General features: G+C 57.5%; 50 protein-coding genes and 4 tRNA genes. 19 read left to right on the forward strand and 35 right to left on the reverse strand.

Features of this window, described 5'->3' with window-relative positions; all coding sequences use genetic code 11:
- Positions 1–117: 117 nt before the first annotated feature.
- The 9 genes from ACNYC6_RS05025 to ACNYC6_RS05065 all read right to left on the reverse strand — a co-directional run bounded on the left by ACNYC6_RS05025 (position 118) and on the right by ACNYC6_RS05065 (position 9,457).
- Positions 118–426: a contact-dependent growth inhibition system immunity protein gene (locus tag ACNYC6_RS05025; protein WP_419711356.1), complete on the reverse strand. Its 309-nt coding sequence runs from the start codon at positions 424–426 to the stop codon at positions 118–120.
- A 558-nt stretch (positions 427–984) separates the two neighbouring features.
- Positions 985–1,206: a hypothetical protein gene (locus tag ACNYC6_RS05030; RefSeq protein WP_419711357.1), complete on the reverse strand. Its 222-nt coding sequence runs from the start codon at positions 1,204–1,206 to the stop codon at positions 985–987.
- 142 nt (positions 1,207–1,348) lie between these two features.
- A complete protein-coding gene (locus ACNYC6_RS05035; RefSeq protein ID WP_419711358.1) occupies positions 1,349–1,765 on the reverse strand; it encodes a hypothetical protein in 417 nt (138 codons plus the stop codon).
- A 10-nt stretch (positions 1,766–1,775) separates the two neighbouring features.
- Positions 1,776–6,551, reverse strand: coding sequence for an RHS repeat-associated core domain-containing protein (locus ACNYC6_RS05040; protein ID WP_419711359.1), 4,776 nt, complete (start codon positions 6,549–6,551; stop codon positions 1,776–1,778).
- A gap of 211 nt (positions 6,552–6,762) precedes the next feature.
- Positions 6,763–7,170, reverse strand: a complete 408-nt coding sequence (locus ACNYC6_RS05045) for a sel1 repeat family protein (RefSeq protein WP_419711360.1) — start codon at positions 7,168–7,170, stop codon at positions 6,763–6,765.
- Complete coding sequence (locus ACNYC6_RS05050) at positions 7,171–7,542, reverse strand: hypothetical protein (protein ID WP_007945207.1); 372 nt, start codon at positions 7,540–7,542, stop codon at positions 7,171–7,173.
- Positions 7,539–7,880 carry a helix-turn-helix domain-containing protein gene (locus ACNYC6_RS05055; RefSeq protein ID WP_419711361.1) on the reverse strand — a complete coding sequence of 114 codons (342 nt, stop codon included), beginning with the start codon at positions 7,878–7,880 and terminating at the stop codon, positions 7,539–7,541. Before ACNYC6_RS05055 ends, ACNYC6_RS05050 begins: the two co-directional genes overlap by 4 nt.
- Positions 7,881–7,994: 114 nt before the next feature.
- Positions 7,995–8,450, reverse strand: coding sequence for a YkvA family protein (locus tag ACNYC6_RS05060; RefSeq protein ID WP_419711362.1), 456 nt, complete (start codon positions 8,448–8,450; stop codon positions 7,995–7,997).
- A gap of 293 nt (positions 8,451–8,743) precedes the next feature.
- Positions 8,744–9,457: an FKBP-type peptidyl-prolyl cis-trans isomerase gene (locus ACNYC6_RS05065; RefSeq protein ID WP_419711363.1), complete on the reverse strand. Its 714-nt coding sequence runs from the start codon at positions 9,455–9,457 to the stop codon at positions 8,744–8,746.
- A 269-nt stretch (positions 9,458–9,726) separates the two neighbouring features.
- On the opposite strand from ACNYC6_RS05065, the gene ACNYC6_RS05070 reads away from it, so the two are divergent.
- Both ACNYC6_RS05070 and ACNYC6_RS05075 read left to right on the forward strand, forming a co-directional pair.
- The gene (locus ACNYC6_RS05070) at positions 9,727–11,529 is read left to right on the forward strand and encodes a di-heme-cytochrome C peroxidase (protein WP_419711364.1); all 1,803 of its coding nucleotides are present in this window, start codon (positions 9,727–9,729) and stop codon (positions 11,527–11,529) included.
- Between the two features lie 29 nt (positions 11,530–11,558).
- Positions 11,559–12,695 (forward strand): catalase family protein, encoded by a 1,137-nt coding sequence (locus ACNYC6_RS05075; RefSeq protein WP_419711365.1) that lies wholly within the window; start codon positions 11,559–11,561, stop codon positions 12,693–12,695.
- Positions 12,696–12,792: 97 nt separating this feature from the next.
- Here the strand turns inward: ACNYC6_RS05075 and ACNYC6_RS05080 are convergent.
- The 4 genes from ACNYC6_RS05080 to ACNYC6_RS05095 all read right to left on the reverse strand — a co-directional run bounded on the left by ACNYC6_RS05080 (position 12,793) and on the right by ACNYC6_RS05095 (position 13,329).
- Positions 12,793–12,869: transfer RNA gene (locus tag ACNYC6_RS05080), tRNA-Asp, on the reverse strand.
- Between the two features lie 15 nt (positions 12,870–12,884).
- A tRNA-Val gene (locus ACNYC6_RS05085) sits at positions 12,885–12,960 on the reverse strand.
- Positions 12,961–13,157: 197 nt separating this feature from the next.
- Positions 13,158–13,234: transfer RNA gene (locus ACNYC6_RS05090), tRNA-Asp, on the reverse strand.
- A gap of 19 nt (positions 13,235–13,253) precedes the next feature.
- Positions 13,254–13,329, reverse strand: a tRNA-Val gene (locus ACNYC6_RS05095).
- A 159-nt stretch (positions 13,330–13,488) separates the two neighbouring features.
- Between ACNYC6_RS05095 and rdgC the strand changes: the two genes are divergently transcribed.
- From rdgC to sugE, 3 genes are all read left to right on the forward strand, one after another.
- The gene (gene rdgC / locus ACNYC6_RS05100) at positions 13,489–14,409 is read left to right on the forward strand and encodes a recombination-associated protein RdgC (protein ID WP_008060875.1); all 921 of its coding nucleotides are present in this window, start codon (positions 13,489–13,491) and stop codon (positions 14,407–14,409) included.
- A gap of 156 nt (positions 14,410–14,565) precedes the next feature.
- On the forward strand, positions 14,566–15,531 hold the full coding sequence (locus tag ACNYC6_RS05105) for a bile acid:sodium symporter family protein (RefSeq protein WP_419711366.1): 966 nt from the start codon (positions 14,566–14,568) through the stop codon (positions 15,529–15,531).
- A 118-nt stretch (positions 15,532–15,649) separates the two neighbouring features.
- Entirely contained in the window at positions 15,650–15,964 is a 315-nt protein-coding gene (gene sugE / locus ACNYC6_RS05110; protein WP_178129112.1) for a quaternary ammonium compound efflux SMR transporter SugE, read from the forward strand.
- Between the two features lie 123 nt (positions 15,965–16,087).
- Here the strand turns inward: sugE and ACNYC6_RS05115 are convergent, their stop codons facing one another.
- From ACNYC6_RS05115 to ACNYC6_RS05125, 3 genes are all read right to left on the reverse strand, one after another.
- Positions 16,088–17,962, reverse strand: coding sequence for an MFS transporter (locus tag ACNYC6_RS05115; RefSeq protein WP_419711367.1), 1,875 nt, complete (start codon positions 17,960–17,962; stop codon positions 16,088–16,090).
- A 98-nt stretch (positions 17,963–18,060) separates the two neighbouring features.
- Positions 18,061–19,212 (reverse strand): TDT family transporter, encoded by a 1,152-nt coding sequence (locus ACNYC6_RS05120; RefSeq protein WP_419711368.1) that lies wholly within the window; start codon positions 19,210–19,212, stop codon positions 18,061–18,063.
- A gap of 108 nt (positions 19,213–19,320) precedes the next feature.
- Positions 19,321–20,517, reverse strand: coding sequence for an MFS transporter (locus ACNYC6_RS05125; protein ID WP_419711369.1), 1,197 nt, complete (start codon positions 20,515–20,517; stop codon positions 19,321–19,323).
- Positions 20,518–20,669: 152 nt separating this feature from the next.
- On the opposite strand from ACNYC6_RS05125, the gene ACNYC6_RS05130 reads away from it, so the two are divergent.
- Both ACNYC6_RS05130 and ACNYC6_RS05135 read left to right on the forward strand, forming a co-directional pair.
- Positions 20,670–21,209 (forward strand): TetR/AcrR family transcriptional regulator, encoded by a 540-nt coding sequence (locus tag ACNYC6_RS05130; protein ID WP_419711370.1) that lies wholly within the window; start codon positions 20,670–20,672, stop codon positions 21,207–21,209.
- 127 nt (positions 21,210–21,336) lie between these two features.
- Positions 21,337–21,702: a terminase gene (locus tag ACNYC6_RS05135; RefSeq protein WP_419711371.1), complete on the forward strand. Its 366-nt coding sequence runs from the start codon at positions 21,337–21,339 to the stop codon at positions 21,700–21,702.
- Here ACNYC6_RS05135 and ACNYC6_RS05140 read toward each other — a convergent pair whose 3' ends face one another.
- The 3 genes from ACNYC6_RS05140 to ACNYC6_RS05150 all read right to left on the reverse strand — a co-directional run bounded on the left by ACNYC6_RS05140 (position 21,703) and on the right by ACNYC6_RS05150 (position 23,728).
- Entirely contained in the window at positions 21,703–22,500 is a 798-nt protein-coding gene (locus tag ACNYC6_RS05140) for an acyl-CoA thioesterase (RefSeq protein ID WP_419711372.1), read from the reverse strand.
- A 135-nt stretch (positions 22,501–22,635) separates the two neighbouring features.
- Positions 22,636–23,403: a CHAD domain-containing protein gene (locus ACNYC6_RS05145; protein WP_419711373.1), complete on the reverse strand. Its 768-nt coding sequence runs from the start codon at positions 23,401–23,403 to the stop codon at positions 22,636–22,638.
- A gap of 46 nt (positions 23,404–23,449) precedes the next feature.
- Positions 23,450–23,728: a hypothetical protein gene (locus ACNYC6_RS05150; RefSeq protein ID WP_077046249.1), complete on the reverse strand. Its 279-nt coding sequence runs from the start codon at positions 23,726–23,728 to the stop codon at positions 23,450–23,452.
- A gap of 221 nt (positions 23,729–23,949) precedes the next feature.
- Between ACNYC6_RS05150 and ACNYC6_RS05155 the strand changes: the two genes are divergently transcribed.
- Together ACNYC6_RS05155 and ACNYC6_RS05160 are read left to right on the forward strand one after the other, a co-directional pair.
- Complete coding sequence (locus tag ACNYC6_RS05155; protein WP_419711374.1) at positions 23,950–24,990, forward strand: patatin-like phospholipase family protein; 1,041 nt, start codon at positions 23,950–23,952, stop codon at positions 24,988–24,990.
- 248 nt (positions 24,991–25,238) lie between these two features.
- Complete coding sequence (locus ACNYC6_RS05160) at positions 25,239–26,186, forward strand: IS110 family transposase (RefSeq protein ID WP_419708264.1); 948 nt, start codon at positions 25,239–25,241, stop codon at positions 26,184–26,186.
- A gap of 130 nt (positions 26,187–26,316) precedes the next feature.
- Here the strand turns inward: ACNYC6_RS05160 and ACNYC6_RS05165 are convergent, their stop codons facing one another.
- From ACNYC6_RS05165 to kdpF, 6 genes are all read right to left on the reverse strand, one after another.
- Entirely contained in the window at positions 26,317–27,009 is a 693-nt protein-coding gene (locus ACNYC6_RS05165) for a response regulator (RefSeq protein WP_419711375.1), read from the reverse strand.
- Between the two features lie 68 nt (positions 27,010–27,077).
- A complete protein-coding gene (locus tag ACNYC6_RS05170) occupies positions 27,078–29,723 on the reverse strand; it encodes a DUF4118 domain-containing protein (RefSeq protein WP_419711376.1) in 2,646 nt (881 codons plus the stop codon).
- Between the two features lie 134 nt (positions 29,724–29,857).
- Complete coding sequence (kdpC, locus tag ACNYC6_RS05175; protein ID WP_419711377.1) at positions 29,858–30,403, reverse strand: potassium-transporting ATPase subunit KdpC; 546 nt, start codon at positions 30,401–30,403, stop codon at positions 29,858–29,860.
- A 196-nt stretch (positions 30,404–30,599) separates the two neighbouring features.
- The gene (gene kdpB, locus ACNYC6_RS05180) at positions 30,600–32,657 is read right to left on the reverse strand and encodes a potassium-transporting ATPase subunit KdpB (protein ID WP_419711378.1); all 2,058 of its coding nucleotides are present in this window, start codon (positions 32,655–32,657) and stop codon (positions 30,600–30,602) included.
- 10 nt (positions 32,658–32,667) lie between these two features.
- Positions 32,668–34,362, reverse strand: coding sequence for a potassium-transporting ATPase subunit KdpA (gene kdpA / locus ACNYC6_RS05185; protein ID WP_419711379.1), 1,695 nt, complete (start codon positions 34,360–34,362; stop codon positions 32,668–32,670).
- Positions 34,363–34,370: 8 nt separating this feature from the next.
- On the reverse strand, positions 34,371–34,460 hold the full coding sequence (kdpF, locus tag ACNYC6_RS05190) for a K(+)-transporting ATPase subunit F (protein WP_007899818.1): 90 nt from the start codon (positions 34,458–34,460) through the stop codon (positions 34,371–34,373).
- Between the two features lie 197 nt (positions 34,461–34,657).
- Here kdpF and rfbC point away from each other — a divergent pair, with 197 nt between their 5' ends.
- The 3 genes from rfbC (at position 34,658) to ACNYC6_RS05205 (ending at position 37,095) form a co-directional block, all read left to right on the forward strand.
- Entirely contained in the window at positions 34,658–35,203 is a 546-nt protein-coding gene (rfbC, locus tag ACNYC6_RS05195; RefSeq protein ID WP_419711380.1) for a dTDP-4-dehydrorhamnose 3,5-epimerase, read from the forward strand.
- A 218-nt stretch (positions 35,204–35,421) separates the two neighbouring features.
- Positions 35,422–36,786 (forward strand): ethanolamine permease, encoded by a 1,365-nt coding sequence (gene eat, locus ACNYC6_RS05200; protein WP_419711381.1) that lies wholly within the window; start codon positions 35,422–35,424, stop codon positions 36,784–36,786.
- A gap of 141 nt (positions 36,787–36,927) precedes the next feature.
- Entirely contained in the window at positions 36,928–37,095 is a 168-nt protein-coding gene (locus ACNYC6_RS05205) for a DUF2897 family protein (protein ID WP_419711382.1), read from the forward strand.
- A 45-nt stretch (positions 37,096–37,140) separates the two neighbouring features.
- Here ACNYC6_RS05205 and ACNYC6_RS05210 read toward each other — a convergent pair whose 3' ends face one another.
- Positions 37,141–37,992 carry an urea carboxylase-associated family protein gene (locus tag ACNYC6_RS05210; protein WP_419711383.1) on the reverse strand — a complete coding sequence of 284 codons (852 nt, stop codon included), beginning with the start codon at positions 37,990–37,992 and terminating at the stop codon, positions 37,141–37,143.
- Positions 37,993–38,007: 15 nt separating this feature from the next.
- Positions 38,008–38,661 (reverse strand): GntR family transcriptional regulator, encoded by a 654-nt coding sequence (locus ACNYC6_RS05215; RefSeq protein ID WP_419711384.1) that lies wholly within the window; start codon positions 38,659–38,661, stop codon positions 38,008–38,010.
- A 174-nt stretch (positions 38,662–38,835) separates the two neighbouring features.
- Between ACNYC6_RS05215 and ACNYC6_RS05220 the strand changes: the two genes are divergently transcribed.
- Entirely contained in the window at positions 38,836–39,393 is a 558-nt protein-coding gene (locus ACNYC6_RS05220) for a TetR/AcrR family transcriptional regulator (RefSeq protein ID WP_419711385.1), read from the forward strand.
- Here ACNYC6_RS05220 and fabF read toward each other — a convergent pair.
- The 7 genes from fabF to ACNYC6_RS05255 form a co-directional block, all read right to left on the reverse strand.
- Complete coding sequence (gene fabF / locus ACNYC6_RS05225; RefSeq protein ID WP_419711386.1) at positions 39,390–40,664, reverse strand: beta-ketoacyl-ACP synthase II; 1,275 nt, start codon at positions 40,662–40,664, stop codon at positions 39,390–39,392. The two genes, ACNYC6_RS05220 and fabF, sit on opposite strands and share 4 nt — an antisense overlap.
- Positions 40,665–40,697: 33 nt before the next feature.
- Positions 40,698–41,492, reverse strand: coding sequence for an SDR family NAD(P)-dependent oxidoreductase (locus ACNYC6_RS05230; RefSeq protein ID WP_419711387.1), 795 nt, complete (start codon positions 41,490–41,492; stop codon positions 40,698–40,700).
- A gap of 209 nt (positions 41,493–41,701) precedes the next feature.
- Positions 41,702–42,037, reverse strand: a complete 336-nt coding sequence (locus ACNYC6_RS05235) for a ComEA family DNA-binding protein (RefSeq protein ID WP_419711388.1) — start codon at positions 42,035–42,037, stop codon at positions 41,702–41,704.
- A gap of 112 nt (positions 42,038–42,149) precedes the next feature.
- The gene (locus ACNYC6_RS05240; protein WP_419711389.1) at positions 42,150–44,144 is read right to left on the reverse strand and encodes a polysaccharide biosynthesis protein; all 1,995 of its coding nucleotides are present in this window, start codon (positions 44,142–44,144) and stop codon (positions 42,150–42,152) included.
- Positions 44,145–44,355: 211 nt separating this feature from the next.
- Complete coding sequence (locus ACNYC6_RS05245) at positions 44,356–45,534, reverse strand: DegT/DnrJ/EryC1/StrS family aminotransferase (protein WP_419711390.1); 1,179 nt, start codon at positions 45,532–45,534, stop codon at positions 44,356–44,358.
- 100 nt (positions 45,535–45,634) lie between these two features.
- Entirely contained in the window at positions 45,635–46,252 is a 618-nt protein-coding gene (locus ACNYC6_RS05250) for an acetyltransferase (protein WP_419711391.1), read from the reverse strand.
- Entirely contained in the window at positions 46,249–46,845 is a 597-nt protein-coding gene (locus ACNYC6_RS05255; RefSeq protein WP_419711392.1) for a sugar transferase, read from the reverse strand. The genes ACNYC6_RS05250 and ACNYC6_RS05255 overlap by 4 nt, the downstream gene beginning before the upstream one ends.
- A 545-nt stretch (positions 46,846–47,390) precedes the next feature.
- On the opposite strand from ACNYC6_RS05255, the gene ACNYC6_RS05260 reads away from it, so the two are divergent.
- The 6 genes from ACNYC6_RS05260 (at position 47,391) to ACNYC6_RS05285 (ending at position 55,625) form a co-directional block, all read left to right on the forward strand.
- Positions 47,391–48,929, forward strand: a complete 1,539-nt coding sequence (locus tag ACNYC6_RS05260) for an IS3 family transposase (RefSeq protein ID WP_419712912.1) — start codon at positions 47,391–47,393, stop codon at positions 48,927–48,929.
- A 271-nt stretch (positions 48,930–49,200) separates the two neighbouring features.
- Positions 49,201–50,232: a hypothetical protein gene (locus ACNYC6_RS05265; RefSeq protein WP_419711393.1), complete on the forward strand. Its 1,032-nt coding sequence runs from the start codon at positions 49,201–49,203 to the stop codon at positions 50,230–50,232.
- Complete coding sequence (gene asnB, locus ACNYC6_RS05270) at positions 50,201–52,147, forward strand: asparagine synthase (glutamine-hydrolyzing) (protein ID WP_419711394.1); 1,947 nt, start codon at positions 50,201–50,203, stop codon at positions 52,145–52,147. The genes ACNYC6_RS05265 and asnB overlap by 32 nt, the downstream gene beginning before the upstream one ends.
- Positions 52,148–52,178: 31 nt before the next feature.
- Positions 52,179–53,462, forward strand: a complete 1,284-nt coding sequence (locus tag ACNYC6_RS05275) for a nucleotide sugar dehydrogenase (protein WP_419711395.1) — start codon at positions 52,179–52,181, stop codon at positions 53,460–53,462.
- An 11-nt stretch (positions 53,463–53,473) separates the two neighbouring features.
- Complete coding sequence (locus tag ACNYC6_RS05280; protein WP_419711396.1) at positions 53,474–54,514, forward strand: NAD-dependent epimerase/dehydratase family protein; 1,041 nt, start codon at positions 53,474–53,476, stop codon at positions 54,512–54,514.
- Entirely contained in the window at positions 54,507–55,625 is a 1,119-nt protein-coding gene (locus tag ACNYC6_RS05285) for a glycosyltransferase family 4 protein (protein WP_419711397.1), read from the forward strand. The genes ACNYC6_RS05280 and ACNYC6_RS05285 overlap by 8 nt, the downstream gene beginning before the upstream one ends.
- Before the next feature lie 831 nt (positions 55,626–56,456).
- On the opposite strand, the gene ACNYC6_RS05290 is transcribed toward ACNYC6_RS05285, so the two are convergent.
- Positions 56,457–57,650 carry an acyltransferase family protein gene (locus ACNYC6_RS05290; RefSeq protein ID WP_419711398.1) on the reverse strand — a complete coding sequence of 398 codons (1,194 nt, stop codon included), beginning with the start codon at positions 57,648–57,650 and terminating at the stop codon, positions 56,457–56,459.
- Positions 57,651–57,671: the final 21 nt, after the last annotated feature.

The raw sequence follows: 57,671 nt of genomic DNA on the forward strand, positions 1-57,671 counted from the left end.
GGGTGGCAGCCATGTACGGGAGTAGGAAACTGAGGTACACCAACTCAGTTCATGGAAACCACTAGAGAGCTTGAAGGAGTCTCCTAGAATATTGCACGAAAACTTCGCAGGCACTTCTCAACTTGTGCAATTAAGACGATCTGATAACTTTCTAACAATATGAAGCAGCCAAGACTCTCCCGACTCCCACGTATTCCAATAGCAGTAGTAACAGATCAATTCTTTCAACAAGTACTCCCTTAATGCCAACTCACTTTTTTTCTTTGCAATCAACCTACAGAGTTCTTTTTGCACGTTCACCAGAGCCTGTGGATCTGATTCGGTTAAAAATGCATCAATTACTTGCCCAGCATCCTCATGCTCAACAGTCCAATCTTGATGAAAGTACGCGCCAAAAAAAATCATGTAGCTCGGGAAATTCTTCATTCATAACTCTGGAAACCCTGTCAGTAAAAAATACCCTTCAGGTCTTTGAACATCCTTTATCAACACCAACAACACTTTCGATGCCGGCTCATGGCTTGTACTGCCGTTGACCACAGCTGCCACCGAATGAGCAAAAAGCATTTACCAAGTAGACCGATCTTCAAGTCTCGCGTTGTCCAGTTCCTCCTTCCATAATTTTTGAGCCAGCGTGTACACACGCCTGAAAGAACTCCCTTGGGCTCTGCAATACATACCACTCGCCACGAGGCCAACTCGACGCTAGATCCTCATCGATATCGAACAAAACTTGGAAATCAAAACCCTTGTCGTTGAGTTTATCCGCTAGCGACTCCACCAGTACAAGCTTATGCCTGTAGGACAAGCACCCTAGATTCAAACTGTATTTCTTAATAAGCTCTACCCTATCAGCCTCCTTATTAGGGTCCTAAACATCTAACTCTGCGCCTCGAGTTTCTTCACGGCCGTAAACATTAAACGCCCCGATAAACCACATAAGATCCGGCTCAAACTCTTCATCTACGAATGGATCTCGCAACATCACTTTTTCTCCGAAGGAAAAGCTGTATAGGGACGTCCTGTATCATCCTGATCAAACTTTACTTCAAACCAGTTCATATTTTCATTCAGCTTTGGATTATTCGAGTCTTTTTTGTTCGGTCTGTAGCCACGGCCAGCTTTTGGGAGTTCCATTCTTACAATTGGATCTTTATTATGATCACTTCCTGTGTGCGGGCTTAGCCCCAACATCTCCCTTGACATTGCCTTATTCAGTGCACCCAGATGAATCCGTCAGTTACTGAACTGCGAACTTAAGCTCCGTTTTGCACCTTTCGGAATTTTACCCGCGTGAAGGTTTGAAGGACATTTCCTAAGTCGCTGCCAGGAAAAATCGTCTGCCCCATCACCAAGTTGATTGATCTTCAAAACCCGCCATGTGCAAATCATCTTTCCATTCTTCCGAAGCCAATCTAAATATATCTTCAAAAAAACCACGAGGATTTTCTATTTCAGTTTCATCCCAGGCTACAGACTCATTCGCGTCATAATCTGCTTCGAACTGAGTCGAGAAGTCAAACCCCGCATTTAACAAATAACCTTCCAAGATTTTAAAAAGCACAAATTTATGCCTGTACGGCAAATCATCAAATCTTGCAAGCACATATTTTTTTATAACTAGACATCTATCACTCGAATTATTTGGATTGTATCTCCTCAGCTCCTCGCCTAGAGTTTCCTCACGATCAAACGTAGAAATCCCACCTAACCAATATGAAATCGTAGGTTCAAATGGTAGATCATATTTTGGCCACTTCAGCATATTATTGATCCTAATCCGGGAATGCCGTGTAAGGACGGCCTTCAACATTTTTATCAAATCTGACTTCTGAATAATCCAAATTTTCTATATATCGAGGATTACTTTTATCCTTCTTATTCGGCTTATATCCTCGACCTCCCCCTGGCATTTCCTTTCTTACGACTGGATCACCTTTTTGGGTGAATCCTGTGGGAGCAGGAGGGTTTCTATTCATTCTTGAAATTGCGTCGTTTATTGCATTGAGTTGCAACAACCATGTCTTGAATTGCGAGCTTGAATTAACCCCCTCCCTTACTCCTTTTTTGGTCGGATGACTACCATCAATAGATCTTTGTTTTAAGGCTTGATCAGCTATCTCTGGGTTATGTTTTGCTACAGTGTGCATCTTGTACTTTTTTTCTAACTCAATGACCCGTCGCTTAGCATTTGCTTCAGCCAACTCATCAATTCTTTCACGCCGCTGTTCAGCCGTCACTTTCGGCAGCTGCGGTTCACCCTTATCAACTCTAGTGAACACAACGCCATCCGGCGCCGAGCACCCCGGTTTAGTCGCCCCCGGACAATTCCCACTCAACCCCAACGGATCCACCCATCCCGTCGGATTCGGCGTGTACCGATACTGGTTCAGTCCTCCCGCCAGCTTGATGGGATCCGGCGTCAGATAACGCCCGGTATCCGGGTGGTAATAGCGATGGCGGTTGTAGTGCAGGCCGCTTTCGGTGTCGAAGTATTGGCCTTGGAAGCGCAATGGCTGTTCAAGCTGTTCACCGCCGCCGTGGGTGATTTGGCTGACTTTGCCGTAGGCGGTGTATTTTGCCGACCAGACGATTTCGCCGCCGTAGTCGGTCAGTTCCTGCGGGGTGCCGAGGTGGTCGAGTTGGTAGTAAAACGGGCAGGCTTTTTTCGGGCCTTTGCCGTCGAGCATGGCCAGCGGACGGAAGCTGCCCGGTTCGTAGAGGTAGCTGCGGTAGTGGTTGGGGCCGCTTTCGGCGACGATCTGGTCGCCTTGCCAGAAAAACTGCGTGGTCTGGCCGTCGACGGTTTTTTGGATGCGGCGGCCGAAGGCGTCGTAGCGGTAGCTCGCCGTGCGGCCGTCGGGCAAGGTGAGGCCGGTCAGGCGGTGCTGGCTGTCGTAGCGGTAGGCGGTGACGTCGTGGCCGCGGCGTTCGCGGATCAGGTTGCCGTAGGCGTCGTAGTCGTAATGCCGGTCGGCGTGGCGCCGCAGGCGGTTGCCTTTGAGTTGCCAGGGGCCGGGGCGGTCGTGGATCAGCAGGTTGCCGGCCGGGTCGTGGGTGAAGTTTTCCGGGGCCTGATCGCGGCCGTGGCGTACGCCGGTCAGGCGATCGAGCGGGTCGTACTGGTAGCGCCGTGGGCCGTGGCGCGTGTCGCTGATCTGTGTGAGGTTGCCGTTGGCGCTGTAGGCATACTCGCGGCGGTACAGCGGACGCTGGTTTTGCCGGACGGCATGGGCCTGCAAACGGCCCTGTTCGTCGTAGGCATAGTCGCTGGACAGCAGGCCTTGTTGGCGGCTTTTTTCACGACCGAACTCGAAATGATGGCCGGTGAGACGTGAGCCATTGAGGTCGATGGCCGTCATCGCCCCACCCTTGGCGCGGTGGTACTCAAGGCGGCTGTTGTCCGGCAGGCGCAAATGCTTGAGTTGGCCGCTGACGTCGTAGCCATAACGCAAGGTGCCCCAGCCCTGATGCTCGGTGATCAGCCGGTCATGAACGTCGTACTCGAACTCCAGCGGATGGTCCTGGCCGTCGTCGACACTGACCAGCCGGCCCAGTCCGTCATAGCGGTACTCGACCTTGACCCCGTCGGGCAGGGTCTTGACCAATAAGCGTCCGGCGGCGTCGCGCTGGTAAGCGGTGAGCAACTGCGAACCGTCATCACCGAACTCGGTTTTCTCCAGCAACTGGCCGTTGAGGTCGTAGGCATAGGCCGTGCGCCGGCCGTCGAAGCCGCGTTCCTGTCGGATCAAGCCGTTCGGCGTGTAGTCCAGCCGATAACGCTCGCCGACCTCGTTTTCGATCTCGGTCAGCAACAGCTGCGCGTGCTCGTAGCGGTATTTCAGTTCGCTGCCGTCGGGGTTGATCCGCCGACTGACCAGGTGCAGATCGTCGGCGTACTCAAAACGCGTGACCCGCCCCAGTTCGTCGGTTTCAGCGGTGATCCGGCCGTAGGCGTTGTAGCTGAACTGGCGACTGGCGCCGTTCGGCGAGGTCGACTGCAACAGGCGGCCGACCGCATCCCACTGGTAACGGCTGACCCCGCCGAACTCATCCTCAGCTGTCGTCCGTCGCCCGAGCGCATCGTAAGAAAACCGCCGACGCCCGCCGTCGGGCAGGGTTTCGCCGAGCAACTGGCCGAGGTCGTTCCACTCGAACACCTGCCGGCTGTGATCCGGATAACGGATCGCCAGCAGACGCCCTTGCCCGTCGTACTCGTGGTAGGTGCTCTGGCCATCGGGATCGGTCAGCCAGGTGACATCGCCCTGGGCGTTGCGTTTGTAGGTCCACTTGGCCTTACCGCGATAACGCGCATGCAGGAAACCGTTGCGGTACTCGTAGGACGTGGGTTCGTCCTCCGACGGAATCAGCGCGATCAGCCGTCCGACGTCGTCGTAGCGGTATTCGGTGACGGCGCCGAGGGCGTCCTGTTCGGCGAGCAAGCGGCCCTGTGCGTCGTAGGTCTTTTGCTGTTGCCCACCATCGGCCGCGACCCGGCGTACCAGCCGTGCCTGCGAGTCGTGGACGTAAAGCTCTTCGCTGCCATCGGCGTGTTTCAGGACGACACCGCCGTCGTCATCCCAGCGATACCGCGTGTCCATCTGCGCAAACGAGGCCCAGTGACGGACGCAGCGGGCAGCCTTGCCGGACTTTTCCCACTCCCAGAAGAAACTCGCGCCGCCGGCCAGTTGCCGTTGCAGGATGACCTGCTGTTCGTCGTAGTCGTAGCGCTCGCTTTCACCGGCCGCATTAGTTGCTTCGATCAGCCGCCAGCGCGCGTCGTAGCGGTAAGTCACCAGCGTCTGCTCGGTGCGCCAGGCCGGTGGCTGATCGTCGCCGAGGTGAAACCGCTGGTAGTCGACGGCGACTAAGTGGCTACGCTCGTAGCGCAGCAACAAGCAGCGCCCGGCGCCGTTGTCCAGGCGCTCGATCCGCCCGGAAAAATCGCGCTGCACGCTCAGACGATTGCCATAGGCGTCGCTGATCGCGCTCAGTTGGCCATTGCGAAAATGCTGGAAGCGCACCGACTCGCCAGCCAAGGCGACAATCAGTTCTTCCGGTTCATCACCGAGGTAAATCGCCGCCCGCGACAGGCTGTTGTGGATCGCCGGACGCGTCAGGTTCGGCAGCGGAAACGGCGTGCGCCGGTTTTCCGCATCGATCCAGATGACCGTGTCGCCGTCGATGGCCAGGCGCTGGGCCAGCGAATGACTCCAGCCAAACCCGAGGCCGCTGTCGACCTCCACGGCGCTGGTGCGATAGAGGCGGGTGAACTCGAACGGCAGCACCCCATCCAGAAAACCGTCGCTGAGGGTCAGCAGTTCTTCGCCGCTGACCAGCGACACCGGGCAGCCGTGGGTGGCGGTGCGGTCTGCTGAATCGGCGCTGTCGCCGTTGGGGTTTTTCGCCTGAACCGGGGCATTGTCAAAGGGCTCGTGGGTTTTCAGCGTGGTGTTGTTGCGCCCTTTCCAGCGCAACTGCATCCGGCCTTTTTTCAGCCCTGCCGCGACACCCCGTGCCGCCACTTTTTTGTAACGATCGACGTAATCGCCGAGGTCTTTGAGGATCGAGAACAATGATTCAACCAGCCGCGTGACCGCACGGATCAACTGCCCACCGCGACGCGCCAACCGCATCGCCAGATAGGCAACACCCGCCCCCGCCGTGGCGAAGGTCAGGACGACGGCGATCAAGATGTCGATCAGCAACGACACCACCTGCGTCGAAATCGCCTTGGCGGTTTCGCCGGCGATCGCACTGGGCGGCAGCATTTCCAGCCAGAGGCTGGCCGTGCGCAACAGCAGACACAGCGCCGCCTCGTCACTGGCCAGCAGCTGGAGTCTCGCCATGGCTTCCGGTGTTTCTTGCGCCAGTGTCTTCAACTGCTCGACGCTACTGCCCAGTCGATCAGCAGACTTGCCGGGGTCCTGCAGCATGTCCGAGAGCAGGTTGATGCCGTCCCACACGCCTTCAATGGCTGCCCAGCTCCCGGCCAGCAAACCGTTACCTACGGCGGCCGAAGTCGACTGCGACCACCGAGGCTTGAACCCCTCCCACTCGCTGCGCAGCCACGTTTCGAGTGACTGACCAAGGCCGTCATACGAGGAAAACAGCTCATCAACCTGCGCCGGCGTCACCTCGCTCTGCACACGCACCCGATAGAACTTGCCCGCCTCTCCCCTGAACTGCCCCTTGCCGTTTTCATCGAGCGTGACGGGCGTCGACTCGCCACCCTCCACCGACATCACATGGACCTGAATGTTGCCCAGCGGAACGTCGTACACCGACTCGAACTTGCTCTCGATCTGCAGGGTTCCGCCTTCAGGACACTGCGCAACGGTCGAAATAAAATCGTCGTCGGCGCTGCTGACCACGGTGCGGGTGTTGCCCAGATTGACCACCCGCTCCATGTCCATCAGTGAGGGCATGTCGGTGGCGCGGCTGACCTTGTCCGCGGCCTGGCTGAACCAACGTTTGAGCTGTTGGCGGTAGAGCGTCAGGGTGTCCGGGAAATGGTCGAGTTCGTGCTCGATGCGGGCGATGTGATCCATCAGCCCACCGAAACGAACGGAGCCGGGTAAAAAACCAAGTCGAACATAAGCAATCCTTCGCGCAGGTAATTTGGCGCAAGGGACTTTGCTGGGGATCAGCGAGGAAAGAAGTCAGGCAAGGATGATGTTGATGTAGGGCGATTCGCTAAAACGAAAACATGGCGTAGAGATCAGTCCCTACGCCACGCTGTTTGTCAGGATAACTCGGTATTTACTGTGCAGAATCGCGAGATGCCAATTCTTGAAGTTTGATCTGTGCCAGTGGGTGCCCGGCCTTGACGGCAATCTCCCAGAACTTGGCCGCTTCAGCCGGGTCCGGTGCCTTGCTCTGGCTCCCGGCGAGGCTGATGACACCCACCTGATAGGCCGCTTTGCTATCACCGGCCAACGCCGCCAGACGTAACAGGCGAACACCTTCTTCTCGCGCCCCCAGGCCCACACCGCGAAAGGTAAGGATATGGCCATAGAAGCTCTGGGCGCCGACATCGCCCAGGTTCGCCATGCGGGCGAACTGACCTTCCAGCCAGTTCCAGCCACGCGGCTGTCGTACAAACCACTGCCAGTGAAACAGCCTACGCGCCAACCAGTAGCTGATCCGCGCCTTGAGTCGAAAAAACACTCAAGCCTCTGCCGACTCGGGGTACTCGTATTCGAATACCCGCACCACTTCCGAGGCATGCCAGGAAGCGGCAGCGACACCATCGGACGGCCCGGAAAACCGCCCGAGGCGCTCGACACACTCAAAAAAACCGGTGCGAGGCAGGCGACTGGCACCCTGGCTGATCACCAGCGAACTGCGCAACGGCTGCTCGGCCTTGGCGTCCAGCGCCGCCAGATGCTCAAGTGCGGCGGTCAGGGTTTGCATGGCTGGCGTAGGCAACTGCAAACGTTCCAGCAACGCCCGATAAGTCAGGAGGTGACGCTGACGGCGCGCCTGATCCAGCTCGCCCAGCAATCCGTCCCAATGATGACGACTGATGCGTACGCTCACGATTCATCCCTCCACCCTGGCACCGTCAATTCCCAGGCCAGGCTGCGGCGAATCGCGGCGTCGGGCAGACGCTCGCCACTTTCGATCATGGCCAGATAAGACGGGCTGATGCCTACCGTGCGGGCGAGCGCCTCGATGGCGATGCCCTTCCCTTCGCGCAAACTGCGTAGTTGATCAAGGCCTGGAAGAATCGGGTCTTGAGTTGTCGCCAGCGGCGCTGGGGCCGGACGCGACGGTACTTCGTTGATGCCTGCTGCTTTCAGTAGAGCCTGATACTGAGCCCATGGCAGAACCGCATATTCGGGCTCGCCTTCGCGTGTAATTATCTGAATATCCATGACTACCCCGTAGGACAACAACACTTAGCGAGTCGGCACTTTTCCCTAGAAGTGTAATCCTAACAGCGGCTAAGGTCGCGGGGGGTATCTATCTGAGGATGAGACTGAATCGGCTCAGCTTTTTTTCGGTCTCTGAAGGTGAAGTTGCTCTGGCGTATCAGGCAGGCGCTCGACCACAGCGAGCTTCTCCGGGACCTGACGTTTGCGCCAGGCGCGGAACGCGTTGAGTTCATCGTCGAGCACTTTCATCAGCCAGGCCAGCACGGCGATGTCATCGATCATGCCGAACAGCGGAAGGAAATCCGGGATTGCATCCACTGGACTGAGGAAGTACATCAGGCCGGCAACGACTGATATCAACGCCTTGGGGCTGATGGCCCGGTAATCGCCACGCCAGTACGCCAGGCAAAGTGCCTGCAACAGACGCAGGTCGTCCTTGAGTTTGCCCAACCGGTTGCCTTGGCTGGCACCTTTGCTGGCCACCGCGAACAACAAGGTCGGCAAGCGTCCACGTGCGATCAAGCGACCAGCCAGTGGCAGGAAACGAGCGAAATTCCAGGGTGCTTTCATGGATGACTCCCATGTAAATGTTATCCACACAAATTGTGGATAACCTTGTGAACAGACCTGCTTTTCACGTCTGAAAGCCCCGTAATACAAGGGCCGAGCTTAGATCGGGCGTTTTTTACTCATCAAAAAAAACGCAATATTTCATTGACTTGCCGGTCCGGCGCGGTTAGCGACGGTCCCACAATGGCTATGACTCCCGCCGACAACATCTGTTCGCTTTGTTTACCCGCGCCAGACGCCAGATGCAACAACGCCCCGCATAAGCGGGGCGTTGTTTTCAAAGCAGACGCTGATTACTTGGCGGCGTCTTCTTTGGATGGATCCTTGATCGCCAGCAATTCCAGGTCGAACACCAGCACCGAGTTGGCCGGAATTGCCGGGCTTGGGCTTTGCGCACCGTAAGCCAGTTCGCTAGGAATGTACAACTTGTACTTCTCGCCGACGTGCATCAGTTGCAGGCCTTCGACCCAACCCGGAATCACGCCGCTGACCGGCAGATCGATCGGGCTGCCACGCTCGACGGAGCTGTCGAATACGGTGCCATTGGTCAGCTTGCCGGTGTAGTGAACCGTCACGACGTCAGTCGGCTTTGGCTGAGCGCCTTCAGCTTTCTTTTCCACTTCGTACTGCAGGCCCGAAGCAGTGGTCACGACGCCAGCTTTCTTGGCGTTTTCTTCGAGGAATTTCTTGCCGGCGGCTGCCGACTCTTCGCTCATCTTGGCCATACGTTCTTCGGCACGCTTTTGCAGTGCGGCGAACGCTTCAACCAGCTCTTCGTCTTTGAGCTTCTGTTCTTTCTTGCCGACGGCATCTTCGATGCCCTGGGCTACAGCTTTGGAATCCAGGTCATCCATGCCTTCCTGAGCCAGGCTCTTGCCCATGTTCAGACCAATGCCGTAGGAAGCTTTTTGCGCCGGGGTTTTCAGCTCTACGCTGGTCTGCGAATCGCAACCCGCGAGTACCAGGCTTACCAGGGCCACCGCCGCCGCCAACCGATGCTGTTTCATGCTATTTCCTTGTTCATGCGCCTAAAGGGCAATCGAGTAAAGCCGCGAGCTTATCAGGCGGCCACGACCAATGGCTACCGGCATGAGAGCCGGACATTTCCGATAAGTTCAGGTGATTAAACGCTTTTGCAGGTAGGGATGATGAAACTTCTGTCATACGCCTCCTACAATTGCCGCTTCCGTGTCCCACGACATCTGGCGTAATGGCCACTTGCCGCTCATCGGGGACTCAGGCATAACGGCAGAACAAATCGACAAGGATGTTCATCTTGCGCCTCTTATTCCGCTTGCTGGTTCTGATCATTGTGCTGGTGGGGCTGGGCCTGGCCGTGGTTTTGTACTACGTCGTCAACCCGAAACTGCCGCTCTGGACGCCCGCGCAACAGGTGCACTACCTGGAGCAATGGAGCGCTGCCGATCGCGAGGCGTATTACTTCACGCCTCAGGGCACTCAGGTCAAAGGCTTGCGCTACGACTGGTTTACCGCGCTCGAACTGCCGTTCTCGCAACAGCGCTTCGCCGCTCCTGAATACCTCGCGCGGTTCGGCTTCCTGATCGACCCCGGCCAGAAACCCACGCCGAACAACCCCGGCAACCTGCCCGTGGGTTTTGCCCGGCATCAGAACTCCGGCAGCCCGGATACATTTCTGGATGTTACCTGCGCCGCTTGCCACACCGGAGAGCTGCGATTCAAAGGTGAGGCCGTGCGCATCGACGGCGGCTCAGCACAGCATGTCTTGCCTTCCAGCGTTCCTACACTCAAGGGCGGCAGTTTCGGACAAGCCTTGGTGGCAAGTCTGACCTCGACTTACTACAACCCATGGAAATTCGAACGCTTCGCCCGCAAAGTCCTGGGTGCTGATTACGACGTCCGACACCAACAACTGCGCAAGGAGTTCAAAGGCTCCCTCGATACTTTCCTGAAGGTGGCCTGGAACGACACACATCGCGGGCTCTATCCGACCGAAGAAGGCCCGGGACGTACCGACGCCTACGGGCGCATTGCCAACGCCAGCTTCGGCGATGCGATTTCCCCCACCAACTACCGCGTGGCCAATGCCCCCGTCGATTATCCACAGTTGTGGGACATGTGGACGTTCGACTGGGTGCAGTGGAACGGCTCGGCGCAGCAACCAATGGCACGCAATATCGGTGAAGCCCTGGGCGTCGGCGCCACGCTTAACTTCTTCGACAAAAACCGCCAGCCACTGATGGGCGATGATCGTTACCCCTCCAGTGTGCGTGTACGCGATTTGCACCTGATTGAAGAAACCCTGCAGCGGCTCGAACCGCCCGCCTGGCCAGAGACATTGCTGGGGACAATCGATAAGCCCCTGGCCGCCAAAGGCCGCGCACTGTTCGTCGAGAACTGCGCCGGCTGCCACGTACCCCGAGTGACGCAAGGCGAAGGCCGATACGTACAACACCTGAAAATGATCCCGGTGGAACACATCGGTACCGATCCTGGCGCCGCCAACAATATCGCCGACCACCGCTTCGACCTGACGGCGCTGCAATGGAACCAGGCGGAACTGGAAAAACTGGATGTAGATCCCCAACCCACCGAACCGCTGGACATGAGCCAAATGTCGGTGGCCAAGGGGCTGGCGTATGTCACCGCATTCGTCGAGAACCGCGCTTATCGTGAGGCTGGCATCACTCCGACCGAGCGCCCGGAGATGGATGGCTTTGGCCTGTCGATCGGTGTCAGGGAACTGCGCGCCTACAAGGCTCGCCCACTGGCGGGTGTGTGGGCGACGGCGCCGTTTCTGCACAACGGTTCGGTGCCAAGCATTTATCAATTGCTCTCGCCGCAGGATGAGCGCGCAACGACGTTCTACAAAGGCACGTTCGAGTACGACCCCCAACACTTGGGTTATCGCACCGAAGCCTTTACCAACGGCTTCCTGTTCGACACGCGCATCACCGGCAACCACAACAGCGGTCACGAATTCCGCTCCGGCAAGCTTGGCAACGGCGTGATCGGCCGCCTGCTGCAACCGCAGGAGCGCTGGGCATTGCTGGAGTATCTGAAAGTGCTGGGCGGCCCACTGGAGTCGCAACTGCCGTGACCCTGGTTCTTAACGGAAGGAATTTCTGAATGTTGAAGACCCTCTGGCTGCGCCTGGGCACTTTTCTCGGCAAGACGCTGCTGTGGTTGTTGGCGGTCGGACTTCTCGGCTGGGCGCTGGCCACGGCGTGGTTTTCCTGGCAGCACCGCGGACCAGTATCGGCGCAAGAACTGATCCCGGACGGCGAAGCTGCAATGACTCAGGACATCATTCAGACCGCCGTGCGTATCGTCGACCAGCATCGCGAAAGCACCCGTTACCTGCGTGATGCCCATGCCAAGGCCCACGGCTGTGTGAAAGCCGAAGTGCAGGTGTTGCCGGAGCTGGCGGGTGAATTGCGTCAGGGTGTGTTCAGCGAGCCCGGTAAAACCTGGCAGGCGACGATGCGCCTGTCCAACGGCAACGCTTATCCGCAGTTCGACAGCATCCGCGATGCCCGTGGCATGGCGATCAAACTGCTCGATGTGCCAGGCACGCAACTGCTGAGCGATCAGCAGCAACGCGGTGAACAGGACTTCGTGATGTTCAGCCATCCGAACTTTTTTGTCAGCGATGTCGCCGAGTATCGTCAGAACGTCGCCGCTCAGGCGGATGGCAAGAAGATGATGGCGTTCTTTCCCGGCTGGGATCCGCGTAGCTGGCAGGTTCGCCACCTGTTTATTGCCCTGGCGACGCTGTCCCCTGCTCCGTCGAGCCCGACCCAAACCACCTACTTTTCGGTTTCGCCCTATAAATTCGGAGAGGGCAATGCCAAGTTTCGTGTGATGCCCGACCCGGAAAACTGCCCTGCCTACAACCTCCCTGCGCAAAACCAGAAGTTGCCTAACTTCCTGCGCAGCGCGCTGAACCAGCAGTTGTCGACCGATCGGGTGCCCGCGTGTTTCGTCCTGCAGATCCAGCGTCAGGACGCGAACAAGTACATGCCGATCGAAGACACCAGCATTGAGTGGCGCGAGAGCGATGCGCCGTTCCAGACCGTGGCGCGGATCAAAGTACCGGCACAGGATTTCGATACGCCGGCTCTGAACCTGCAATGCGACAACCAGTCATTCAACCCCTGGTTCGGTCTTGAAGCGCATCGCCCGATCGGCGGCATCAACCGCCTGCGCAAAGCCGTCTACGAAGCCGTCAGCGATTACCGCCACGCGCGCAATGCCGGGCAGTGATCCCACAGGAAAAGCCAATCTCCAGACAGCAAAAAGCCCGCACTAAGCGGGCTTTTCGTGTGGTGACCTGGCGTTCAGTGTTCCAGGTTACCGAATATGGCGCAGCGGACGGGACTCGAACCCGCGACCCCCGGCGTGACAGGCCGGTATTCTAACCGACTGAACTACCGCTGCGCGTAGCGTTGAAAGTGGTGGGTGATGACGGGATCGAACCGCCGACATTCTGCTTGTAAGGCAGACGCTCTCCCAGCTGAGCTAATCACCCTTTACCTTCGTTGCGGGGCACATTATGCCACAGGTTTTTATAAAGTGTTGATTTAATTGAATTTTTTCAAAAAAATCTAAAAACCGGTGAAACAACGCATCCCGCGGGAACAACATGCAAACTACAGACAGAAAAAAACCCGCTTTAGCGGGTTTTTCCGTGGTGACCTGGCGTTCAGTGTTCCAGGTTACCGAATATGGCGCAGCGGACGGGACTCGAACCCGCGACCCCCGGCGTGACAGGCCGGTATTCTAACCGACTGAACTACCGCTGCGCGTAACACTTGAAACGAATGGTGGGTGATGACGGGATCGAACCGCCGACATTCTGCTTGTAAGGCAGACGCTCTCCCAGCTGAGCTAATCACCCTTCGCTTCGGTGTGGCGCGCATTCTACGGAGCGACCCTACCTCTGGCAAGCACTTTTTAAATTAATTTTCTGATGCCTTCCAAAGGCTTAGAGAAGGGTTGGCCTATGGCACACGGAGGACAATAATGCCCGCCTTTGTATAAAGGAGAGACTCACCCCATGTGGTTCAAAAACCTGCTTATCTATCGCCTGACCCAAGATCTGCCTGTTGATGCCGAGGCGTTGGAAACTGCACTGGCCACCAAACTGGCGCGCCCATGTGCAAGCCAGGAGTTGACCACCTACGGTTTCGTCGCACCGTTCGGCAAGGGTGAAGATGCGCCGCTGGTGCACGTTAGCGGTGACTTCCTGCTGATCAGCGCGCGCAAGGAAGAACGCATTCTGCCGGGCAGCGTCGTGCGTGACGCGGTAAAGGAAAAGGTCGAAGAGATCGAAGCCGAGCAAATGCGCAAGGTCTATAAGAAGGAACGCGACCAGATCAAGGATGAAATCATCCAGGCCTTCTTGCCCCGTGCCTTTATTCGCCGCTCATCGACCTTCGCTGCCATCGCGCCGAAACAGGGCCTGATCCTGGTCAACTCGGCCAGCCCGAAACGCGCCGAAGACCTGCTGTCCACCCTGCGTGAAGTGATCGGCACCCTGCCGGTACGTCCACTGACCGTGAAAATGTCGCCGACCGCGACCATGACCGAATGGGTCACCACCCAGAAAGCAGCGGACGATTTCTTTGTACTAGACGAGTGCGAACTGCGCGACACCCACGAAGACGGCGGCATCGTGCGTTGCAAGCGCCAGGACCTGACCAGCGAAGAAATCCAGCTGCACCTGAGCACCGGCAAAGTGGTCACTCAGCTGTCGCTGGCCTGGCAGGACAAACTGTCTTTCGTCCTCGACGACAAGATGGTGGTCAAGCGCCTGAAGTTCGAAGACCTGTTGCAAGACCAGGCGGAACAGGACGGTGGCGACGAAGCCCTCGGCCAACTGGATGCCAGCTTCACTCTGATGATGCTGACCTTCGGCGACTTCCTGCCGGCGCTGGTTGAAGCGTTGGGTGGAGAAGAGACTCCGCAAGGGATCTGATTTTTCCCCGGATAATCGGCACCTTTAAAAGATCGCAGCCTGCGGCAGTTCCTACAGGGAAACTCATTCCAATGTAGGGTTATCGCAGACTGCGATCTTTTTTTGTGAGAAGCGTATGCTTAGCTCCCTACGCTTTCACATAACAAGGAACACGCCATGCGCGCACTGGCTGCATTGAGTCGCTTTGTCGGCAACACCTTCGCTTACTGGGTACTGATTTTCGCCGTCGTGGCGTTCCTGCAACCGGCATGGTTCATCGGCCTCAAAGGCGCCATCGTGCCGCTGTTGGGCCTGGTGATGTTCGGCATGGGCCTGACCCTCAAGCTCGAAGACTTCGCTGAAGTCGCCCGTCATCCGTGGCGCGTGGCTTTGGGTGTAGTGGCGCATTTCGTGATCATGCCCGGCGTGGCGTGGTTGCTCTGCCAGGCGTTCCATTTGCCAGCGGAAATCGCCGTCGGTGTGATCCTGGTTGGTTGCTGCCCAAGCGGCACGTCGTCGAACGTGATGACCTGGCTCGCACGTGGCGATCTCGCACTGTCGGTAGCCATCGCTGCCGTGACCACCCTCCTCGCCCCGCTGCTGACCCCGGCGTTGATCTGGCTGCTGGCTTCGGCCTGGTTGCCGGTGTCGTTCATGGAGTTGTTCTGGTCGATCCTGCAAGTGGTGCTACTGCCCATCGTGTTGGGTGTGGTTGCCCAGCGCCTGCTTGGCGACAAGGTGCGTCACGCGGTGGACGTTTTGCCGTTGGTATCGGTGGTGAGCATCGTGATCATCGTCACCGCCGTGGTCGCCGCCAGCCAGGCGAAGATCGCCGAATCCGGCCTGCTGATCATGGCCGTGGTCATGCTGCACAACAGCTTCGGTTACCTGCTGGGTTACTTCACCGGCCGTCTGTTCAAGCTGCCATTGGCCCAGCGCAAATCCCTGGCACTGGAAGTCGGCATGCAGAACTCGGGGTTGGGCGCCGCCCTGGCCAGTGCACACTTCTCGCCGCTGGCGGCGGTACCGAGCGCATTGTTCAGCGTCTGGCACAATATTTCCGGTGCGCTGCTCTCGACGTATTTCCGGCGCATGAGCGAGAAAGAAGATCGCGAAATGGCCGCTCAGCAGACCACTGACTGATTCAAAAACTTGATCCCCGGGTTAATGCTGGGCACTCTGTTGCGCAACGCGGGGACGACCTCGCGGCTCGATCGAGTCATTAATCTGGGGACGACCCCGTCAATCGATGGAGGTCTTCATGTCCTGGATCATTCTGTTTTTCGCCGGTCTGTTCGAAGTCGGCTGGGCCGTCGGCCTGAAGTACACCGATGGCTTCAGCCGTCCGCTCCCCACTGTCCTCACCGTTGCGGCCATGGCTATCAGCCTTGGCTTGCTGGGCCTTGCCATGAAGGAATTGCCACTGGGCACGGCGTATGCGATCTGGACTGGCGTGGGCGCCGTCGGCACTGTGATTGCCGGGATCATTTTGTTTGGTGAGTCGATGGCATTGTTTCGACTGGCCAGTGTGGCGTTGATTATTGCCGGGTTGGTTGGGCTGAAGGTCAGCGCGTAGGTCACTGGCCCCCATCGCTGGCAAGCCAGCTCCCACAGGGATCTTCAGTGAACACCTGATAGGTGCATACCATCGATCTTGTGGGAGCTGGCTTGCCAGCGATGAGGCCAGCACCGTCACCCGCTATCTAACCGCTCCGCGCAACTCCCCGACCAATTGCTGCAACCTGGCAGGCTCCGCCACCTCGACCGCCACCGCCGGCCCAGCCACCAGCGTCACCCGCGACCACAGCCGGTGAAACATCCCTTTGTTCGGATCGCGGCTGAAGAAGCTCCCCCACAACCCTTGCAACGCCAGCGGAATCACCGGTACTGGCGTCTCTTCGAGAATCCGTGTCAGCCCGCCCTTGAACTCGTTGAGCTCGCCATCAGCCGTCAACTTGCCCTCAGGGAAAATGCACACCAGTTCGCCGTCCTTCAGGTACTGGGCAATGCGCGTGAAGGCCTTTTCGTAGATCTGGATGTCTTCGTGGCGTCCCGCAATCGGAATCGTCCCCGCCGTACGGAAGATAAAGTTCAGCACCGGCAGGTTGTAGATTTTGTAGTACATGACAAAGCGAATCGGCCTACGTACTGCACCGCCAATCAGCAAGGCATCGACGAACGACACGTGGTTGCACACCAGCAGCGCGGCGCCTTCGTCCGGTATCGACTCAAGATTGCGATGCTGCACGCGGTACATGGAATGGCTGAGCAGCCAGATCATGAAACGCATGGTGAACTCAGGGACAATTTTGAAGATGTAGGCGTTGACGCCGATGTTGAGCAACGACACCACCAGGAACAACTGCGGGATCGACAGCTTGGCCACGCTCAGCAAGATGATCGAGACAATCGCCGACACCACCATGAACAACGCGTTGAGAATGTTGTTGGCGGCAATCACCCGCGCCCGCTCGTTTTCGGCGGTGCGCGACTGGATCAGCGCGTACAACGGGACGATGTAGAAACCACCGAACACGCCGAGTCCGAGGATGTCGAGCAGCACCAGCCAGGTGTGGCCGAAACCGAGAACTTCGATCCAGCCGTGCCCCGCAACGCTGTCCGGAATTCCGCCGGAATGCCACCACAACAGCAAACCAAACACGGTCAGGCCGAACGAACCGAACGGCACCAGGCCGATTTCGACTTTGCGCCCGGACAGTTTTTCGCAAAGCATCGAACCCACGGCGATACCGACCGAGAACACCGTGAGAATCAGCGTCACCACGGTCTCGTCACCGTGCATCCACTCCTTGGCGTACGCCGGGATCTGCGTCAGATAAATTGCCCCGACAAACCAGAACCACGAGTTGCCGACGATCGAGCGCGATACCGCCGGGGTCTGCCCCAGGCCCAGCTTAAGCGTGGCCCAGGACTGGCTGAAAATGTTCCAGTTCAGGCGCATTTCCGGCGTCGCCGCCGCTGCCCGCGGAATGCCGCGACTGGCCAGGTAACCGAGCACGGCAATGCCGATAATCGCGGTGGAAACCACGGGCGCGTAATGACTGGACGACATCATGATCCCGGCGCCGATGGTCCCCGCCAGGATCGCCAGGAAGGTGCCCATTTCCACCAGGCCGTTGCCACCGACCAGTTCATCTTCACGCAGGGCTTGCGGCAGGATCGAATACTTCACCGGTCCGAACAGCGCCGAATGCGTGCCCATGGCGAACAGCGCCAGCAGCATCAGCGACAGGTGATCGAACATGAAGCCGACCGCGCCGACCGCCATGATGACGATTTCCCCGAGTTTGATCAGACGGATCAAGGCGTCCTTGGCGAACTTTTCTCCGAACTGCCCGGCCAGCGCCGAGAACAGAAAGAACGGCAGGATGAACAGCAGCGCACACAGGTTGACCCAGATCGAACGGTCACCGTCGATGGTGAGCTTGTACAAAATGGCGAGGATCAACGACTGTTTGAAGATGTTGTCGTTGAACGCCCCGAGAGACTGGGTCACGAAGAACGGCAGGAAACGCCGTGTGCGCAGCAAGGTGAATTGTGAGGGGTGACTCATCGTCCATGTGTCCCTGATGTTAGGTAAAGAGTGGCCTGGGTTCTTTGATTGGAATGTCGAACATCGATCCAGGCCACACATTACCTAAATTTCGCCGGTTATTTCTTCAATCCTGCAATGCACGGTGACACAAACAACTCACCCCGCCATGCGCCTTGCAGCGTCCGCTTGCCGACGATCAGCCACATCAACGCCAGCAATGCCACCAGCAGGCAGCCAAAGACCGCGAAAAACGTCAGGTTCAAGGTACTGGCCAGTTTCAGCGTTGCCAGGGAATAGACGCCCAACGGAAAGGTGAAGCCCCACCAGCCAAGGTTGAAAGGTATGCCGGCGCGTAGATAACGCAGGGTGATCAGCACCGCCATCAGCATCCACCACAAGCCGAAGCCCCACAGGGTGATACCGGCAACCAGACCCAACCCGGCCGCAATTTCACCGATGCCCGCCATGCCATTCACGGCAAAGATCGCAGGAGCGTCGGCACCCAACAGCAACATGCCCAGCGCACCGGTACCGATCGGCCCCAATGCCAGCCAACTGGAAGCGGCCATGTTTTCGTGGGGCAATTTATGCAGGGCCATGCGCAACAGCAGAATTGTCAGAATGCTGAACGCCACCGGTAGGGAAAATGCCCAGAGCACGTAGCTGGTCACCAGCACCACCAGCTGCGAGTGAGCGTCGACCAAGTGTGGCGCCAGCAAGCCACCGCTGGCGGCGGCCACTTCCGCCGCCACCACTGGCAGCAGCCACACGGCCGTCATTTGATCGATGCTGTGTTCCTGGCGGGTGAACATCATGAAAGGAATCAGCACCCCGCACGCCAGAGACATCGCCACATCCAGCCACCACAGGACCTCGGCCAGTTGAATCACGCCTTCGCCCCAGCGCGGCAATCCGAACAGCAGAAAACCATTGATGATGGTCGCGAGGCCCATGGGAATGGTGCCGAAAAACATCGACACCGTGGAGTGACCGAAAATCCGCCGCGCCTCATCGAAAAACAGCAGCCAACGCGCCGCGTACAGTGCGGTGAACAACAGAAACAGAACGATATTGAACAGCCAAAGGGCTTCGGCAATGCCGTGCAAAACGGAATTGGCTACGGGCAATTGCGCCAGCGCCAGGGCCAGCACTCCGGTGCCCATGGTGGCGGCGAACCAGTTCGGAGTGAACTGGCGAATCACCTCGCGCGGATGCTGCAAGTGGCTGAAAGGTTTGATGCCAGGCTTGGTGATGTGGATGCATGTCATGGCGAACTCCTGTCCTCTGGTGAGGTGGAGCCCATCATAGATCCGGATAGAATATCTATATAACGGGTAATATCTCTAACTATTATCTATTTTGCAGATACTAGCCTTTTATGGCTGTCCGGTAGCACTGCAAGCGCTGACCGGACGCTGGCGCATCAACGCGAACAAGGCGCTGAGGGAGAGGACGATCAGCACCGCCCCATAACCATCAGTGGTGGTGACCAGCCCGAAGGTGTGCGTGAGATTGCCGGCTAGCAACGACGGCAGGCAGAACGCCAGATAACTGAGCACGTAATACGCCGACATCAACCCGGCCCGTTCATGGGGCAAGGCCAGTGGCACCAGGCTGCGCACGGCACCGAGGAAGCCGGCGCCAAAGCCACACCCGGCGATGAGTGTGCCAAGGAAAAACAGTGGCAGGCTGGCACTGTGCACTCCCAGCAAAACCAGGATCAGGCCGATCGGCAGCAGGCTGGCTCCCAACTGCAACGATCTGGCGGCAGCACGATTGCGCAACGTGTAGATCATCAACGCGCCCGTCAACGTCAGTGCGGCGACGGTCGCACCGCCGATCAGATTCGAGGTTGAGCCCGTCGCCGTGCGCACCAGGGAGGGTGCCAGGGATGCGTAAAAACCGCCGAGCGCCCAAGTCGCGGTATTGAGCGGCAGCACTCGCCACAACGTAGAACGCGCCTGAACCGGTACATGCAGGGTTGGCCGCAACGAGGCCCAGGCGCCGGGCTGCGACGAGACACTTTCCGGCAAACGCCAGACATACACGGCCTGCAGCGCGAACAAAGCCAGTAGCAGCCAATAGGTCAAGTGCAACGGTGCTGGCGCAAATTGCGCCAGCAAACCGCATCCCAGTCCACCCAGCGCCATGCCGATCAACGGTGCCACGCTATTGATCAGTGGTCCCTGCTGGCGGTCGGTGTCCAGCAGCGTCGCACTCAACACCGCGGTCGCCATGCCGGTGGCGAAGCCTTGCAGTACCCGGGCGCTGATCAGCCAAGTGACGCTGTCAGCGTAGATGAACAACAGCATCGCCACGGCATTGTGCATCACTGCCGTGAAGATCACCGGTTTGCGCCCAAGAAAGTCCGAGAGCGAACCGACCGTCAGTAGCGCCGCCAGCAGACTAAGGGCGTACACGCCGAAAATCAGGGTCAGCACGGCATTCGAGAATTGCAGTTGCTCTTGATACAAGTGATACAACGGTGTCGGCGCAGTGGACGCCGCCAGGAAACTGAGCAAGGTGATCGCCAGGAACCACAGGCTTGCACGGTTTGAACGGGAACTGGACATGGAAACCCTCCGCAAAAGCTAACTTTTTGCTTTTGCGGAGTGTGCTACCGGTTTGTGCTTAAAGCAAATTCTTTGTGTTAAGGTCCGATGCATTGCTTTTCAGAACCGGCGTTCTGTCGATACAGGCCCCGGCGCGAGACAGGAACTCCGTGATGACCGCTCCCACTTTACGTCCCGGTGGCCGCAGTGCCCGGGTGCAAGAATCGATTCATACCGCCGTGCGCGAACTCCTCGAAGAGCAGGATCGCGCCAGCGTGACGGTGCCGCAGATCGCTGCGCGCGCTGGCGTTACGCCTTCGACCATCTATCGGCGCTGGGGTGATTTGTCGGCGTTGCTGGCGGACGTCGCGCTCTCCCGCATGCAACCGGAAACCGAATCGGCCAACACCGGCAGCTTGTCCGGCGATGTGCGCGCCTGGGCGGATCAGTATCTGGACGAAATGAGCTCGGCGCCCGGTCGCAACATGCTGCGCGACGTGCAATCGAGCCTCAAGCCGAGCTATTGCGCGACGATCATTGGCGGGCAGTTGCAGGTCATTCTCGATCGCTATCCGGATGAACCAAAACCTGGTGTCGATCGGCTGATCAACCTGGTCGCGGCCCCTATCGTGTTTCGCATTCTGTTTTCCGAGGCGCCTCTGGAGGGCGAGGAATTGCATCGGTTGATCGAGATCGCCTTGAGTCAGCCATAACGACCGACGCCAGCATCAACATTGCCCATGACGCCTATCACTTCGATAGCCAAGCTCGATTCGCCGCCTGCATTTAGCGGGCCTATTCTTCAAGCATGTGTTCAACATGGACTTGAGGATCAGCATCATGGGCAAACGTCACCCCAACCTTCCCGCCTGGCAATGGCGTGCCTACCCGAACAATCACCAGCACCCGACCAATCTGGTGTTACACCTGATTGCCGTGCCGCTGTTCATCGTGGCGTTTCTGTTGATTGTGTCCGGGGTGTTCGGCCTGAATCTGGCGAATTTCGCCATTGGCATCATCGGTGTGATCGCCGCGCTCGGCTTGCAGCGTCATGGACACACACTGGAGGCTGAAGCCTCCGAGCCGTTCAGCGATCGTAAAGACGCGGTCTCACGCCTGCTGGTCGAGCAGTTCCTGACCTTCCCAAGGTTTTTCCTCAGTGGTGGCTGGTGGCGCGCCTGGCGTGAGCGCCACCGCCGTCACTGATCAGGCAAACACTGTCACCGTTTGCCGGCTCATGGCGATCAATCGGCCTTCAGCGTCCCACATCTTTGCGGCGGCGTGGCCGTAGCCGTCGGCGGCGTGCTCGGTTTCCACGAGGTATTTGCACCAGTCCAGCGTGCTCAATTCCAGCAACGGCTGCACGAACTCGATGGTCCAGGTCAGCGTACTGCCCATGGCTGGTTTCTTCAGGAACGGCATCACGGCGGGTGGCCAGGCGTCTACCAGCGCCAGGATGTGCGCCTCGCTGACCGCCTCTTCCTTCACATCACCGCGCAAGCGCACCCATCCACCCATCTGGCGAGAGGTGCTGCCGGAGAACGGCAAGCCGCCGACACTCCAGCGCATCGCCAGGTGCCGCATGAATTCCGGGATAACGCCCTCGATGAATGGCAGTTCCTGGCAATCGTCCCAATGCTTCATCTCGGGCGCAGGCTCTGACTTCACTGCCACTTCCGAGGGACGCGAAGCGCCGAAGCTGCCCTGGATCACCGTCACGACCTGTCCCTTCTGCATCGCCCGCCCCAGCACCTGGCTGACGGCTTTTCCTTCGCGTAGCACGTCGACTTCAAAACTGACCGGCACTTCCGGCTCGACGGGTCCAACGAAAGTAATCGCCAGCGAACGCACCGGCCGGTCAGCCGGGACTTTTGCGCGCATGGCTTCGTACTGCAAAGCAGCCACCAAACCACCGAAACTGGCGCGGCCCTGCGCCCAAGAGGCGGGGATAGACAACTCCAGCGGCTGGCGGCGGACGGCGTCGAGCAGATCGGAGAAGCGCATGAAAACCTCAGGAGCAGAAAAAGGATGAAGGGATCTTAACCAGCTGGCGAAGGCTGTACAGCGCGCATTCCGGCCAAATTTGCTGACAGATGGGCCGGAAAGTACCGCCCCCCTTAGAGCCGTCTTGCGTTGAACTCAGGATTTGAAGCAATCCGCACTGAGCTTGTCCAGCACACGGTCGGCGCGTTGTTCGGCCTTGACCATGGTGGCTTGCCAAACCGCGACACAGGGCTGCAAATCGGCTTCCTGCTCGGCAATGGCCAGCCATTGCAGGCAGTCGTGCCAGTCCCCCAAAGCGCCCTGTGCCGATCTCAATCGGGGCATCGCCGCTTTCGGCAAGCGATCCAGTTCGGGATAGGCATCGATGCCATAGCGCACGCGCTTGATCAACAGGCGCAAGCGATGGCGGTCATGGGCGGGATCGTGCAGGGCTTCGTCGAGTTTCTTCCACTGTTTGCCCAGGCGTTTCTCAATGCGCTTGCCCAATCCCTTGAGCAAACCCTGACGTTCAGAGGCCCGCAAAAAACGCGGAAAGGCATCAAGGATGACCAGCAATTGCGCCAGCTCGGTACTCGACGCCACCGCAGGGTAAGCCTCGGCCATCTGCGCCAACCGGCACTGCGCGGCTTCGGGTTGGTCGTGCTGCAGCAAGTAGGCCGCCAACACTTCACGATCGCGCCACGGCGTGGTCAAGTCACCGACACCGGAAGCCGCCGTTTCCAGTTGCTCGACGCCCGGCAGTCCGCTCAATGGTCGCAACAGACTGCGCAACCGGCGCACCGTTGTCCGCAGGTCATGCAAGGCTTCAGGGTCGGTACGCGCACTCAAACGCGCCTGACAGGCCAGTACACGAACTTCCAGGCCCAAGACATGAGCCACTAATCGATCAACCAATGCCGACATCGCTTGCTCCCTGACTCGAATGTCCCCTGTAGCCCTGCATCATGCCTCAACGGCCGGCGCGTGACTCACGAATATAGAAGCGCGCCTTCTCGGCTTTTTGGGTACAGCCTTCGAACCCTTCGAATTGCTGCTGGGTCTTGGCCGCGGTCAGCAGCGACAAGGCCTTGGAGTAACTCACCGTCCCGGCGAAACCCTCGGCCTTGGCCAGGTCCAGCTCGTGCCATGCAGCATCGAGGTTGCTACCGCAGCTGTCGCGATAAGCGGTTTTACCGGCGCAACCGGCGAGCGCCAGGGCAATCAGTGGCACACAGATCCAGGCTTTCATCACTCACTCCTCAAACATAGGAAAACAGTCATGCAGGTAGGACGGTCTGGCGCGTGAAAAGTGCCGTCCATCGCCCGCGCAAACTGTAGCGCTGACGAGAATAACCATCCGCCGCCATCAAGTGTCGAAAAAACGACGCGTTCGCTGTACCGAGCGACCTTGGCGATTGAAGCGTCCCCCTCGATGGGTGCATTGTTGAACCATTCAAACGAGGGCGATTGATGAAAAAGCGTGTCGCACTGGTGTTGGGCTCGGGTGGAGCCCGGGGTTATGCCCATATCGGCGTTATCCAGGAGATCGAACGGCGAGGCTACGATATCGCCTGTATCGCCGGTTGTTCCATGGGCGCGGTGGTCGGCGGGATCTACGCCGCCGGCAAACTCGATGAATATCGCGACTGGATCGAGAGCCTGGACTACCTCGACGTGCTGCGTCTGGTGGATGTCAGTTTTCGCCTGGGGGCGATCCGTGGGGAGAAAGTCTTCGGGCAGATCCGCAAGATCGTCGGCGAGATCAATATCGAAGACCTGCGCATTCCCTACACGGCGGTGGCCACCGACCTGACCAACCAGCAGGAAATCTGGTTCCAGGAAGGTTGCCTGCACCAGGCGATGCGCGCCTCGGCGGCGATTCCCAGTTTGTTTACGCCGGTGATGCAGGGCAATCGCATGCTGGTGGACGGTGGGATTCTCAACCCGTTGCCGATCGTGCCGGTGGTGTCCAGCCACTGCGACCTGATCATCGCGGTCAACCTCAACTCCACCAACCAGCGCCATTATCAACTGCCGGTGATCGAGCGCCCTGCCGCGTTCAAGAGCCGTTTCAACAGCCTGCTTAATTCCCTCGGCTCGAAAATGCCATTCCGGCGCAAGCAGGCCGAGCAATTACTGCTGCTGGAGAAAGAAGCGTTGATGGCGGAGGCGGCCGAGATCAACCCGTGGGTCGAATCCGCCGAACCGGAAGCCCAGCAACCGGCTGCAGCCCCGGAACGCGAAGGCGCGCCGAAGTCCGCCACCGGGTCGTTCATCATCGACAACGTCGGCCCGGCGTCCTTGCTGGACTTGATCAACCAGAGTTTCGAGGTGATGCAGACGTCGTTGGCGCAGTACAAGATTGCCGGGTATCCGCCCGACGTTTTGATCAACGTGCCGAAGCGGGTTTGCCGGTTTTTCGAGTTCTACAAAGCGCCGGAATTGATCGCGCTGGGGCGGGAAATTGCGCGGGATACTTTGGATCGGTATGAGAATGAGCGGGATTCCTGAGACTCTCGGATGAATGTACCGGCCTCATCGCGAGCAGGCTCGCTTGTATGCTAGGACTTGAAGGGAGGAGGAGGGACAAGGCTCGATTCTGACTGTTAGCGCAGTACAGATCCGTGGGAGATTTCGCCCCTCCTCCTTTCACCCAAGCGCCGATAAAGAATGCATCTGGCTAGACCGACGATAGGAACAAGCCTGCGCCTCTGGGTGAGCCCTTCAAGTGCTCAAAACCATATCTCGGGGGATGTTTAATGGCAATGCCGGTTTCTGCTATCAAGCCAATCGTGGGCGTGGATGTCGCCAAGAGTGAGTTGATGATCTATCAGGCCGAACTGGATCTGCTTGAGACGCTTCCCAATAACAAGCCAGCCATCAAGAAATGGCTGAAAGCCTTGCTGGCACCGGTCGATATCGCTATTGAGTCGACCAATATCTATCACCTGGAGTTCGCCGACCTGGCCCATGAGGCCGGTTGCACCATTTACATGGTCGGTGGCTATGAACTGAGCCATTACCGCAAAGGTGTGAAAGTTCGCGCCAAAACTGACGCGCTGGATGCAAAGTTACTCGCTCGCTATCTGAAGAACGAGTATGAAGAGCTTCATCCATGGATTCCGCCATCGCCGTTGTACCGCTGCCTCTTGAGCCTTTTCCGCCGGCGCGCGGCGCTGGTTCAGGCGCGGGTTGGCTTGGTGCAGAGCTGGACAAATGAACCGCTGCTCAAAGCCGCTTTTGCCGAGCAAGTGGCCTCCATGCAGAGGCTTGAAGGGCTGGTCGAGAAAATGATCAACGACCGCCTGAAAGAAGCCGGCTTGCTTGCCCAGTTGAAGCGTTGCATGAAAGTCGAAGGTATCGGCTTTCTGACTGGTGCCCGCTTGATCGCGGCTTTTCAGCGAGGCGATTTCAGAAATGCAGATGCCTTCATCGCGTTTTTGGGGATGGATTTGCGGGTATCGCAGTCAGGACAAAAAGACGGTCGCCGCAGCCTGACCAAGCGCGGCGATCCGGAGGCGCGTCGGCTTTTGCACAACGCTGCCATGTCGGCCAGCCGCACAGCCGCCTGGAAAGGTTTTTACCAAGAACAAAGAGCTAAAGGGTTCAGTACTACGCAGGCACTGGTGATCTTGGCCCGTAAACTTGCCCGGATCGTATTTGCACTGCTGAAAGGGCAAGGTGAATACCAACCGAAAGCAGGTTGAAGGCTTCCCCTCAACCATAGAATCTCCCACAGAGATCTTTAGCGGTCACAACTATTGTGCTCAACATCAAACCCTTGTGGGAGCGAACCTGCTCGCGATGAGGCCAGGTCAGTCGACAAAAATCCAAAGGTTACCCCTCACTCAACAACCGATACCCCACCCCCGCCTCGGTCACGATAAACCGCGGCTGGGTCGGATCATCCGCGAGTTTTTGCCGCAAGTGCCCGACCACGATCCGCAGGTAGTGACTGTCTTCGGTATGGGTCGGCCCCCATATGTCCTTGAGCAATTGCTGCTGAGTGATGACCCGCCCGGGATGTCGCGCCAGCTGCGCCAACACCGCGTATTCCTTGCGGGTCAGCGCGATTTCGACACCGTCGAGCAATACCCGTCGATAGGCCAGGTCCACCGTCAGCGGGCCGAAGGTCAACGCCGCTTGCTGCGCTTCGCCCACCGGAGCCTGGCGCAACAGCGCACGTATCCGCGCCAGGAACTCCTGAATGCCGAAAGGCTTGGTCACGTAGTCATTGGCGCCGCCATCCAGCGCCTCGACTTTCTGCCCTTCGCCGGCACGCACCGAGAGCACCAGCACCGGCACTGTCGACCACTCGCGAAACTCGCGCAGAACCTGTTGGCCATCCATGTCGGGCAAGCCGAGGTCGAGCACCAGCAAGTCCGGTTTGTTCAGCGCAGCCTGGGCCAGCCCTTCGTTGCCGGTGCCGGCTTCCAGCACTTTGTAGCCCTGCGAAGCGAGGCTGATGCGCAGGAATTTGCGGATCTGCGGTTCGTCGTCGATGACCAAAATGGTCGCAGTCTGGCTCATGAATTCACGTCAACACAAAGAGGTGGCTAGAGAGTAACGCACGCACAATCAGGCTTCACTTTCGGCACTTAATGTTCAAAGGCCGGCTGAGCCTGCAAAGGTAGGTGCAAAGTGATGCAGGTGCCGCGACCTGCGATCCCGTCGGCGACGCTGATCCGCCCGCCATGGGCACCAACCATGCCCTGACAGATCGCCAATCCCAGCCCGGTGCCCTGCCCGCCACGATCGCCGCGCGCAGCGGTGTAGAACATGTCGAAAATCTTCGACCGTTCCGACTCCGGAATCCCCGGTCCTTCATCGCTCACCGAGAAAAACAGCTCACTGTCATCGGCCCCCGCGCGCAATTGCAAACGCCCGTGGGACGGCGAAAAACGCGCGGCGTTTTCCATCACGTTGATCAGCGCCTGCTCGATCAGCGCAGCGTGGACGAACAGCAGCGGCAATTCTGCCGGTACTTCGGTGCTGACCTGTAACGGCGCCAGTACCGCACGCAGGCGATTGAGCGCGCTGCCGACGATGTCCGCCGGCGAAACCCAGTCTCGCGCCAGCTTCAGCGCGCCGTGACCGAGACGGGTCATGTCCAGCAGGTTTTGAATGTAGCGATCGAGCCGTTCAGCTTCATCGCGGGTGCCTTCGAGCAATTCGCGGCGATCCTCCAGCGGGATCGCTTCACCGAGGGCCAGCAAGCTGTCGATGCTGCCGCGCATGGAGGTCAGTGGCGTGCGCAAATCGTGGGACACCGAGGCCAGCAAGGCGCTGCGCAACTGTTCGGTTTCGCCGTGCAGCCGCGCCGCTTCCAGGTCATCGGCCAACTGCGCGCGGGCCAGCGCCTGGGCCAGCGGCTGACTCAACGCGGTCAACAACCGTCGACGCTGGCCGCTCAAGGTCTGGCCCTCTTTTGCGCACACACCGAGCAACGCCAGCGGTCCGTCCTCCACGGTGAGCGGCCACCACCACCAACGCCCGAACGGCAACGTACCGGTGCCGGCGCCGGCCGGTTGATCGTGTTGCCAAGCCCAATCGGCGGCGGCGCGTTCCGCTTCGGAGAACTCCAGCGGTCCACCGGTCTCGACTTTCCAGCCACTGGGACCGTCGCGATTGAGCAGGCACAGTTGCAGATCACTCCAGCCTTCGAGGTGATGCGCCGCAGCGCTGATCACCGCCTGGCGGTCGGTGGCGGCAGTGAGTTTGCGCGACAGGTCGAGCAGTTCGGTGGTTTCCTCCTGGGTATCGCGCAGGGCCTGCAATTGCCGCCGTTGCCGCGCTGCGAGGTTACCGGTGAGGGCCGCCATCAGCAGGAAGAACAGCAAGGTCAGCACGTCTTCTTCGCGCTGGATGCTGAAGGAAAAATTCGGTGGAATGAACAGGAAGTCGTAGGTCAGAAACGACAGCGCCGCGCAGACCAGCGCCGGCCCCAGGCTACTGCGTACCGCCACCAGCAAGACGGCGGCGAGGAACACCAGCGAGATGTTGGGTAGCGGTAAAGTTTTTGCCACGGCCCAGGCCAGCGCGGAAGCCAGAATCGTCGCCACCACCGCTAGGGCGTAGTCGAACCACACCAGCGACTGCATCGAACGCTGCCGAAGTTGATGCTGTTCGTGATCACTGTCGAGGACGTTGATTTCCAGCCCGCGAGCCGTGCACAGCAGCCGCGCTGCCAGCCCGCCACCGAACAAACGGCGACGCAAACTCGGACGGGACTGGCCGACCAGCACCAGGCTGGCACGACGCTCGGCGGCATGCTGGATCAAGGTTTTCGCCACTTCACCGGCGCGCAGCAACACCACTTCGCCGCCCAGGCGTTCGGCCAATTGCTGCGCGCTTTGCAAACGCAGGCGCGACTGTTCGTCACGCACGCTGCCGTTGTCCACGTGCACCAGGCTCCACGGCAGATGCCGACGCTGAGCAACGCGACTGGCGTGGCGTACCAGGCGTTCGGCCTGGGCATCGCCATCGACCCCCACCAACAAACGCCCGCGTACGGCTGGTGCTGCCTGCCCCAACTGCCGGTAGCCCTGGGCCAGGTCGTTATCGACCTGAGCCGCCGCGGTTTGCATCGCCAGTTCACGCAGGGCCGTCAGGTTGGTCTGGGAAAAAAACGCGTCGATGGCCGCCCTCGCCTGCTCCGGCACGTACACCTTGCCATCGCGCAAACGCTCCAGCAGCTCGCGCGGCGGCAGGTCGATCAACAGCAGTTCGTAGGCTTCTTGCAGCACCCAGTCCGGCAGGGTTTCGCGAACCTGTACACCGGTGATGCCGCGCACCTGGTCGTTGAGACTTTCCAGGTGCTGGACGTTGACCGTGGTGTAGACATCGATGCCGGCCGCGAGCAGTTCCTGAATGTCCTGCCAGCGCTTTTCGTGCCGGCTGCCGGGCGCATTGGTGTGGGCCAGTTCGTCCACCAGCACCAGTTTCGGTTTGGTCGCGAGCAGGCCGTCAAGGTCCATTTCCTCAAGCTCGACGCCACGGTATTCCGAACGCACCAAAGATTGCTGCGGCAAGCCGCTGAGCAGCGCTTCGGTTTCGGAGCGGCCATGGGTTTCGACGACGCCAGCGATGACTTTCACCCCTTGGCGCAGCTGGGTGTGAGCCGCTTGCAGCATGGCGTAGGTCTTGCCGACACCCGGCGCGGCGCCGAGAAATACCTTGAGCCGGCCACGGCCATCGCGGGGCAGGTCTGCTAACAGCGCGTCGGCGCGGCCGGAGTCGCTCATGCTTTAAATTCTCGTTTTTTTCTGATGTTGATGGAGTGCCTTTCAGGCCGTCATCGCGAGCAGGCTCGCTCCCACATTTTGGAATGTGTATTCCTGTGGGAGCGAGCCTGCTCGCGATTGGGGGCGCCACAGATCTACAGGTTTTCCAGCGCCCGATTCAACTCAAGCACATTCACCACCGGCGGCCCCACCAGCGGCTGCTCGATATGGGCGTCCAGCAGGTTTTGCAGGGTCGCCACCGGCACATTACGTGCCGTTGCAACACGCGCCAGTTGATAGGCAATCGCGGCCGGTGGCAAGTGAGGATCGAGGCCACTGCCGGACGTGGTGAGCATGGCCAGCGGCACGGGTCCCTGACCGGGCACTACCAGTTTGCTGGCATCGTCGATCACCCGGGTGGCCAGCGCTGGGTTGCTCGGCGACAGATTGCTCGCGCCGCTCGCCACCGTGGCAAAGGCACCGGCCGATGGCCGTGGGTGGAACCAGGCGTCGCCGACGAAATCCTGGGCGATCAGTGATGAGCCGCGGACTTTGCCGTCAGTGTCTTGCACCAGGCTGCCATTGGCCTGATCCGGGAACGCAACCTGGGCCACGCCGGTGACTACCAGGGGATAAGCGACGCCGGTGATCAGGGTCATCAGGACCAGCAGGCTCAGGGCCGGGCGTATCATTGTGGACATTTCAAAATCCTCGAATTCGGTGAAAACAAACACATCACCTGTGGCGAGGGAGCTTGCTCCCGTTCGGCTGCGAAGCAGTCGTCATCCTGGTGAATGCGGTATGTCTGAACAAATGCGGTGTCTGGGATGGGGCCGCTTTGCAGCCCAGCGGGAGCAAGCTGCCTCGCCACAAAAGCCCCACCACAGCGTCCTATCGTCAAACCAGATGCAACGCCGTCAACAGCATGTCGATCGCCTTGATGCCCACGAACGGCACCAGAATCCCGCCCAGCCCGTAGATCAGCAGATTGCGGCGCAGCAATGCCGCCGCACTGGCCGCCTGCACTCGCACCCCGCGCAGTGCCAACGGAATCAGCACCACGATGATCAATGCGTTGAACACGATTGCCGAGAGAATCGCGCTCTGCGGGCTGCTCAGGTGCATGACGTTGAGCACGCCCAGTTGCGGATAGATCGAGGCGAACAGTGCCGGCAGGATCGCGAAGTATTTGGCCACGTCGTTGGCGATGGAAAATGTTGTCAGCGCGCCACGAGTCACCAGCAGTTCCTTGCCGATCTGCACCACGTCCAGCAGCTTGGTCGGGTCGCTGTCGAGGTCGACCATGTTGGCCGCTTCACGCGCCGCTTGCGTACCGTCGCTCATCGCCATGCCGACGTCTGCCTGGGCCAGCGCCGGGGCATCGTTGGCGCCGTCGCCGCACATCGCGACCAGGCGCCCGTCGTTTTGCTCATGACGAATGCGCGCCAGTTTTTTCTCCGGCGTGGCTTCTGCCAGCACGTCGTCCACACCGGCTTCAGCAGCAATCGCCGCAGCGGTCAGCGGGTTGTCGCCGGTGACCATGACCGTACGAATCCCCAGTTTGCGCAGCTCGGCGAAACGCTCGCGGATGCCGGGTTTGACCACGTCCTTGAGGTGGATCGCGCCGAGCAATTTGCCGTCGACGCAGACCAGCAACGGGGTGCCGCCGCTTTGCGCAATTTTGTCGATTTCACGGGACAACGGTGCGGCGAGATCGGCGCGAGTGAGGCCCACAAAGGCCAGCAACGAATCCACCGCGCCTTTGCGATACACGCGCCCCTGATAGTCGACACCGGACAGGCGAGTCTCTGCGCTGAACGGTACGGCGGTCAGCAATTCGCTGGCCGGTTCGGGTTGTGGCTGGGTTCCACGCAGGTACTCGACGATGGACTTGCCTTCCGCCGTGTCATCCGCCAGCGAGGCAAACAATGCACCCTCGGCCAGTTCCCGGGCAGTGACGCCCGGCGCGGCATAGACCGCCGTGCAACGACGGTTACCGAAAGTGATGGTGCCCGTCTTGTCCAGCAGCAGGACGTGTACGTCCCCCGCCGCTTCCACGGCGCGACCGGACTTGGCGATTACGTTCAGGCGCACCAGGCGATCCATCCCGGCGATACCAATGGCCGACAACAGGCCGCCGATGGTGGTCGGAATCAGCGTGACCAACAACGCCACCAGAAACACCAGCGGCAGGCTGCCGTTGGCGAAGTGGGCAAACGGTTGCAGCGTGACCACCACCATCAGGAAGATCAGGGTCAGGCCGATCAGCAGGATGTCGAGTGCTACTTCGTTCGGGGTTTTCTGGCGCTTGGCACCTTCGACCAGAGCGATCATGCGGTCCAGTGTCGACTCGCCGGGGTTAGCGGTGATCTTCACCAGCAGCCAGTCGGAGACCAGCCGCGTGTTGCCGGTGACGGCCGAACGGTCGCCACCAGACTCACGAATCACCGGTGCGGATTCACCGGTAATCGCCGCTTCGTTGACCGCCGCGATGCCTTCGATCACTTCACCGTCACCGGGGATCATCTCCCCCGCTTCGACGCGCACCACATCACCTTTGCGCAGGCTGGTAGCCGGCACCACCTGGAAGGTGCCGTTGCTGGTTTTACGCCGGGCGCTCAAACCTTCACTGCCGGCCTTGAGGCTGTCGGCGCGGGCCTTGCCGCGACCTTCAGCCAAGGCTTCGGCGAAGTTGGCGAACAGCACGGTGAACCACAGCCACACGGCAATTTGCGCGGCGACGAAGGTCGGCACCGCCGCGTCAGGAATGAAGCACAGCACGGTGGTCAGGATGGCGGTCAGTTCGACCACCAGCATCACTGGCGCACGCTGCAATTGCCGTGGGTCGAGCTTGACGAAGGCTTGCACCAGCGCCGGGCGCCACAGGGCCGAGATCGCGGTTTTCGGTTGCTCCGGCGCCTTCGCGGCGACCGGTTTAGTTACGGGCATATTCATCAAATAGTCCTCAGAAGCCCATGCTCAAATGTTCAGCGATAGGACCCAGTGCCAAAGTCGGCAGGAAGGTCAAACCACCCACAAGCAAAATGGTCACCGTCAGCAAGGTCACGAACAGCGGGCCGTGGGTCGGGAAACTGTTCTGGCCGATCGGTGCGGTTTTCTTCATCGCCAGGCTGCCGGCCAACGCCAGAACCGGGAGGATGTAGCCGAAACGACCGATCAACATGCCCAGGCCCAGCATCAGGTTGTGGAACGGTGTGTTGGCGCCGAAGCCACCGAACGCCGAACCGTTGTTGGCACCGGCTGAGGTGTAGGCGTAAAGCAGTTGACTGAAGCCGTGGGCGCCGGGGTTGCTCACCGAGGCCACCGGACCGGGCAGGCTCGCAGCAATCGCACTGAGCACCAGCACGCCAATCGGCATGACCATCAAGGTCACCACCAGCCATTGCACTTCCCTGGCTTGCAGTTTCTTGCCGAGGTATTCCGGAGTGCGGCCGATCATCAGGCCGGCGAGGAACACCGCGATCAGCACGTTGAGCAACATGCCGTAGAGCCCGGCGCCGACACCGCCGAAGATCACTTCACCGACCATCATGTTGACCAGCGCGACCATACCGCTCAGCGGGTTGAGGCTGTCGTGCATGCCGTTGACCGAGCCGTTGGACGCGGCGGTGGTGGTCACTGACCACAGCACTGTGGCGGTGGTGCCAAACCGTGCTTCCTTGCCTTCCAGCGGCGCGGTCTGTTCGACGGCGGCGTTGTTCATTGCCGGGTTCGGTTGGTATTCGGCCCACATGGAAGTTGCGCCGCCGATCAGGAATAGCGCCAGCATGCAGGCGATGATTGCGCGGCTCTGGCGCAGGTCCTTCACGTAATGGCCGAAGGTGAACACCAGCGCGGCAGGGATCAGAATGATCGAGGCCATCTCGAACAGGTTGCTCCATGCCGTCGGGTTCTCGAACGGATGCGCCGAGTTCACGCCAAAGAAACCACCACCGTTGGTGCCCAGTTGCTTGATCGCAATCTGGCTGGCAGCCGGGCCCAGCGGGATCACTTGATCAACGCCCTGCATCGTTACCGCATTCACGTATTGCGCGAAGGTTTGCGGTACGCCTTGCCACACCAGGTACAGCGCCAGCAGCAGGCACAGCGGCAGCAGGCCGTAGAGGGTGGCGCGGGTCATGTCGACCCAGAAGTTGCCCAGCGATGCGGTGGATTTGCGACCGATGCCACGGCACAGCGCAACCAGTACGGCCAGGCCGGTGGCGGCGCTGACGAAGTTCTGCACGGTGAGGCCGACCATCTGGCTCAGGTAGCTCAGCGACGCTTCGCCGCTGTAGGCCTGCCAGTTGGTGTTGGTCATGAAGCTGACGGCGGTGTTGAACGCCAGTGTCCACTCCTGGCCCGGCAGATTCTGCGGGTTGAGCGGCAAATGATCCTGGAACAATAAAATCGCGAACAACAGCAGGAAGCCCGCGAGGTTGAAAGCGAGCAAGGCCAAAGCGTACTTCTGCCAACTCTGTTCAGCCTGCGGATCGACGCCCGCCACGCGATAGCATCCACGCTCCACGGGCCCGAGGATCGGCGTCAACCAGGTGCGCTGGCCTTCCATTACCTTGTAGTAGTAGCGCCCGAGAAACGGCGCCGGGACCAATACCAACGCGAAAAACGCGAGGATCAGCCAATAGTCATAACTGTGCATAGCCGCTCCTAGTTCCGGTCCGCGCGCAACAGCGCAACCAACAGATAAATGAACAGCCCCACTGCCAACAGCAGTGACACCCCGTCCAGAACGCTCATGGAAGTTCTCCGTGTTACGGCGTATTGCCGCGTGTGGAGTTATTGTCGGGATGGAGGCTGTAAAGGAACGAGACCGAGAGGGAGCGCGAGGCATAAAGAAGGCGTAAAGAGTGCTTTTGCGACCTGCCACTCGCTTCAGTGCACACTTTGCGCAAGAATGTCGGTTATTGACGCCTGCTTGCTGGAGAATTCCCCCTATGAATGTAATCACCACCGACCTGCCCGGTGTTCTGATCATCGAACCGAAGGTATTTGGTGATGAGCGAGGCTTCTTTTATGAGAGCTTCAATGCCAAGGCTTTTGCAGATGCGACGGGCGTGCACACACAGTTCGTCCAGGACAATCATTCGCGCTCGCAAAAAGGCGTATTACGCGGTCTGCATTACCAACTGGAAAACACCCAGGGCAAGCTGGTTCGTGTAACAGTCGGTGAAGTGCTCGATGTTGCCGTTGATATCCGCCGCAGCTCGCCGCATTTCGGCAAATCGGTTGCTGTGCACCTTTCCGCCGAGAATCATCGCCAGCTTTGGGTCCCGGAAGGTTTCGCCCATGGTTTTGTGGTGGTGAGTGATTTCGCCGAGTTCCTCTACAAAACCACCGACTACTACACCCCCTCCGCCGAGCGCAGCATCCGTTGGGATGACCCTGACCTGGCCATTGACTGGCAATTGAACGAAGCACCGCAACTGTCCGCCAAAGACCAGGCCGCGGCCTACTTCAAGGATGCTGAGGTTTTTTCCTGAACTCAGTCATTTAGTTTGTCAATGAATATGCCACCGTCTTGCCCGCGAAGGCGGCAGGACGGGAACTAACGCCCTCAACTGGCACACAGCAAACTAACACTCAACAACAAATATCCCCATTGCGACGGTTTTTCATTCATAACGACTGCTGTCGCAACACTGGCACGCCCACTGCACTGCCCTCCCCGAGCTTTCCAAACCGTTCAGGGAGCAAATGCATGAACACACAACTCAAACCCACGCTAGGCACGCTGCACTTGTGGGGCATTGCGGTGGGACTGGTGATTTCCGGGGAGTACTTCGGCTGGAGTTATGGCTGGGGCGTGGCCGGAACGTTGGGCTTTCTCGTGACGTCCTTCATGGTCGCCACCATGTACACCTGTTTCATCTTCAGTTTCACCGAACTGACCACCGCAATTCCTCATGCCGGTGGTCCCTTTGCCTACAGTCGCCGTGCCTTTGGCGAGAAAGGCGGATTGATCGCCGGGCTGGCGACGCTCATCGAGTTCGTCTTCGCCCCACCGGCCATTGCCCTGGCCATCGGCGCGTACCTCAATGTGCAGTTCCCCGCCCTCGATCCAAAGCACGCGGCGGTGGGTGCCTACATCGTGTTCATGGGCCTGAACATCCTCGGCGTGAAGCTGGCGGCGACTTTCGAGTTGGTGGTCTGCGTGCTGGCGGTGGCTGAACTGCTGGTGTTCATGGGTGTGGTCGCACCCGCGTTCAGCTTCAGCAACTTCGCCCTCAATGGCTGGGCCGGTTCCGATGTGTTCGGCGCCCCGGCCATTGCCGGGATGTTCGCAGCCATTCCGTTCGCGATCTGGTTTTTCCTCGCCATCGAAGGCGCAGCCATGGCTGCCGAAGAAGCCAAGGACCCGAAACGCACGATTCCCAAGGCTTACATCAGCGGCATCCTGACCCTGGTGTTGCTGGCGATGGGCGTGATGTTCTTTGCCGGTGGTGTCGGCGACTGGCGCACTTTGTCGAACATCAACGATCCGCTGCCGCAGGCGATGAAAACCGTGGTCGGCGAAAGCTCAGGCTGGTTGCACATGTTGGTGTGGATCGGTCTGTTCGGGCTGGTGGCGAGTTTCCACGGGATCATCCTCGGCTACTCACGGCAGTTCTTCGCCCTCGCCCGCGCCGGTTACCTGCCAGCGTCCCTGGCCAAACTGTCGCGCTTTCAAACGCCACACCGGGCGATCATCGCCGGCGGCGTGATCGGCATCGCGGCGATCTACAGCGACGGCCTGATCAATCTCGGCGGCATGACGCTGACGGCGGCGATGATCACCATGGCCGTGTTCGGCGCTATCGTGATGTACATCATGAGCATGCTCAGCCTGTTCAAGCTGCGTAAAACCGAGCCGAATCTGGAGCGCACCTTTCGCGCGCCCTGCTACCCCCTGGTGCCAATGATTGCCCTGGTGTTGGCGGTGGTGTGCCTGGTGGCCATGGCGTGGTTCAACACGCTGATCGGGCTGATTTTCCTCGCCTTCATGGCGGTAGGTTTCGTGTACTTCATGCTCACGGCGCAACTGCGTGCCAACGCACCGGCGGATGCGATGCTGACCGGACTGTGAGGTGTTACGGGTGAACCTGGCATAACAGGCATAGAATGGACTTATCGCGATGGAACCCTTGAGGAATCCCATCGCTCAAAATGATAGGCATGCCGCCGTGGCGAAACCTTCACCAACCGGCCTGCCTTCAAGGAGAGTCCTATGCCCTGGTACGCTTGGTTGATTCTGGTGATAGCCATCGGCTCTATCGTTGGCGGTTTGATGATGCTGCGAGACACCGCCAACAAGGTTGAGCTGACCGATGAACAGCGCAAACGCGTCGCCGAACGCAATGCGGAAATGGACGCCAAGGAAGCGCAGGATCGCTGACAGAAAAACCCTGTCATTCCTCTCGAATGACAGGGTTTTGTGTGATTACTTCTCCCAATCGGCCTTGGCGATGTGCAAGCCATGCAGGCCTTTGTACGCGGCGCGCTCCGGCTGGCTCCAGCCCTCCAGCAACGAATCCTCCAGACGATAGATTTCCACGCCCAGTGGACGACATACACTCAACGGGTCCTGAGCGTCCGGCCCCCACATGGCCAGTGACAGGTCACCGCCGGGGCAGGTCGACAGTGCGCACAGCAAATCGATCTCAGCAAAGAACTCCAGGTAATCGCCCTTCTGCGCCGGACAGGCTTTCATGAAGTACATGTCGTCGTGGTTCAGGCCTGTGCACTGGAAAATGTTCAGCACGTCATGCACATCGAATTCGGTCAGGCCGTGGGGCAATACGGCGCGAGTCAGGTTGGAATGGCAGTGATGATGGAAATCCTCGCCAGTGAGCATTTTGTTCACATAGGGATCGCAACGCGTGCCGAGTAAATCGTGCAAGCGGCCACCGTGTTCATCGATCCCGTAACCGGCCAGGCTGTCATCGGTGATGGTCACCAGCGGTCGCAGAAAAGGCAGGTTCGACCACAACCGGTCATGGGTGCTGACATGCGCGCCCTGCAACTGCCGGGTACGTGAAGCCCACAGGCGTTCGCGCGGATCATGGGCACTCCAGACGTTGAAGTCGCCTACTTGCGGGCCAACAGGCGTTGTAACCCGAAACACATGCCCGGCCGGAACATTCCAGGCACGGCCGGTGCGAATCGGCACCTCGAAAGACTCGATCAATGTGCGCCCGTCCTTCGCATCGCGCACCCGTTCATAGAAGGCCTTGTCCACCTGCAAGGCCGAACCTTTGCTGACTTGATAGGCCGCCGGATAGTCTTTGTACATGGCAAGAATCCTCGATCAGTGATGGGAAGATGGGGCGAGCATTTGCAAAAGGAGGTGTTCGGAATCGTCGAGATAGAGGCTCATCGCATCCTCGGCGGCGCGTTTGTCACCCTCGACCAGCAGCTCATGGATCTGTCGGTCGCGAATCAGCCAGGGCGCCTGGAAACTTGATTCATCGGGAGCCGCGCAGAACACCAGGCGCAATTGCGCGACGACATTGGTGAAGAACTCATCGAACAACGGACTGCGCAGCAACCCGACGATGTGTTGATGAAAAGCCAGACTGTGGGTGCCGACGGCGCGCCAGTCTTCACGCTCCCGGGCCAACTCGGTGGCCTCCAGGGCTTCGAGCATCCGGTCGGATTGGTCGTCGCGCAGCGGGCGGCTGGTGCTGATGGCTTGCAGTTCGAGCGTGCGCCGAACCATGAACAGGTCCCGCACATCATCAATCCCCAAACGCCGCACCATCACGCCTTTGTTGCGCACATAACGGGTCAGGCCTTCCTGGCCAAGGCGATGCAATGCTTCGCGGATGGTATTGCGCGAGGCGTTGTAGGCAGACACCAGATCGTTTTCCACCAGCGCCATGCCAGGCAGCAAGCGACCGCCGATGATGTCGGCGCGCAACTCCAATGTGATGTGATCGGCCAATGACAGTCCGCTGTTCATACTCATTGCCTCAGGATTGTTCAACAATCATCAGCTAATGAGTAATCACTAATCGTGCCAGTAGCTCGTGCGATTCATACTCGTTCGACGCATCTGCATGCTTTTTAGAAGTAGAAGTACAGTCACCATCCAATTTTCATTGGTTAATATGGCGCATTGATGTGGAGATATCAGATGCGTTACTCGCAGGATCACAAAGCCCAGACCCACCAACGCATCATCAAGGAAGCTTCGGCGCGTTTTCGCCGTGACGGCATCGGCGCGACCGGCCTGCAACCTTTGATGAAAGCGCTGGGCTTGACTCACGGTGGCTTTTATTCGCACTTCAAGTCCAAGGACGAATTGGTGGAGAAGGCCCTGCAAGAGGCAGGCGAACAGGTCGATGGGTTATGTGCGCAACTCTTCGCCGAGAAGTACCCTCTCGAAGCGTTCATCGACACATACCTGTCGGAATGGCATCAGACTTCGCCCCATGAAGGCTGCCCGCTGCTGACCATTTCTTCTGAGTTGGGGCTGCGTGGTCAGCCGAGCCCGACCAGCGACGTGGTACTCAAGGCGCGACTCGATCAGATCGAAAGCACCCTGGCAGGAGAGAACGCCGCCGACCGCAGCATTGTGATCATGTCTGCACTGGTCGGCGCGTTGCTGTTATCGCGCAGCGTGGCCGACGCCGAGTTTGCCCAGCGCATACTCGACGTCACCCGCGAACACCTGAAGAACGCCCAGGATTAACCCTGCCAGCGCTTGAACAACACGCTGGCATTGACCCCGCCAAACCCGAAGCCGTTGGACAACGCATACTCGATCGCCATCGGCCTGGCCTGGCCATGGACGATGTCCACGCCTTCGGTGGCAGGGTCCGGGTTGTCGAAGTTGAGCGTGGCTGGTACGACCTGATCACGGATCGCCAGCAGGGTGAAGATCGCTTCGATTCCCCCTGCCGCGCCGAGCAAATGCCCGGTGGCCGACTTGGTCGACGTCACCGCAATCTTGTTATCCGTGCCGAACAACGCCTTGATCGCTGCAAGCTCACCCAGATCGCCCACGGGCGTGGATGTGGCGTGGGCGTTCAGATGCTGAACCTGCTGCGGCGCAACGCCCGCCTGAGCCAATGCCAGCGACATCGCCCGGCGTGCGCCACTGCCGTCCTCGGGGCCGGCCGTCAGGTGATAAGCATCCGCGGAGGTGCCGTAACCGACGATTTCCGCCAAAGGTGTAGCGCCTCGGGCCAAAGCATGGTCCAAAGATTCGATCACCAAAAGACCGGCACCTTCGCCCATGACAAAGCCATCACGATCACTGTCGAAAGGACGTGAAGCCCGTTCCGGGGTGTCGTTGAATCCGCTGGACAACGCGCGAGCGGCCGCAAAGCCTGCAAGGCTGACCCGATCGATCGCCGCTTCCGCGCCACCACATACGGCGATGTCCGCTTCGCCGGAGCGAATCAGTCGCGCCGCATCACCAATCGCCTGAACCCCGGCCGCGCACGCCGTTACCGGTGCACCCAACGGGCCTTTGAAGCCGTGCTGGATCGACACATGTCCCGCCGCCAGGTTCACCAGAAACGATGGGATAGTGAACGGCGACAGACGTCTCGGGCCGCGAGTGTCCGTGGTGCGTACCGCGTCGGCGATCGCGCCGAAACCGCCCACGCCGGAACCGATGATGGTCGCCGTGCGCTCCTGGCTAGCCAGAGTTTGTGCCTGCCAACCGGCTTGCTCGATCGCCTGACGCGCCGCTTCCATGGCGAACATAATGAAGCGGTCCATCTTCTTCTGCTCTTTGGGCGGCGTTGCCAAGTCCGGATCAAAGCCGGCCTCGGGATCATCGGCCACGGTCTGCACAGCACCGCCGACCTTGGCTGGCAGATCGGCCACCACCTCATCCGGCAAGTTACGCAAGCCGGAACGCCCCGCCAGCAGTCGCTTCCACACTGCTTCCACACCGCTACCCAGCGGAGACACCAGGCCCATGCCCGTTACAACCACTCGACGATCACTCATACCGCAACACCTCTGGCCGGTTTTGTTCGCGTTTCATTTGTAGCGCGACGCGGCTTTGCTTTTGGAAAGGTTTGGCGCCAGTACATGGCGCGCTGCAACAAAGGCGTTCCAGTCGGCGGCATCGGGCAGCGATGGGATGGTAACCAACTCGCCCTGGTCCAGACCCGACAGCGCAGCGTCGACCATCTCCCCTGCCTCCATCACCATGTCTGCTGGAATTTGACTCGCGTCGATACCGGAACGCTCCCAGATCTCGGTGCGTGTAACGCCTGGCAACACAGCCTGGACCTTGACCCCGGTGCCATCAAGCTCGGCGCTCATCGACTGAGTCAGGCTCAACACATAGGCCTTGCTGGCACTGTAGGTGGCGTTGAAGCGCTCGGGAAACAGGGCCACCACGGAGGCAGTGTTAATGATCGTGCCGCGGCCCGCCTTGGCAAAACTGGCTGCTGCCGCCGAGGCCAAGCGAGTCACCGCCGTAACGTTGAGCTGGATCATTCGCTCCAGTTGATCGGTGTCGGCATTGGCCAACAAGCCGTCCGCCGCCACGCCGGCGTTGTTCAGCAGCAAGCTGATACTCGAATCGCTACGCAACCGCTGCTCAAGTTTCAGCACATCATCCTTTTGCGTCAGGTCTGCCTTGAGCACTTCGACCTGAACGCCGTACTCGACGCGCAACTTGCTCGCCGCCTCGTCCAGACGTTGCTGATCGCGAGCGACCAACAACAGATCAAAACCACGCTTGGCCAGCCGCTGCGCGTAAATCGCCCCGATACCGGAAGAGGCACCGGTGACGAGGGCCGTACCTTGGGACTGGACAGAATTCATGACTGTGCTCCTGAGAGATGCTTGAAGTGAACGCCAAGCACCTCGTTCTCAAGGCGTCCTGACGGAAAACGCTTTTATTATAGACATAATCTAACCTGCATATGATAGCCATAATTTTCACGATGCCGACAGAAGGCGATGACTCTTTGCGCTCGCCGGAATGCAAAAAGGCCGGTCAATGACCGGCCCCTTGGCGTTGAATATTGAGCTTAGTTCACTTCCAGCTTCTCGCGATTGCGATCCAGAATTGCCTTGCCGATGCCCTTCACTTCCAGCAATTCGTCCACCGATGCGAACGGCCCATTAGTTTCACGATACGCAACAATTGCATTGGCTTTGGCCGCACCGATACCGGCCAACTCACGCTGCAATGTCGACGCATCGGCCGCATTGAGATTGATTTTGCCGGATTGTGATTGGGGAGAAACTTCCATCACCATTGGAGAACCGCTGACTTCCGACTTCACAGCCGGCGCCGCAACAGCCGCGATAGAGCCGCTGGTGAGCAGGGCAAAAACCAGGGAATAGAAATAGCCAGTACGCATAAATGAAGCTCCATGACATCGATTGAGGAAGCAGCTTTTCCGAAGCTGCCTCCCAAACTTAGGCGATGGCTGGAGCCTGTCAAAAATGTGTCCGTTACCGGATGTGAAACAATCAGGGTTCGAGGCGGCGTTGTTGGTAGATCCAGTCGACAATGTCACCGTCGGGGGTGTAGCCGCTCACGGTTTCGCGCAAAAGCTGGCGCACCTGCGAATAATCATCGTGCTCTACAGCCAACAACAACTCGGACAATCTTACTTTCAGCACGTCCCAACTCAGATAATCTTCATTGGCGGTCATGATCATCGGGTGTTGTGTTGTCGCCACGTTGTCGCCGATCAACAGCTCTTCGTAAAGCTTTTCGCCTGGACGCAGCCCTGTGAACTGGATGGAAATATCGCCATGCTGGTTCTTTTCCGATCGAACGCTCAACCCGGATAGATGAATCATTTTCTCTGCGAGTTCGACGATTTTGACCGGTTCCCCCATATCCAGCACAAACACGTCGCCGCCCTGCCCCATTGATCCGGCCTGGATCACCAACTGCGCTGCTTCTGGAATGGTCATGAAATAACGGGTGATTTTCGGGTGAGTGACTGTCAATGGCCCACCCGACTTGATCTGCTTGTGAAACAAGGGAATGACCGAACCGGAAGACCCGAGCACGTTGCCAAATCGCACCATGGTAAACCGGGTTTTATTGACTCGGGACACGTTGGTTTTATCACCAAACATCACCGGTGCCACTTCCTGGCTCAATGCCTGCAATGTCAGTTCGGCCAAGCGCTTGGTACTACCCATTACATTGGTAGGACGAACAGCCTTGTCGGTGGAGATCAGCACAAAATTCGACACACCGGTCTGAAGGGCGGCTTGCGCAGTATTTAGCGTGCCAATCACATTGTTCAGCACACCTTCAGCGATATTGTGTTCGACCATCGGCACGTGCTTGTACGCTGCTGCGTGATACACCGTATCCACATGCCAGGTTTTCATCACATCTAGAAGTTTGTCCTGATTGCGCACGGAACCCAAAATAGGCAACAAGCGTACTGATAACGACTCTTGAGCGATTCGTTGTTCCAGCTCCGACAGAATGCTGTAGAGATTGAACTCGCTGTGCTCGAACAAAATAAGGGTTGTCGGATGCAGTGACAGGATCTGGCGACAAAGTTCCGAACCAATGGATCCACCCGCACCAGTGACCAGAACGGATTGGTTTTTGATGCAATGTTCGAGCAAATCGCCTTGCGCTGGCACTGCATCGCGGCCTAGCAAATCGGCAATGTCCACTTCCTGAATATCGTCGACCTTTACCCGTCCACTGGCCAAATCCATGAAACCGGGAACGCTGCGCACATGTAGCGGAAAAGCCTCAAGGAAATTGAGTATTTCTCGACGCCGACCCCGAGTTGCAGAAGGCACTGCCAACAGGATTTCCTGCGCACCTGTTTCGTCAATCATCTGTTGTATGTGTTTCGGGGTGTACACCTGCAGCCCGGAAATAACCCGGTGGGCGATACTGCGATCATCATCGATGAATGCGACCGGACGCATTACGCGGCCCATCCGCAAAGCTACCGCTAACTGATTGCCAGCAGCCCCGGCCCCGTAAATGGCCACTTTGGGCAAACCGTCGTCCCGATTCGTGAAAGGTACATGTTGAGCCGCTGAAAACCAGTCACCCAGGAAGTATTGGCGCATTGCCAGTCGCAGCCCGCCGATCAACACCAGGCTCAGCCACCAATAGTTGAAAATGATCGAACGAGGGACCACCGTTTCGTGATTGCTATACCAATAAACCACGACTGCGAGTAACAGTGACGACAAACTGACGGCCTTGATGATGGCAATCAGCGCATCGTTACCGAAATAACGCATGACCGCGCGATACATCCCGAAACGAACAAACAAAGGAATTGCGACGATCGGAGCACTGATAAAAAGCCAACGATGACCTTCCAACGGATTGATCAGATCATCGATGCCAAGGCGCACGACAAATGCCATCCATAGTGCAAGCCAGACCAGCAGCACGTCGCAAGCGACCTGAATCAGCCGTTTTTTTCTGCGTGATAGCCCCAGCAAGAATGCTCGTGCTTTTTCCATAACTCCCTCGTAAACCTGGACCGTTCATGAACCGCATAGCGCCCGGAAGACCACCAACGCCTAGAAAGACACGCTATTGCGGTTCGGTCTCTATTCAAATTATGTCTGCCGCAGATGCATCCTGAACGGCTCTGCTCTTGACACGCTTGCGCTTTAAACAAGACGCACGATTCCAGACAAACTCCGTATAATGAAAAGCGTGGGTCAACGCTCAACCGGCGACCGCTTCCTGCATAACGTCACGCAACACCTGACACGTCCTGTCAATTTCCGAGAATTTCAGTGTCGGATGCACCATGAACATCAAACTCGTTTCACCCAACTCCCTGGCAAGCGGCAGGCGCTCCGCCGGACGCCATGGCGTGTTGTCGAATGCTTTCTCCAGATAGACCTCAGAGCATGAACCTGAAAAACAGGGAACTCCACGCGCAGCAATCTCATTGAGAATGCGGTCTCGGGTCCAATTCGCTTTCAATGCCATGGGCTCGACGAAAACGTAGCATTTGTAAGCCGCATGCAAGCAATCCGCAGGAATGGCCGGCACTCGCAAACCGATCAATTGATCTGCGGTATCCCAGATTCTACGGGCATTCGCCAATCGCACTTCCTGCCATTGTTCCATATATTTCAGTTGAATACGTCCCAATACACCTTGTACTTCCAGCATTCGCCAGTTGGTACCAAAACTTTCGTGCAACCACCGAAAACCGGGCGCGTGCTCTCGTTCATATACGGCCTCCCAGCTCTTGCCATGATCTTTGTAGGACCACATTTTCGACCATAACTCGCGATTATTGGTCGTGACCATACCGCCTTCGCCACCCGTGGTCATAATCTTGTCCTGACAGAACGACCATGCACCGACATGACCAATCGAGCCAACCGGGCGCCCTTTGTACTTCGCGCCATGGGCTTGGGCACAATCTTCGATCACCTTGAGATCATGCTTCCCGGCGAGGTCCATGATCGAGTCCATATCACATGGCCAGCCCGCGAGATGAACACAGACAATTGCCCGAGTACGCGGTGTCAGTACAGCAGCGATGGTCTGTGCAGTTATGTTCTGCGAGTCGTGATCCACATCTGCAAAAACAGGTACCGCACCCGCGTTAACGATGCTGGACACCGACGCAAGGAAAGTCCGGGAGGTTACGATGACCTCGTCACCAATCCCGATGCCCAGCGCCTGAAAAGCGAGATCCAGGGCAACGGTGCCGTTGGCGAGAGCGATGGCATGGGAGGTTCCGCTCCATGCGGCGAACTCTTTCTCGAACTCACGGCACTCCTGCCCGGTCCAGTAATTGACTTTGTTGGAAAGAATGACGTCACGTACGGCGTTGGCTTCTTCTTCGGAAAAAGAAGGCCAAGGAGAAAACGGAGAATTCAGCACAGCCCATACCCACTTATTTCAAGATGAAAATTCAGAAAAATAGCGCGTTTACATTCAGGTCGACCATGGTTTTCAGCTAGCTCGGCATCTGCTTGAGCTTTTACATGGCCTTGGCAGGCACACCAACAACTGCTGCGCCATCAGAGACATTGCCTACCACCGAAGCGCCAGCCCCGACTACGACGTCACTACCGATTCTGACCAATTGCTTGACACTGGCACCTATTCCGACCCAGCTCCGCTCACCTACGCTAACAGCACCGGCCAACCTAGCGCCCGGACTGACATGTACAGCCGCCCCCAAAACGCAGTCATGGTCAACACTGCAGCCAGTATTAAGGATTGCTCCAAGTCCAACTTTAGCGTCTGCATTGACCACCACCCCAGCAAAAACTACAGAGCCGGGACCAATGCTGGCGTATTGGCTAACCACTGACATTGGATGAATCAACGTCACAACCGGAGCAGATGCGTCGATCAGAGCGGTAAGTTTCATATGACGAACAGCATTATTTCCAATGGCTACCACAACACCTTGGTAATCCTGCAATCGAGTGCACATGGCAGCAGAGTCCCCCACCACGAGCCAGCTACCATTGCGTTCGCAGTTTGGCCATGCATCATCATAAAAATCGACCTGGTCCCAACCGCAGCATTGCGCTGTATCAGCCACGACTTTCCCGTGCCCGCTTGCCCCGAGAACTGCCAGTTTTTTCATTGTTTGTTACCGGTAAATTTGGACATGGTGACTTCACCGTCTGCACTGATGCCCTCTTTGACAACTACCTTTTTCACCGTCATGAAAATGACCTTGAGGTCAAGACATAAGGATTGGTTGTCGACATACCAGACATCCAGCTTGAACTTTTCATCCCAACTCAAAGCGTTGCGACCATTGACCTGGGCCCATCCGGTCACACCTGGACGAACTTCATGACGACGATTCTGCTCCGGGCTATATAGAGGCAGATACTCCATCAGCAAGGGCCGAGGCCCCACCAGACTCATGTCTCCTTTAAGGACATTCCATAGCTCTGGCAGCTCATCCAAACTGCTGGCACGGATAAAGGTTCCGAACGGGGTCATTCGCTCCGAATCGGCCAGCGGATTCCCGTACGCATCCACCGCATCGCGCATTGTTCGAAATTTCACCATCTCAAAAGGTTTGCCACTGCGCCCAGGGCGAACCTGCCTGAATAGAACCGGAGAGCCGAGCTTTTTGCGAATGCTCCAAGCAACGATAGCCATCACCGGAGCGAGAAGTATGAGAGCACACAGTGAAGCGCTGAAATCGAAGAACCGCTTGTACATTTATTTATTGACCCGAACGTCGACTGGATGAACACGTGTAACCAATGCTGCATGTGCCTGCAACGAGGCATCTTCCCATAGAACAACACCACGTCGCTTCTGGCACAAAGCATGCCCAATCACCATTTACAGCCACTGGCATTGGCATTGGCATTGGCAAATTAAGTGACCAAATGCATCATAATCCTCAAGGCAATCGCAGTAATCGAAACTGGATTCTGCTCGCACCTGTAACGAAAGAAACAAAATTCACCTGATTACATTCAGCTTCGGACACCTGAACAATTGCCGACGTGATTGTACCATTTCCAGCACCATAGCCCGCTCGGACGATCAAAAATATAGACAGCCAAAGAGCGAAAAAATTGACGACCATCATTTCGCACATCAAACAATGAATCGCACCAGCCGTAATTCATATTCCCCCGGAAAAACGCCCTTCTCGCGCTACCCGGAACTGAGCAAGCTGACCCGGCTCTGCCTCCAACTTTCTTGACCCCCCTGAGGGGATGCGGCGGAAATCTTGGACTATCTGGAGGTAGTTCATATATTCATACGAAGATCGTATCCGAGCGGTCAAGCTCTACATCAAACTGGGCAAGCGAACCGGAGCAACTATTCGTCAGTTGGGCTACCCGACGAAGAACTCTTTGAAGAGCTGGCACGCAGAGTATGAGCGATGCCTCGACCTGCCGCGTGGCTACGAGAACTCGAAGTCGAAGTACTCACTGGCCCAAAGGGAAAAGGCTGTCGGGCACTATCTCGAATACGGTCGCAACATCGCCGCTCCCATCAAGGCGTTGGGCTACCCCGCGCGGGATTCGTTGCGTGCCTGGATTTACGAAATGCACCCCGAGTTGCATACGCGTATTGTCGGTCGATCAGACGGGTTGGCCCGGCCGCCAGCGGTGAAGCAGGCAGCGGTCATCGCGCTGTGCACGCGAAAAGAAAGTGCGAAAGCCCTGGCTGAAAAACTAGGCGTGTACAGGCCGACCTTGTACAACTGGAAAAACCAGCTACTCGGCCCAGAGGTATCCCCATCCATGAAGTGTCGGCTTGAACCCTCATCGTCACCGGAACGAGAGGAGTTGCAGCGGCAACTCGAATCTCTTCGGCTCGATGTTCGCCGTTTGCAGCTTGAACATGACCTGTTGATGAGGGCGAATGAACTCATAAAAAAAGAGACGGGCATCAACCGGCAAGTCCTGACCAATCGGGAGAAGACATTGCTGGCTGATGCCCTAAGGCAGAGGTACTCCTTGCTAGAGCTGCTTGACGCGTTGGGCTTGGCCCGAAGCTCCTATTTCTATCATCGAGCCCGAATGCAGGTCGCGGAAAAGTACACCGAAGTGCGTCGTGCCATGGCGGACATCTTCGAGCGCAATCATCGTTGCTATGGCTACCGTCGGATGCGAGCTTCGTTGAGCAGGCAGCGTGTGCGCCTTTCAGAGAAGGTGGTGCAGCGCTTGATGAAGCAGGAGTGCCTGGTCGTCGCCAAGCCCAAACGGCGTCGATACGGTTCCTACCTCGGGGAGATCAGTCCCGCGCCGGAAAATCTCGTCAACCGGGACTTCACAGCTGTTGCTCCGAATGAGAAATGGCTGACTGACATCTCGGAGTTCCAGATCCCGGCCGGCAAGGTGTACCTGTCTCCCGTCATCGACTGCTTCGATGGGAAGGTCATCAGTTGGTCGATCGGCACGCGTCCCGACGCCGAGCTTGTGAACACGATGCTGGATGCCGCCGTCGAAACGGTGGCCGGCAACGATAAACGGCCTGTGGTTCACTCCGATCGTGGCGCGCACTACCGCTGGCCCGGCTGGTTATCGCGCATCGCTGATGCGAAGCTGATTCGTTCGATGTCGCGCAAAGGCTGCTCACCTGACAACGCGGCTTGTGAAGGTTTCTTCGGCCGACTGAAAACGGAGCTGTTCTATCCTCGCAACTGGCAGTCAACGAGCATCGAGCAGTTCATTCAGGCCTTGGATTCATACATTCATTGGTACAACGAAAAACGTATAAAGATTTCCCTCGGCGCGCTCAGTCCCATTGAGTATCGTGAAAGCCTGGGCTTCGCGGCATAACCCGTCCAAGTTTTTGTCCGCCCCCCCTGATCAGCTCTGCATCCATGACTACAGCGTTGCATTTCGAAAAACCTTCAGTGGTTTTCGTTGAGTTGGCGGGAATTCTGCTACTTCCTTGGACTTTGAGTTACCGGCACGCGCTAATCTACCTGAAACACAGCATCGTGTTATTCTGGACAGCTTTCATTGCAGCTTCAGGATTAGCGAAATTGCTCAGCACGATCAAAGGCGCCGGCTTAGCCCACACCACTGCAGCCTATTTGTACACAGCGTGTTTTTCGCTCAAGGCGCAGGTTTGCATCGAAAAGACTTAAAAATTGAATTCAATAACTTCATCAGGGCCTTGGCCGTGATCCTGTTACTTGCCTGCTTCCTGACAGACTTTTACGAGCGTTCTCAATTGCTGGCGATCAATACAGACTTTCCACGCCTTTGCGAATGGCCTACGAATCTTGATCAATTCGCACTGTTCCTGTTGCCGACCCCTATCTGGATTATGGCGGTAAACAGTCACTCGAACTGCCGAGACACATGCTGGCTACGCAAACTCCTGTTTTTTTGGGCGCTTTTTCTCCTCGGAATATGCGTTCGCGGCGATGCGCTGCTGCTCGTCTGGTGCGTAAGTTTGCCGCTCTTGACGGTCGTGGCGTCTCACTGCCTGAAACGAATCAACTGGAAGCTATTCGCAACGATGCAGGTGACGCCCGTCTTAGCATTTGGCTCATTCAGGTACATGATCGATGAGCCAGGCCGTGAAAAGCAGATTAAGACTGAAGTCGCGCTTATCGAAGCTGCTTCCTCGATGATTAGCGAAAGCGTGGCCCCAACAATAGCCCCAAGAGCACCTACCCTTGGCAAATCGGATTTCTTAACCAGTTTTGGCGCCGACGAGAACAAGGGCGGCATGCGTAATACTCTGCGGATTCACGCAACAGAACCTTGGCAGAAATCGCCGATTATCGAACATGGTCCAGGCGCGTTTTCCTATTTTGAGGATTCGGAAAACAAACAGAAATTTCCCAGCGCTGGCTTCGACATGCTGACCCAGGCCAGTGTCGTTGATTGGCGCCCTGTATTTGTGGCTTCTGGTCTCAATGCATCGAGCCAGAGCCACTTATTCGCCGGCAATGCTGATCGTTCTGATAATTTTCTCCGAAGCGCACTCCATCCTCCGCCAGCCCGTATTCAGTCTGTACATGATCATTCGCGCGCTAGCGATCAAGAATGTGAGAAAAGCCTCAACCCAACTAAATTAATTACGAGATTGCTCCATGTGCGGTATTGCTGGGTTCTGGCACCCTAATAGCCAAGGCAGGTACGATGGGCGAACTGCTCTCACCCGCATGACTAACGCCATACTTCATCGTGGCCCCGATGACTCTGGCACCTGGGACAATGGCGCCGGCTTGTTCCTTGGCCACCGTCGACTGGCCATTGTCGACCTGACTTCGGCCGGGCACCAGCCAATGGCATCTCCAACCGGGCGCTATGTCATTGTCTTCAATGGTGAGATTTACAATTTCCAGGCACTGCGCAAGTCGCTCGATGCAGCGCACCAGAGCCCATTGTCATGGCGCGGCCACTCGGACACCGAGGTGATGCTGGCAGCATTCGAATATTGGGGCATCAAAGAAACATTGAGCAGGCTGGTAGGTATGTTCGCGCTGGCGGTATGGGACCGCACTCGCGAAACCCTGACACTGGCGCGTGACCGGATTGGTGAAAAACCACTCTATTACGGCCTGAAGAAAGGCACGCTGCTCTTCGCCTCGGAGCTGCAGGCGCTCGATGCGCACCCAAGCTTTGATGCAGAAGTTTCGCGCGACAGCCTCGCGCTGCTCCTGAAATATGCGTATGTGCCTTCGCCACACTCCATTTATGAAGGCATTCACAAATTGCCGCCCGGCACATGGATCGAACTCGATCGTGCAGCACTGGAGAGTGGCAACGTTGGAGCGCCACAGGCCTATTGGGAGCTGCCTATCGTAAAACACGGGAGTCGCCCGGCGCTTTCCGACTCTGAGGCGATCGACCAACTTGACGCGTTGATGCGCACAACCATCAGCGAGCAAATGATGGCCGACGTGCCCCTCGGTGCGTTTCTGTCTGGCGGAATCGACTCAAGCCTGATTGTCAGCTTGATGCAATCGCTATCCTCCCAGCAGGTCAAGACCTATACCATCGGCTTCGACAATCCTGGTTACAACGAGGCTGAGCATGCAAAAGCCGTGGCTCGTCACCTCGGCACCGACCACACCGAGCTTTACGTTTCAGGCACCGACGCGCTGAACGTGGTACCTAAATTACCTGACATCTATGGCGAACCCTTCGCCGACTCATCGCAGATCCCGACTTATCTCGTTTCTCAATTGGCGCGCAGCCAGGTTACTGTGAGTCTGTCTGGCGATGCAGGCGATGAATTATTCGGCGGATACAATCGCTATCAATTCCTGCCCAATGTCTGGCGCAAACTCAGTCGTGTGCCCGTACCTGCCCGCCGGCTGGCTGCGCGGATGATTGAGTCTGCATCCCCAAGTCGCTGGGACTCCATCGCTAGCGGATTAACGCCGATTACCCCGACAAGTCTTCGCGTCAGGCTACCTGGAGACAAGCTCCACAAACTCGCCACCGTCATGCGGCACGACACTCCTGGCTTAATGTATGATCGCGTGGTTTCACAGTGGCAAAATGCGAGTGACGTGGTCATTGGCGCATACCGCATGCCCTGCCCGACGTCCGTTGGGGACAGTGATTTCGCCTCTTGGATGATGCACCAGGACACGCTGACCTACCTACCTGACGACATACTGGCCAAAGTGGATCGTGCAGCAATGGCAGTCAGTCTGGAAACCCGTGTGCCGTTCCTCGACCATCGGATCGTCGAATTCGCGTCAGCATTGCCGATGTCGTTCAAAATACGTAACGGCAGCACCAAGTGGATTCTGCGCCAACTACTCGATCGTTACGTTCCACGAGAGCTTATCGAACGCCCTAAAATGGGGTTCGGTATCCCGTTACACGAATGGCTCCGCGGCCCATTGCGTGACTGGGCTGAGTCCTTGTTGGACCCACAACGATTGGCAAGCGAAGGTTATTTCGCACCAGGCCCAATCCGGGCCGCCTGGGAAAGACATCTCCGAGGGCAGGGTAACTACCAGCATCAGCTTTGGCCTGTGCTGATGTTCCAGGCATGGCTCGATCGAAAACGAGCCATCTGAATAAAAGATTTCATTTATTAGAGGAAAATCCATGTATCTCAGAAAGATATCAGTGGTCGGGCTGGGCTATGTAGGCCTGCCCGTGGCTGTAGCATTTGGCAAACACGGGCCTGTCATCGGATTCGACATTAACGAAAGCCGCCTGCAAGAACTACGTGCGGGACAAGACCGCACAAACGAAATCACCCGTGAAGAGCTGGGGCAGACGCAGATTGAATTCACCAGCAAGACCGAAGTTCTTGCTCAGGCGGACTTCCATATCATAGCCGTGCCCACACCGATTGACGACGCCCACCAACCGGACCTGACCCCAGTGCTCAAGGCTTCCGAAACAGTTGGTAAAGCGCTCAAACAGGGCGATATTGTCGTGTATGAATCGACTGTTTACCCTGGCGTGACAGAGGATATCTGCGTTCCAATTCTCGAGCGCGTGTCGGGATTGAAATGCGGCATCGACTTCACTGTTGGTTACAGCCCGGAACGCATTAACCCGGGTGACAAAGAGCACACGTTCACCAAGATCAAAAAGGTGGTATCCGGACAAGACGCCGCCACACTTGAAATTGTGGCCGACGTATACAGCTCTGTGGTCACGGCCGGCGTTTACAAAGCAGCTTCCATCAAAGTAGCCGAAGCAGCCAAAGTGATCGAAAACACGCAGCGCGATCTGAACATCGCCCTGATGAATGAACTGGCATTGATCTTCGACCGCATGGACATCGACACACTCGACGTCCTGGAAGCGGCAGGCACCAAGTGGAATTTCCTGAAATTCAAACCAGGACTGGTAGGCGGGCATTGCATTGGCGTGGACCCTTACTATCTAACCCACAAGGCGGAGAAGCTTGGCTACATCCCCCAGGTAATTCTGGCTGGCCGTCGCATCAATGACAGCATGGGAGCCTTTATTGCCCAGCAGACGATCAAGCAGATGATCCATGCCGGTCATGCGATTGCTGGCGCCGTAGTCACGGTGCTTGGATTGACCTTCAAAGAGAACTGTCCTGATCTGCGCAACTCTCGCGTTATCGACATCATTCGCGAGCTCGAGGACTTCGGCATCAAGGTACAAGTCTTCGACCCAGAAGCCGAGCCAGCAGAAGCCTTGCACGAATATGGTGTCTCGTTACTCAAGCTCGACGAACTCCAGCCCGCCGCTGCGGTCGTGGTTGCCGTTGCGCACGATGCTTATGCGCGCTGGACAAACGATGAATACCTGAAGCTGATGCACGCCGCCCCTGTTGTCATTGATGTCAAAGGTATTTGCGACGGTCCCGCGCTGCAAAGTGCTGGAGCGCGCTTCTGGCGCCTTTAAAGGAGAGTTGCATGAATACTTACGAAACTTTGCGTCAAGAGCTGATGGCTTCGCCGCGTACCTGGCTCGTTACCGGCGTGGCCGGTTTCATCGGTTCGAATTTGCTTGAAACGCTCCTTCAGCTCAATCAGCGCGTGATTGGTCTGGACAACTTCGAGACCGGCCACCAACGCAATCTTGACCTTGTGCAACAGGCCGTTTCCGATACTGCCTGGGAACAATTCAAGTTTGTGCAAGGTGACATCCGCAAACTGGAAGACTGCCAAAGCGCTCTGGCCGGAGGCGTTGACTACGTTCTTCACCAGGCAGCACTGGGTAGCGTGCCCCGCTCGCTGGAAAACCCGATCCTCACCAACAACACGAACATCGACGGCTTCCTGAACATGCTCGTCGCCAGCCGGGATGCCGGCGTCAAGCGCTTCGTCTATGCCGCATCAAGCTCCACGTATGGCGATCATCCCGGACTGCCTAAGGTCGAGGATCGGATTGGTCGGCCACTCTCACCTTATGCGGTCACCAAATATGTAAATGAGTTGTACGCAGACGTTTTTGCGCGCTGCTATGGACTGGGGACAATCGGGTTGCGTTACTTCAACGTATTCGGCCCAAGACAGGACCCGGATGGTGCGTATGCTGCCGTTATTCCAAAATGGTTTGGCGCCCTGCTCCGCGACGAGCCCATTTATATCAACGGAGACGGTGAAACCAGTCGTGACTTTTGTTACGTGGCCAATGCCGTGCAAGCCAATATCCTGGCGGCTACGACAAATGAAACCGAAGCCGTGAACCAAGTGTTCAACGTGGCGGTAGGCGACCGCACCACACTGAACGACCTGTATGCCCATATCCGCGAACTTGCCAGTTCCACCAAGCCTGAGCTCAAGGATGTGAGCCCTGTGTACCGTGATTTCAGAGCTGCCGATGTGCGTCATTCCCAGGCGGATATCAGTAAAGTGCAATCGTTGCTCGGTTACGCTCCAACACATCGTATCGCAGCCGGACTGCAGGACTCTGCCACCTATTACACAACCCACGTAGGCAAGCATGTCTAAGATTGTCGTCATTGCCGGGCTCGCCGAATCGCTGATTCGGTTTCGCGGGGAACTTCTGGATGCAATGCGGGCTAATGGCCACGAAGTCGCCGCCATAGCACCCGAAGATGATGATTCAGTGCGAAAGCGACTCGCCGAAAAAGGGATTGCATACCATGTTGTGCCGATGGCACGTGCCGGGATGAATCCATTTGCCGACTTCCGCTACCTGCTTCGGCTCAATCAGTGTTTACGCGAGATAAAGCCCGATGTGACGCTCGCGTATACAATCAAGCCGGTGGTCTACGGCTTGCCCGCGGCGCGTCTGGCGGGTGTCAAGCGTCGCTACGCGCTCATTACCGGACTTGGTTATGCATTTACCGAAGTCGAAGCAAGCTTCAGCCGGCGCCTCTTGAATCGCGTCGCATCAGGTTTGTACCGGTTCGGCCTGTACTTTGCCAATGGCCTGTTTTTCCAGAACCCGGATGACCGACACCTCTTCAAGGAGCAGGGACTTTACAAGTCAGCTATTCCGGCCTGGATCGTCAATGGCTCCGGAGTCGACACTGATCGCTTCCCGGTAGCCCCCCTGCCAGCCCAACCGAGTTTTTTGTTTGTGGGCAGACTGTTACGCGATAAAGGAGTAATTGAGTATGTGGAGGCCGCTCGCACACTGAAATCGACTCACCCGCAAGCGGCTTTCCATTTAGTCGGTCCGCTGGACTCAAACCCGTCGGGCATTAATGCAGATGTTGTTGCAGGCTGGGAAAAGGAAGGGATTGTCCAGTATCACGGTGCAGTCAGCGACGTGAAGCCTTACCTCGCCGCCTGCAATGTATTTGTGCTGCCTTCATACCGTGAGGGCACACCACGCTCAGTGCTCGAAGCAATGTCCAGCGGGCGGGGAATCGTCACTACCGATGCTCCAGGATGTCGTGAAACGGTACAAGACGGGGTCAATGGCATACTTGTGAGGCCCGGCGATTCGACCGACCTGGCGAAAGCGATGGCACGCCTGGCAGACGCAAGCGAGTTGCGCGAGCAGATGGGCCGAATGAGTCGCGAACTTGCGGAGCAAAAGTATGATGTACATCGGGTAAACGCAGCCATGATCGAAGCAATGGGGTTGTAGAACTTATAACTAGCCTGGTCCGGCACGATGCCAGCATTCAACGCCGGGCCTCGATAGTTCGAATTTCGTCCAATCCCATCGACATTGAGTCCCTCGCTGCTGAAACTGACCCGCCTAGCGTGCTGTTTTCGAAATAATTTACCCGATCACCTGTGCTTCCATCGCCTGGCATGCTCGCCGGATCTTGCTCAAAATCTCCTCGCCTTTTGCGTTGCAAACGTACCGGGTCGGTCGTGCGTTTCGTAGTATGCATCCGGCCAAGTCATCTACCCAGCCTCACAAGGCGAGGACATGGTGCGCACTTAAATTTAAGGGTCGCGGTAGGAATGGCAGTCGCCTGCCCCCCCCCCCCCCGCACAGATCCGTACATGCAGAATTACCGCATACGGCTCCTGCCTTGGGTTTTGACGCCGAGGCGGGTTATGGGATACGGATGCATTGGTGTCTCTCGTGGATAGGGTATGAAAAAACGGGCCAGCGAAATCATGCGCTCCCAATTCAACCGGTGACGCTGACTTCGTCGTTTTAGAGCATGTCTCCATGCCCCGAGAGTTTCACGGCGAAAGGCATCCAGTCGCCGCGTATTACCGGGGACATGGTAATAATTGCAATCCCCCCCTAAACAATCGACTCAACCACTGACCATTCACTGGGACTGGCTCGTGCCTGCGCTTGTGAAGTTGCGCTCGTATCTCTTTGAGCGTTGCCCTCATGCGCTTACCAATGGTTACACGCCCAACCACAATGGTGTCTCTATTAGACTCCATATACCTCATGCACGTAGACACCTCTGCAGCCAGCTAATTACAACACTTCGTGCCTCGTGCTAATTTATTCAGTTTTCTCACCGGCAAGTGGAGTAGAATTTTTGGCTCTGAGCCACTCAGTTAATGGTCTTACCTTTTTCATCGCAGGCTTTTCCAAAAACCTGAAAGTTGCACCACAGATCAAGATCAAAACAGGCGCAAGCATTATGATCACGGCCCAGTATTGAAGAGGAGTAAGCCCTTTAGTAGTGGGAAGTCCAATCACAAACTGAAAGGTTACAAACAGAAGAATGCCGTGTAGAAGGTAAATGCTGTATGCCATTTCTCCCAATGCGCGGGAGATTCTATTTTTAAGCGCACCAAAAACACTATTACCACCTGCGACGAGACAAAAGGCTATTGTCAGAAGGACCTTGGCCGTTGTGCTGCCGTACAGAGATGGATAATGAATAACAGTGTAGGAAACTAACACCACTACCAACGCGGTTGCCCACCTGGATATCGCAAAATTTCTGAAGCGCTGAAATCGCACAATAACAGCAGCCACCATACCGCCCCCAAACAGCCAGTAATAATTACTACCTGAGAAATAAATAAAAATAGCCGCAATTAGCAGCGCGCTGACTATCAAATAGGGAAGCGGAGGTCGTAACCCTACCACCAAAGCAATAAGAGGCAGTGCGATATAGAAAAACCATTCATACGGCAATGACCATGTAACGCCCGCATTTATCAGATTGCTCACTTGCAAACCATTAAGCTCTGGGCCTCCAAAAATCGTAAAGCTCAGCCATTTAATAATGCCTATAAATATTTTCGATATCGGCTCTGCTGGGCCATCCTTTGTCATTATAAAAACTATCGAAAAAAGCAAAATCATTGAGAAAAAATAAAGCGGTGTTAACCTTAGAAATCGGGATACATAGAGACGCAACCAGTCAAGACCGCTATCTCGACTATCTAATAATTTTGAAAAAAACAGGAATCCGGTGATCATGAAAAATAGCGCAACGCCATCCTGCCCAAAGTGGACAAACAACTGTGAGGGGGGAACAGCCCAAACTCCAGTCTGCAGATAGTAGTACCAGATACACGAATGATGTAAGAAAACGAAAAAAGCAAGGTACCCGCGCAATCCGTCTATCGTCAAAAAGCGTCCATGAGTAGAAGGCACGACCAAACTATTTGATATAAATCGTGTTGACAATAATGCGACACAGAGAGAAATGACAGCAGCGCTAATACTTATTATATCCACTTAATTCTCGACTCCCAAAGC

The organism is Pseudomonas sp. NFX224 (assembly GCF_048565165.1).
GTDB lineage: Bacteria > Pseudomonadota > Gammaproteobacteria > Pseudomonadales > Pseudomonadaceae > Aquipseudomonas.

What these genes read in the sequence shown, in the direction of transcription:
- ACNYC6_RS05025 (WP_419711356.1), bottom strand. Translation starts at nt 426, where the DNA reads ATGAAGAATTTCCCGAGCTACATGATTTTTTTTGGCGCGTACTTTCAT.
- ACNYC6_RS05030 (WP_419711357.1), bottom strand. Translation starts at nt 1,206, where the DNA reads ATGTCAAGGGAGATGTTGGGGCTAAGCCCGCACACAGGAAGTGATCAT.
- ACNYC6_RS05035 (WP_419711358.1), bottom strand. Translation starts at nt 1,765, where the DNA reads ATGCTGAAGTGGCCAAAATATGATCTACCATTTGAACCTACGATTTCA.
- ACNYC6_RS05040 (WP_419711359.1), bottom strand. Translation starts at nt 6,551, where the DNA reads ATGGATCACATCGCCCGCATCGAGCACGAACTCGACCATTTCCCGGAC.
- ACNYC6_RS05055 (WP_419711361.1), bottom strand. Translation starts at nt 7,880, where the DNA reads ATGGATATTCAGATAATTACACGCGAAGGCGAGCCCGAATATGCGGTT.
- ACNYC6_RS05060 (WP_419711362.1), bottom strand. Translation starts at nt 8,450, where the DNA reads ATGAAAGCACCCTGGAATTTCGCTCGTTTCCTGCCACTGGCTGGTCGC.
- ACNYC6_RS05065 (WP_419711363.1), bottom strand. Translation starts at nt 9,457, where the DNA reads ATGAAACAGCATCGGTTGGCGGCGGCGGTGGCCCTGGTAAGCCTGGTA.
- ACNYC6_RS05075 (WP_419711365.1), top strand. Translation starts at nt 11,559, where the DNA reads ATGTTGAAGACCCTCTGGCTGCGCCTGGGCACTTTTCTCGGCAAGACG.
- rdgC (WP_008060875.1), top strand. Translation starts at nt 13,489, where the DNA reads ATGTGGTTCAAAAACCTGCTTATCTATCGCCTGACCCAAGATCTGCCT.
- ACNYC6_RS05105 (WP_419711366.1), top strand. Translation starts at nt 14,566, where the DNA reads ATGCGCGCACTGGCTGCATTGAGTCGCTTTGTCGGCAACACCTTCGCT.
- sugE (WP_178129112.1), top strand. Translation starts at nt 15,650, where the DNA reads ATGTCCTGGATCATTCTGTTTTTCGCCGGTCTGTTCGAAGTCGGCTGG.
- ACNYC6_RS05115 (WP_419711367.1), bottom strand. Translation starts at nt 17,962, where the DNA reads ATGAGTCACCCCTCACAATTCACCTTGCTGCGCACACGGCGTTTCCTG.
- ACNYC6_RS05120 (WP_419711368.1), bottom strand. Translation starts at nt 19,212, where the DNA reads ATGACATGCATCCACATCACCAAGCCTGGCATCAAACCTTTCAGCCAC.
- ACNYC6_RS05125 (WP_419711369.1), bottom strand. Translation starts at nt 20,517, where the DNA reads ATGTCCAGTTCCCGTTCAAACCGTGCAAGCCTGTGGTTCCTGGCGATC.
- ACNYC6_RS05130 (WP_419711370.1), top strand. Translation starts at nt 20,670, where the DNA reads ATGACCGCTCCCACTTTACGTCCCGGTGGCCGCAGTGCCCGGGTGCAA.
- ACNYC6_RS05135 (WP_419711371.1), top strand. Translation starts at nt 21,337, where the DNA reads ATGGGCAAACGTCACCCCAACCTTCCCGCCTGGCAATGGCGTGCCTAC.
- ACNYC6_RS05140 (WP_419711372.1), bottom strand. Translation starts at nt 22,500, where the DNA reads ATGCGCTTCTCCGATCTGCTCGACGCCGTCCGCCGCCAGCCGCTGGAG.
- ACNYC6_RS05145 (WP_419711373.1), bottom strand. Translation starts at nt 23,403, where the DNA reads ATGTCGGCATTGGTTGATCGATTAGTGGCTCATGTCTTGGGCCTGGAA.
- ACNYC6_RS05150 (WP_077046249.1), bottom strand. Translation starts at nt 23,728, where the DNA reads ATGAAAGCCTGGATCTGTGTGCCACTGATTGCCCTGGCGCTCGCCGGT.
- ACNYC6_RS05155 (WP_419711374.1), top strand. Translation starts at nt 23,950, where the DNA reads ATGAAAAAGCGTGTCGCACTGGTGTTGGGCTCGGGTGGAGCCCGGGGT.
- ACNYC6_RS05160 (WP_419708264.1), top strand. Translation starts at nt 25,239, where the DNA reads ATGGCAATGCCGGTTTCTGCTATCAAGCCAATCGTGGGCGTGGATGTC.
- ACNYC6_RS05165 (WP_419711375.1), bottom strand. Translation starts at nt 27,009, where the DNA reads ATGAGCCAGACTGCGACCATTTTGGTCATCGACGACGAACCGCAGATC.
- ACNYC6_RS05170 (WP_419711376.1), bottom strand. Translation starts at nt 29,723, where the DNA reads ATGAGCGACTCCGGCCGCGCCGACGCGCTGTTAGCAGACCTGCCCCGC.
- kdpC (WP_419711377.1), bottom strand. Translation starts at nt 30,403, where the DNA reads ATGTCCACAATGATACGCCCGGCCCTGAGCCTGCTGGTCCTGATGACC.
- kdpB (WP_419711378.1), bottom strand. Translation starts at nt 32,657, where the DNA reads ATGAATATGCCCGTAACTAAACCGGTCGCCGCGAAGGCGCCGGAGCAA.
- kdpA (WP_419711379.1), bottom strand. Translation starts at nt 34,362, where the DNA reads ATGCACAGTTATGACTATTGGCTGATCCTCGCGTTTTTCGCGTTGGTA.
- kdpF (WP_007899818.1), bottom strand. Translation starts at nt 34,460, where the DNA reads ATGAGCGTTCTGGACGGGGTGTCACTGCTGTTGGCAGTGGGGCTGTTC.
- rfbC (WP_419711380.1), top strand. Translation starts at nt 34,658, where the DNA reads ATGAATGTAATCACCACCGACCTGCCCGGTGTTCTGATCATCGAACCG.
- eat (WP_419711381.1), top strand. Translation starts at nt 35,422, where the DNA reads ATGAACACACAACTCAAACCCACGCTAGGCACGCTGCACTTGTGGGGC.
- ACNYC6_RS05205 (WP_419711382.1), top strand. Translation starts at nt 36,928, where the DNA reads ATGCCCTGGTACGCTTGGTTGATTCTGGTGATAGCCATCGGCTCTATC.
- ACNYC6_RS05210 (WP_419711383.1), bottom strand. Translation starts at nt 37,992, where the DNA reads ATGTACAAAGACTATCCGGCGGCCTATCAAGTCAGCAAAGGTTCGGCC.
- ACNYC6_RS05215 (WP_419711384.1), bottom strand. Translation starts at nt 38,661, where the DNA reads ATGAACAGCGGACTGTCATTGGCCGATCACATCACATTGGAGTTGCGC.
- ACNYC6_RS05220 (WP_419711385.1), top strand. Translation starts at nt 38,836, where the DNA reads ATGCGTTACTCGCAGGATCACAAAGCCCAGACCCACCAACGCATCATC.
- fabF (WP_419711386.1), bottom strand. Translation starts at nt 40,664, where the DNA reads ATGAGTGATCGTCGAGTGGTTGTAACGGGCATGGGCCTGGTGTCTCCG.
- ACNYC6_RS05230 (WP_419711387.1), bottom strand. Translation starts at nt 41,492, where the DNA reads ATGAATTCTGTCCAGTCCCAAGGTACGGCCCTCGTCACCGGTGCCTCT.
- ACNYC6_RS05235 (WP_419711388.1), bottom strand. Translation starts at nt 42,037, where the DNA reads ATGCGTACTGGCTATTTCTATTCCCTGGTTTTTGCCCTGCTCACCAGC.
- ACNYC6_RS05240 (WP_419711389.1), bottom strand. Translation starts at nt 44,144, where the DNA reads ATGGAAAAAGCACGAGCATTCTTGCTGGGGCTATCACGCAGAAAAAAA.
- ACNYC6_RS05250 (WP_419711391.1), bottom strand. Translation starts at nt 46,252, where the DNA reads ATGAAAAAACTGGCAGTTCTCGGGGCAAGCGGGCACGGGAAAGTCGTG.
- ACNYC6_RS05255 (WP_419711392.1), bottom strand. Translation starts at nt 46,845, where the DNA reads ATGTACAAGCGGTTCTTCGATTTCAGCGCTTCACTGTGTGCTCTCATA.
- asnB (WP_419711394.1), top strand. Translation starts at nt 50,201, where the DNA reads ATGTGCGGTATTGCTGGGTTCTGGCACCCTAATAGCCAAGGCAGGTAC.
- ACNYC6_RS05275 (WP_419711395.1), top strand. Translation starts at nt 52,179, where the DNA reads ATGTATCTCAGAAAGATATCAGTGGTCGGGCTGGGCTATGTAGGCCTG.
- ACNYC6_RS05280 (WP_419711396.1), top strand. Translation starts at nt 53,474, where the DNA reads ATGAATACTTACGAAACTTTGCGTCAAGAGCTGATGGCTTCGCCGCGT.
- ACNYC6_RS05285 (WP_419711397.1), top strand. Translation starts at nt 54,507, where the DNA reads ATGTCTAAGATTGTCGTCATTGCCGGGCTCGCCGAATCGCTGATTCGG.